Source organism: Labilibaculum sp. (assembly GCF_041595635.1).
GTDB lineage: Bacteria > Bacteroidota > Bacteroidia > Bacteroidales > Marinifilaceae > Labilibaculum.
The window spans coordinates 1-48,206 of sequence record NZ_JBFHJW010000028.1 but is presented as its reverse complement, the minus strand read 5'-3'; the positions used below and the strand labels follow the sequence as shown (position 1 = coordinate 48,206).

The 48,206-nt window shown below is 35.4% G+C and carries 42 protein-coding genes; 25 read left to right on the top strand and 17 right to left on the bottom strand.

All coding sequences use genetic code 11. The features are described from left to right. The 4 genes from ABYT26_RS09810 to ABYT26_RS09795 form a co-directional block, all read right to left on the bottom strand. Positions 1 to 1,934, bottom strand: a 1,934-nt coding sequence (locus tag ABYT26_RS09810) for a GumC family protein (RefSeq protein WP_372753348.1), incomplete at its 3' end; no start/stop codon positions are given. Positions 1,935 to 2,013: 79 nt separating this feature from the next. Beyond that, positions 2,014 to 2,715, bottom strand: a complete 702-nt coding sequence (locus tag ABYT26_RS09805; RefSeq protein WP_372753346.1) for a polysaccharide biosynthesis/export family protein — start codon at positions 2,713 to 2,715, stop codon at positions 2,014 to 2,016. Between the two features lie 203 nt (positions 2,716 to 2,918). After that, positions 2,919 to 3,284, bottom strand: coding sequence for a GxxExxY protein (locus ABYT26_RS09800; RefSeq protein WP_372753344.1), 366 nt, complete (start codon positions 3,282 to 3,284; stop codon positions 2,919 to 2,921). A 99-nt stretch (positions 3,285 to 3,383) separates the two neighbouring features. Then, the gene (locus ABYT26_RS09795; RefSeq protein ID WP_372753342.1) at positions 3,384 to 4,007 is read right to left on the bottom strand and encodes a DUF6266 family protein; all 624 of its coding nucleotides are present in this window, start codon (positions 4,005 to 4,007) and stop codon (positions 3,384 to 3,386) included. Between the two features lie 1,228 nt (positions 4,008 to 5,235). Between ABYT26_RS09795 and nhaA the strand changes: the two genes are divergently transcribed. Then, positions 5,236 to 6,549 (top strand): Na+/H+ antiporter NhaA, encoded by a 1,314-nt coding sequence (nhaA, locus tag ABYT26_RS09790; RefSeq protein ID WP_372753340.1) that lies wholly within the window; start codon positions 5,236 to 5,238, stop codon positions 6,547 to 6,549. Between the two features lie 116 nt (positions 6,550 to 6,665). Then, on the top strand, positions 6,666 to 7,088 hold the full coding sequence (locus tag ABYT26_RS09785) for a hypothetical protein (RefSeq protein WP_372753338.1): 423 nt from the start codon (positions 6,666 to 6,668) through the stop codon (positions 7,086 to 7,088). 96 nt (positions 7,089 to 7,184) lie between these two features. On the opposite strand, the gene ABYT26_RS09780 is transcribed toward ABYT26_RS09785, so the two are convergent. The 4 genes from ABYT26_RS09780 to ABYT26_RS09765 all read right to left on the bottom strand — a co-directional run bounded on the left by ABYT26_RS09780 (position 7,185) and on the right by ABYT26_RS09765 (position 11,302). After that, positions 7,185 to 7,769 carry an indolepyruvate oxidoreductase subunit beta gene (locus ABYT26_RS09780; protein ID WP_372753336.1) on the bottom strand — a complete coding sequence of 195 codons (585 nt, stop codon included), beginning with the start codon at positions 7,767 to 7,769 and terminating at the stop codon, positions 7,185 to 7,187. A gap of 89 nt (positions 7,770 to 7,858) precedes the next feature. Next, positions 7,859 to 9,484, bottom strand: a complete 1,626-nt coding sequence (locus ABYT26_RS09775; protein WP_372753334.1) for a thiamine pyrophosphate-dependent enzyme — start codon at positions 9,482 to 9,484, stop codon at positions 7,859 to 7,861. A 433-nt stretch (positions 9,485 to 9,917) separates the two neighbouring features. Further along, positions 9,918 to 10,709, bottom strand: a complete 792-nt coding sequence (locus ABYT26_RS09770; protein ID WP_372753332.1) for an ABC transporter permease — start codon at positions 10,707 to 10,709, stop codon at positions 9,918 to 9,920. Further along, positions 10,706 to 11,302: an ATP-binding cassette domain-containing protein gene (locus ABYT26_RS09765; RefSeq protein WP_372753330.1), complete on the bottom strand. Its 597-nt coding sequence runs from the start codon at positions 11,300 to 11,302 to the stop codon at positions 10,706 to 10,708. Before ABYT26_RS09765 ends, ABYT26_RS09770 begins: the two co-directional genes overlap by 4 nt. A gap of 329 nt (positions 11,303 to 11,631) precedes the next feature. On the opposite strand from ABYT26_RS09765, the gene ABYT26_RS09760 reads away from it, so the two are divergent. Then, positions 11,632 to 14,109: a CoA-disulfide reductase gene (locus tag ABYT26_RS09760; RefSeq protein WP_372753328.1), complete on the top strand. Its 2,478-nt coding sequence runs from the start codon at positions 11,632 to 11,634 to the stop codon at positions 14,107 to 14,109. A gap of 187 nt (positions 14,110 to 14,296) precedes the next feature. Here the strand turns inward: ABYT26_RS09760 and ABYT26_RS09755 are convergent, their stop codons facing one another. The 4 genes from ABYT26_RS09755 to ABYT26_RS09740 form a co-directional block, all read right to left on the bottom strand. Then, positions 14,297 to 14,641, bottom strand: coding sequence for a hypothetical protein (locus ABYT26_RS09755; protein ID WP_372753326.1), 345 nt, complete (start codon positions 14,639 to 14,641; stop codon positions 14,297 to 14,299). Between the two features lie 50 nt (positions 14,642 to 14,691). Beyond that, positions 14,692 to 15,669, bottom strand: a complete 978-nt coding sequence (locus ABYT26_RS09750; protein WP_372753324.1) for a deoxyhypusine synthase family protein — start codon at positions 15,667 to 15,669, stop codon at positions 14,692 to 14,694. A 166-nt stretch (positions 15,670 to 15,835) separates the two neighbouring features. After that, positions 15,836 to 17,242, bottom strand: coding sequence for an arginine decarboxylase (locus tag ABYT26_RS09745; RefSeq protein ID WP_372753322.1), 1,407 nt, complete (start codon positions 17,240 to 17,242; stop codon positions 15,836 to 15,838). A 182-nt stretch (positions 17,243 to 17,424) separates the two neighbouring features. Further along, positions 17,425 to 17,691, bottom strand: coding sequence for a hypothetical protein (locus ABYT26_RS09740; protein ID WP_372753320.1), 267 nt, complete (start codon positions 17,689 to 17,691; stop codon positions 17,425 to 17,427). A 560-nt stretch (positions 17,692 to 18,251) separates the two neighbouring features. Between ABYT26_RS09740 and ABYT26_RS09735 the strand changes: the two genes are divergently transcribed. From ABYT26_RS09735 to ABYT26_RS09725, 3 genes are all read left to right on the top strand, one after another. After that, a complete protein-coding gene (locus tag ABYT26_RS09735; protein ID WP_372753318.1) occupies positions 18,252 to 18,785 on the top strand; it encodes a response regulator transcription factor in 534 nt (177 codons plus the stop codon). A gap of 353 nt (positions 18,786 to 19,138) precedes the next feature. Further along, complete coding sequence (locus tag ABYT26_RS09730; RefSeq protein WP_372753316.1) at positions 19,139 to 19,513, top strand: VOC family protein; 375 nt, start codon at positions 19,139 to 19,141, stop codon at positions 19,511 to 19,513. Between the two features lie 4 nt (positions 19,514 to 19,517). After that, positions 19,518 to 20,276, top strand: coding sequence for a patatin-like phospholipase family protein (locus ABYT26_RS09725; protein WP_372753314.1), 759 nt, complete (start codon positions 19,518 to 19,520; stop codon positions 20,274 to 20,276). Between the two features lie 140 nt (positions 20,277 to 20,416). On the opposite strand, the gene ABYT26_RS09720 is transcribed toward ABYT26_RS09725, so the two are convergent. Further along, positions 20,417 to 21,730, bottom strand: a complete 1,314-nt coding sequence (locus tag ABYT26_RS09720; RefSeq protein WP_372753312.1) for a cysteate synthase — start codon at positions 21,728 to 21,730, stop codon at positions 20,417 to 20,419. A 338-nt stretch (positions 21,731 to 22,068) separates the two neighbouring features. Between ABYT26_RS09720 and ABYT26_RS09715 the strand changes: the two genes are divergently transcribed. From ABYT26_RS09715 to ABYT26_RS09700, 4 genes are all read left to right on the top strand, one after another. Next, positions 22,069 to 23,046, top strand: a complete 978-nt coding sequence (locus ABYT26_RS09715; protein ID WP_372753310.1) for a Gfo/Idh/MocA family protein — start codon at positions 22,069 to 22,071, stop codon at positions 23,044 to 23,046. Positions 23,047 to 23,049: 3 nt separating this feature from the next. After that, the gene (locus tag ABYT26_RS09710) at positions 23,050 to 23,517 is read left to right on the top strand and encodes a hypothetical protein (RefSeq protein WP_372753308.1); all 468 of its coding nucleotides are present in this window, start codon (positions 23,050 to 23,052) and stop codon (positions 23,515 to 23,517) included. Between the two features lie 287 nt (positions 23,518 to 23,804). Further along, entirely contained in the window at positions 23,805 to 25,427 is a 1,623-nt protein-coding gene (locus ABYT26_RS09705; RefSeq protein WP_372753307.1) for an AMP-binding protein, read from the top strand. Positions 25,428 to 25,846: 419 nt separating this feature from the next. Continuing rightward, on the top strand, positions 25,847 to 26,416 hold the full coding sequence (locus ABYT26_RS09700; protein ID WP_372753305.1) for an acetate uptake transporter: 570 nt from the start codon (positions 25,847 to 25,849) through the stop codon (positions 26,414 to 26,416). A 196-nt stretch (positions 26,417 to 26,612) separates the two neighbouring features. Here ABYT26_RS09700 and ABYT26_RS09695 read toward each other — a convergent pair whose 3' ends face one another. Continuing rightward, positions 26,613 to 26,927 carry a putative quinol monooxygenase gene (locus ABYT26_RS09695; protein ID WP_372753303.1) on the bottom strand — a complete coding sequence of 105 codons (315 nt, stop codon included), beginning with the start codon at positions 26,925 to 26,927 and terminating at the stop codon, positions 26,613 to 26,615. 364 nt (positions 26,928 to 27,291) lie between these two features. Here ABYT26_RS09695 and ABYT26_RS09690 point away from each other — a divergent pair, with 364 nt between their 5' ends. From ABYT26_RS09690 to ABYT26_RS09675, 4 genes are read left to right on the top strand one after another with little or no spacing between them, the layout of a single operon-like run. Further along, positions 27,292 to 27,630: a TM2 domain-containing protein gene (locus tag ABYT26_RS09690; RefSeq protein WP_372753301.1), complete on the top strand. Its 339-nt coding sequence runs from the start codon at positions 27,292 to 27,294 to the stop codon at positions 27,628 to 27,630. After that, entirely contained in the window at positions 27,631 to 28,050 is a 420-nt protein-coding gene (locus tag ABYT26_RS09685; protein ID WP_372753299.1) for a DUF2752 domain-containing protein, read from the top strand. Continuing rightward, complete coding sequence (locus ABYT26_RS09680) at positions 28,047 to 28,478, top strand: hypothetical protein (protein WP_372753297.1); 432 nt, start codon at positions 28,047 to 28,049, stop codon at positions 28,476 to 28,478. Before ABYT26_RS09685 ends, ABYT26_RS09680 begins: the two co-directional genes overlap by 4 nt. A 1-nt stretch (position 28,479) precedes the next feature. After that, positions 28,480 to 29,277, top strand: coding sequence for a M48 family metallopeptidase (locus ABYT26_RS09675; protein WP_372753295.1), 798 nt, complete (start codon positions 28,480 to 28,482; stop codon positions 29,275 to 29,277). 237 nt (positions 29,278 to 29,514) lie between these two features. Here the strand turns inward: ABYT26_RS09675 and ABYT26_RS09670 are convergent, their stop codons facing one another. The 3 genes from ABYT26_RS09670 to ABYT26_RS09660 form a co-directional block, all read right to left on the bottom strand. Then, positions 29,515 to 30,195 (bottom strand): hypothetical protein, encoded by a 681-nt coding sequence (locus ABYT26_RS09670; RefSeq protein WP_372753293.1) that lies wholly within the window; start codon positions 30,193 to 30,195, stop codon positions 29,515 to 29,517. 613 nt (positions 30,196 to 30,808) lie between these two features. After that, a complete protein-coding gene (locus ABYT26_RS09665; protein WP_372753291.1) occupies positions 30,809 to 31,930 on the bottom strand; it encodes a DEAD/DEAH box helicase in 1,122 nt (373 codons plus the stop codon). A gap of 199 nt (positions 31,931 to 32,129) precedes the next feature. Then, complete coding sequence (locus tag ABYT26_RS09660; protein ID WP_372753289.1) at positions 32,130 to 32,609, bottom strand: hypothetical protein; 480 nt, start codon at positions 32,607 to 32,609, stop codon at positions 32,130 to 32,132. A gap of 282 nt (positions 32,610 to 32,891) precedes the next feature. Between ABYT26_RS09660 and ABYT26_RS09655 the strand changes: the two genes are divergently transcribed. From ABYT26_RS09655 to ABYT26_RS09605, 11 genes are all read left to right on the top strand, one after another. Then, on the top strand, positions 32,892 to 33,266 hold the full coding sequence (locus ABYT26_RS09655; RefSeq protein ID WP_372753287.1) for a hypothetical protein: 375 nt from the start codon (positions 32,892 to 32,894) through the stop codon (positions 33,264 to 33,266). 143 nt (positions 33,267 to 33,409) lie between these two features. After that, positions 33,410 to 37,171: an efflux RND transporter permease subunit gene (locus tag ABYT26_RS09650; RefSeq protein WP_372753285.1), complete on the top strand. Its 3,762-nt coding sequence runs from the start codon at positions 33,410 to 33,412 to the stop codon at positions 37,169 to 37,171. Beyond that, positions 37,168 to 38,397 (top strand): TolC family protein, encoded by a 1,230-nt coding sequence (locus tag ABYT26_RS09645; RefSeq protein WP_372753283.1) that lies wholly within the window; start codon positions 37,168 to 37,170, stop codon positions 38,395 to 38,397. Before ABYT26_RS09650 ends, ABYT26_RS09645 begins: the two co-directional genes overlap by 4 nt. 72 nt (positions 38,398 to 38,469) lie before the next feature. Continuing rightward, positions 38,470 to 40,251, top strand: coding sequence for an efflux RND transporter periplasmic adaptor subunit (locus ABYT26_RS09640; protein ID WP_372753281.1), 1,782 nt, complete (start codon positions 38,470 to 38,472; stop codon positions 40,249 to 40,251). A 52-nt stretch (positions 40,252 to 40,303) separates the two neighbouring features. Next, complete coding sequence (locus ABYT26_RS09635) at positions 40,304 to 40,642, top strand: heavy-metal-associated domain-containing protein (protein WP_372753279.1); 339 nt, start codon at positions 40,304 to 40,306, stop codon at positions 40,640 to 40,642. A gap of 290 nt (positions 40,643 to 40,932) precedes the next feature. Continuing rightward, positions 40,933 to 41,724, top strand: a complete 792-nt coding sequence (locus tag ABYT26_RS09630) for a DUF4382 domain-containing protein (protein WP_372753277.1) — start codon at positions 40,933 to 40,935, stop codon at positions 41,722 to 41,724. A gap of 139 nt (positions 41,725 to 41,863) precedes the next feature. Beyond that, positions 41,864 to 42,706, top strand: coding sequence for an FRG domain-containing protein (locus ABYT26_RS09625; RefSeq protein WP_372753275.1), 843 nt, complete (start codon positions 41,864 to 41,866; stop codon positions 42,704 to 42,706). Positions 42,707 to 42,782: 76 nt separating this feature from the next. Then, complete coding sequence (locus tag ABYT26_RS09620; protein ID WP_372753273.1) at positions 42,783 to 43,166, top strand: hypothetical protein; 384 nt, start codon at positions 42,783 to 42,785, stop codon at positions 43,164 to 43,166. 321 nt (positions 43,167 to 43,487) lie between these two features. Further along, on the top strand, positions 43,488 to 44,222 hold the full coding sequence (locus tag ABYT26_RS09615; RefSeq protein WP_372753271.1) for a peroxiredoxin: 735 nt from the start codon (positions 43,488 to 43,490) through the stop codon (positions 44,220 to 44,222). Positions 44,223 to 44,391: 169 nt separating this feature from the next. Beyond that, positions 44,392 to 46,566 carry an ATP-binding protein gene (locus ABYT26_RS09610; RefSeq protein WP_372753269.1) on the top strand — a complete coding sequence of 725 codons (2,175 nt, stop codon included), beginning with the start codon at positions 44,392 to 44,394 and terminating at the stop codon, positions 46,564 to 46,566. A 216-nt stretch (positions 46,567 to 46,782) separates the two neighbouring features. After that, a partial coding sequence (locus tag ABYT26_RS09605) for a redoxin domain-containing protein (RefSeq protein WP_372753267.1) occupies positions 46,783 to 48,206 on the top strand: 1,424 nt, incomplete at its 3' end.

Sequence of the window (48,206 nt, the reverse complement as noted above, 5' to 3'; positions counted from 1 at the left end):
TTTCCCTCACCCGACATAGAAGATGTAAGTAAAATGATTTTTTTAGCACTTCCCTTAGTTAAATAATCAATTCTGGTTCTCACTGCCCGAAAAGATTCTGAAATAGGATCCTGAGGAAATTTCTGGGTAATTACGTCTCCCCTCCTTTTGGTCTGATTAAGGCTACCAATTACAGGAAACGAACAAAGTGTTTCAAGCTCATCTTTTGATTGTATTGTATTGGTAAAAACTGCCTTCAAAAAGATAACTAAGCCAGGCAATAGTAGTCCAAAAAAGCCACCTAAAATAAATATTACTAGGGTCTTTGGCTGTAATATCTCTACAAAGCTAGCTGGCTCAACAATTTCATTATCGGGTAAGTTCGATGCCTTTTGAATTTGTGCCTCTACTCTTTTTCCAAGCAATAAAGTATATAGATCATTAGTTAAATCATAACTTCTTTGAATATTCATCATCTGTTGCTCTTTGCCTGGCAACAAATTTTGTTCTTTCCTCAAGTCAACTTTTTGTACCCATAGGTCATTCAACTGATGATCGATATATTCTTGCTGAGAATTAATATTTTCATACAAACTTGCTAATAAAGTTGCTTCCTTACGTTGCAGTTGCTCTAGGTATGGATTGTTTAAGTTTTCCTTCCCCTTGTACTGATAAAGTGCAGCTCGCACTTCTCCAAGTTGAGCAATATATTCAGCTAGAGCACTCTGCTCGATACCCACTGAAGCTGGGGATATCAATTTAGTGTAATCCTCTCTTTTATTCAAATACCCTTTGAGCCTCTCATAGTAAGAAGCCTGCATCTTCAGTTTAGATGTTTCAGAATCAAGCTCCTGAAGCTTCACATAGGCTGCCTCAACTTGTACCGTGGGAGTAACTACTTTATTTGATGTTCTGAACCTACGCAGTTTTGTTCCCATTCGACCAAGGGTATCTCCAAGTCCAAAGAGTTGCTGATCAATAAAATCAATTGTTTTATTGGCAATTTTATTTTTTTGATCCAAGCCACTCTGAATCCAAATTTCCATCGATTTATCCAAAAAAACTTTCGTTTTATTAAAGCAAGTACCCGTTAGAGTCATATTCGCAATAGATGCTCCACTCGATGCTAAGGAAACATTTATATTCTGAAAATCTTCTATTAGATCCTTATTGTCACGAACCACAAAATAAACATCATTTTCCTTTAGTATTTCATGTAATTCTCCTTCTTCAGCTTCTATCAAAAATGAAAAATTCTCTCCTTCAACTATCTCTCCTAATACCACCTCCTTATTGACATCAAATGAGGTCAAATAACCTAAATCCTTTTTATCAGCAAAACTATGCACAATAACATCTTCCGACTGAGAAGAAATATTCAGTTGATCATTACTATCTAAATACAAATGAAAAGCAACATCAAGAACCTGCCTATGATCGGGATTTATATTTACACGCAAAGAATTTTCTTTGTAAAATTCTCGCTCCTGATACTTCCGATTTGAAGACACACCCGCTTTGATAACTTCTGCAAGATTCTTGAAATAATTTTCGTGCCCACTAAATTTCTCCTTGATAAAATAGCAAACATTGAAATCAAGTTGATCTAAAGTATTCAGTATCTGTGATTTTGTTTTTAATAAAATTGCTTGATTCTGAAAGTTTTCCAAATTAGATGAAGAAAAACCACTCAGCATGGCCATATCTTCTGGCAAGTTCCGTTGATCTTCGCTTTTTATTAGGACCGAAGACTCAAACTTATAAACTGGTGTCGTGTATTTATTTACAAAAAAGGCAATTAACAATCCCAATAGAAAAAATAAAAATAACCAATACCAATTTGAGAAAAATAGGAAGAACCATTTTTTAAAATCTGGTTTTTCCGTTTGATTTAAACTTCCATTTGCGAAAATGTCGTTTCCAGGAAAATTGTTATTTTTATTGGTTTGATTCATAGCGTCAACAATTGTCAGTAAAATTAAAAAATCAACATTTCTTATTTAAAAGCTTATCTAAAATATAGATGTGTGTTTTTTAATTAAGTGTATTTACTAATAAAATTAAAGTTATAATACTTGAGAAAAGTCCGAGGGAGAAAGTTCCTCCAAATCCCCACATCTTTCCTTTTACTGGCTCAACATACACCATATCATTTGGCATAATAAAATATTTATCACTATCAATCAGATTTCGATCTCTCAAATTAACGGTTATTGTTTTTGTCCCACGAGCTGTAGGTCTTATAATTTGAACATTCCTTCTTTTTCCATAAACTGTTAGATCTCCAGCTAGAGCTATTGCCTCAAAAATATTAATTTGATCCTTACTCATTGTATATTGACCAGGGGCAGTAACCTCGCCTAAAATTGTGAATTGAGCATTTGTTAATTGTACTTGAAGTGAAAATGTATCGATATGATTCTTGAGTATATCCCGCATATTCTCTTTCACCTGCCTCAAGGTGAGATTTTCAACATTCACTTTTCCAACATATGGAAAATCAATATTGCCCTGATCACTAACCTGATAACTCACAAAACGAATACTACTACCTTCCCCCATATTATTCAAACTAGATTGTCCCACATTCAAATTGTACAATGCTGCCACCTTCTCATCAGGTGTAATCACTTTTATATACACATAATCACCAGGTTGTAGGGTATAAGCTTCTGTAACCTCTTCTGCCTTAAAATAGGGATTTACATATTTTCTTTTTTTACTAATATCTTGCATGTAAATTGTTTTTTTCTGCGGAATACAGGAAACAAAAAAAACTAACACAAGCAGTGTTGGAATGGTAATCAATTTCATGGTTTTATAATTAGAGATTTATTTGTCACCTCGGTAATCGGCACAACCCGTTCGGGCCAATTTACTAGTTGTTTGTTTCTTATAATTATAGTAAACATAACCAATAGTAGTTTAATTCCTTGAGGTTAGCAACCTAAAACAGGCTCACCAACTTTTATAAATTGCAAATTTTCAGGACCAAAATTTAAAAGCAAAGCTTGCTGAATATTTTTGTCATTTAAAACATTCAAAAAATACTCCTCACCTTCTTCAGTTAGGTAATCCCAACTATTAATGACTACCATAAGTTTATCAAAACAAATTAAATAATCTTTTTCTTCTTTTCTTAATAGTACCTTTTCCTTTGAATAGGATACATTTCTAAGTTCCAACTCAAGTTCCAAAACATCACTGTAAACACTAGCCTTGAGACCAGAACCTAATTGTTTGTATATGTATTTACTGATTTCAATCAATTCATTAAATTCGGGATTATTTACTTTACTTTCCATAATAACAATTTAACTACTTATCAAAACTTTACTTAAACAAATATCGCAGATGTATGATTATCTTAAAAAATTTTTAAAGAACAGGTAAATTTCAGTTGCTTATTCCTCTAAATATTCCCTGCAATTAATCACCTCACTACGAGATGCCAGTTGCAATTTAGAATTCCAGAAAAAACAAAAAAAGTTCGAATAATCGCATTCATCTAAATATAAAAGAAAGGATTCTGATTTACGAATTGCTTCACAAGACAACTCTTTAACCCTTAAATCAGGGGCCATAATGAATAACTTAAATTGGTTGGAACCACAAGTTTTCCGATCTCTGGAATTATTATTCCATGTGAAACGAAGACAATTTCCCTTCTCCTTTTCAACTTTTAGATTCTTAATTTCTCCCAGGTTCCCAGAGGAGAATTTCAATCTATTCACATCTACATTTCCATTTCCATCAAAGGCATGTGTATTAAGTTTGCAAAACAAGTTTTGTCCACTCATGGCATTCCTTCTAGCCTCAGGATTCCAATAGGGTCTGATTAATTCGTCTAAATTTAAACTCACAAAATTACTAGCAGCTTTAAATTTCCCTCTCTGATTCACCTGACCAGGCGTGCGAGGATTCTTCACCTTACTTGGCTTACTTCGTAAATAAGTTTTGCCGTAACGATGAGAAATAATTACTGGTCCAACCAGTCCTGTTAATAATTTGTCTTTTATATTTGCCATATTTTCTTGCCGAAAACAACTGAGAACCTACTATGAAATCAGATTTCAACTTTATTTAATTAATAGAAAGTAATTTTGAAAGGGTAAGATTTATAAATAGAGGAATAGGATATTCAGTATTAAACTGGACATCTAAAGAATCTCAATAAAAAAGCGTTTATCCTAATTGAATAAAACCTTAGTAGAAATTTCGTTACTATTTTAGGTAATCACAATCTCTCAGGAAGGAAAATATTATAGTAGCAAATTAACATTCTACTGCCACTTGCTGTCAAAACCTGTCTATCTACCTTTTATCTCTCTAACTTCATCCCATCAACATTGGCTTCATCCAGACTTGTTCCAGATAACATCCAGATTTGTTTCGGACTTGTAACAATTCCAGGATAAAAAAAAAGCAATTTTTAATTCACTAATTATTCCTGCTTTCTAGATTTCTAGTACTTGATTCGTTTGATCTCATTAAATGAGTTAGTAGTATGAACACAACAAGCAATTTTACAAATCCCAAAATAAGATGATGCGCACCTTACATTTTTTATCAAATCTTGATTTTGTAGAATACACTACAATAAAAAAATCCTTTTCCTTGTTTTCAGTAAAATTAGATTTTGTATATTTGTGGGATAAAGATTCATCACAACACATAGCTTCGCCCACTCAGTCCCATTCTAATAAGTTTGGAAGCTGTAACAAATAATGATTTTTCTATTTTCGATTAAGCATAAAGCTATTGCGACTTAAGCTAATAATCAATACAAGAAAATGGGTATATGCAAGCATAGTTGCACTTCACCCACGCACATATACAACTACTAATAAGATGTTTACAATCTATAACACTGCAACTACAACAAGTAAATAAAAAAGTAAAAGAACTCTTTTTTTTGATAAACAATCTATTTTTAGTGATCAATAATACAAGAAGTTCAATATCCATTTATTTTTCATTAAACTAGGAAAATAAATTGTCCTATAACCATTCAAAACACTTTTCGAATAGATTTTTGGATTCTCTTAATTACAATTTTTTGCCATATTGCAGAGACAATTCAAAAACCAAAACTTTCCTGCTCCACCATCTACTTCTCAAAAAATGAAAATTCTAAATTCGCAGATCATTTCAATAGAAAATCAGACAAGACCTCAGAAAAACCAATATGATGACCAATTAATTCAGCTCTTTTATTTAAATTAGATCTAATTTAAATAAAACCAATTACTTTCTATGATCGATAAATTACTCATCACCCCATTTCAAAAATTCGTTAAAATTGAAAGCTTTAGTGGAATTCTTTTGTTTACGGCAACTCTAATCGCCATTATTTGGGCTAATTCACCACTTTCACACTTATATGAATCACTTTGGCAATATAAAATTGGCATCAATTCAGCCACTTTCACACTAAGCAAACCATTACTATTATGGATTAATGATGGTTTAATGGCCGTTTTCTTTTTTCTAATCGGTCTGGAAATTAAAAGAGAACTATTAATTGGGGAATTAAATACTCTTCGAAAAGCCTCCTTTCCTTTCTTTGCGGCTTTAGGGGGTATAATTGTGCCTGTAGCTCTATTTTTTCTCCTGAATGACAATCGGAGTACTTCCAATGCCTGGGGCGTACCTATGGCTACCGACATTGCCTTTTCACTTGCAATTCTAAATCTTTTGGGAAAACGAATTCCCATTGGACTTAAAATCTTTTTAACTGCTTTCGCCATTGTTGATGACTTGGTTGCAGTTTCGGTAATAGCCATTTTCTATAGTGGCGACATCCAATGGATTCTACTCGCTTACGCTGCCATTCCTTTTGCATTTTTGGTTTTTCTTTCCGTCAAAAGAATCTATTTTCCTTATTTTGTTTTTATGATAGGGGTACTGATATGGTTTCTATTTTTAAAAGCAGGTATTCACCCCACTGTAGCGGGTGTATTAATGGCACTTACCATTCCTATCAGACAAAAAATTGATGTAAAAACCTATTCTGATAAATTGTTAGGAATTGCCAATGATATAGATAAATCGTGTAACAATACGCCTATTTTAAGCAATCACCAAATAGAACAAATAGACAATTTAGAGGATTGGACCCAGAAAGTACAATCACCCTTGCAGCATTTAGAACACAAACTGCACAATTGGGTTGCTTATTTTATCATGCCAGTTTTTGCCCTTGCCAATGCAGGAATTAGCTTTTCAGGAGAAATGAATTTAGAAACGCCTCTGGTCATTAACATTACACTTTGTTTGATCATAGGAAAAAGTATTGGGATAAGTCTGATGTCGTTTATTGGGATAAAACTTAAGCTTTCAGAGCTTCCTCAGGGAGTAAATAAATTGCAGATTCTAGGCATCTCTTTCCTGGCCGGACTTGGTTTTACCATGGCTATTTTCATCGCCAATTTAGCCTTTGTTAGTAAGCCTGAATTTATCGACTCGGCAAAAATTGGAATTTTAATTGGCTCTTTTGTTGCTGGATTAATTGGTTATCTGATTTTACGTTTTACTAAATCGTCGGACTCTACCCAAACAGAGGAATAGATATAAAAACACAGCTCATCTAAAAAAATAGGCCGGAGATAATCAAGCTACAAAAAAGATATACTTGTACGCTTTTTCTTCTCTAGGAATCTATTTGTTAATAAAACTCAATTTGTATGGAAGCTATCTTACTGAAAACCAACATAAGCCTCAAGGACATCAATCACCTGATTCACCTGGGTGCATACGATATGGACATCAATTCAAACAAAAAAGAAGAAATTGAAACTCAGGCCAATCGATTAAGCGAATCCTTTCTGTCTGTTCTTACTTATCATATGAACAAAGGAAAAACTCCCGATGCAGCCTACACCTTTCAAATAGCCGCAAACTTCACGAATTTCACAGAAAATTATCGCCAGCTGTTTATAGAAAACTATAAAAAAGAAGTACTTATTGGCTTTGGAATTAGTGCAGTATGGATGGGTATAATAAACGGACTGGATGCCGAAAGTGGAATTATGCCCAATCATCCTTTGAAACGTGAAATTGCCAATTGCCTTCGCACCATCAGCGAAATATTAGATAACAAAGGATAAGTATTGCATTTAAAATGCACACACAACTTTCAAGAACAAAAAAATTCCCCTAGGAAGAATACTCCTACGGGAATTTTAATTTTACTATGTGCATTGCTATTTGTGCTCTTCGGCAAACTTACGACCTGCATGCAGAGCCTTAATGTTCATTTGGACAACCTCCTCGCCTTTTCTTCCAAAAATCTTACGAATTCCTTCTTCCATATAGTCAAAAGGCACATCAATAAAAGGAGAGGCAGCTCCCAACATTACAAAGTTAAAAGCTCTGGCTGAACCGACTTCCTCTTTAGCAATTCGGTCCGCATCAATCAAAATATAATGCGGCAAAGCTTTTATGGTATCTACCAATTCCTGCTCTTGTGGATAATTGGGAATATTTATAAAAGGTGTAGAGTTAGTAACTAAATAACCACTTTTTTTCAAGTAAGGAAGATACCTTAAAGCCTCCAATGGCTCCACCGATAAAATAAGGTCTGCGCCACCTTTTGGAATTAAATCGGAATAAATAGGACGATCAGAAATTCGCATAAAAGACTGCACATCACCACCTCGCTGACTCATTCCATGCGTTTCTGCCTGTTTCATATACAAATCGTTATCTAAGGCAGCAGAAGCCAAAGCTGCAGCAATGGATAAAATCCCTTGTCCGCCAACGCCTGCTATAAGCATATCTGTTTTCATCTGTCATTATTTAATTTCACTTATTCAACGGAATCCGCAATTTATTTAACCTGCGTTACATCCTTTTCCTGTTTATTTTACAGCAACACTTAGGCTTTCGCAGCAAGTTTTGCTTTATTCGCTTTACGTATCTTTTGATCACGAACATTCTTCTGTACACAAATACGTCGAGGAATAATCACTGAAACACCATCGTACTCAAGCTCTTTTCTGATTATTTCTTTAATTTCATCGTGTTTTTTAGGCACAGGAAGTAAAACATGCAAATGCTCCTTTTCAACTCCTAAGCCTTCACAAATAGCTTCTAACCTTCCTTTAGCTGATGATTTTTGTCCTCCAGTCATAGAAATGGATTCGTTATCAGATATAATTACCGTAATCGGTGTTTTCTCATTAATTGCATCGAGCAAACCTGTCATGCCTGAATGGGTAAAAGTCGAATCACCAATTACCGCTACCGAAGGAATTAATCCTCCATCTGAAGCTCCTTTGGCCATGGTAATCGAAGCGCCCATATCCACACAAGAACTAATTGCGTTATATGGTGGCAATGCCCCTAAAGTATAGCAACCGATATCAGAAAAAACACGACCCGTTCCAAAGTCAGCAATTACCTCGTTCAATGCTTTGTATACATCCACGTGACTGCAACCAACACAGAGGGCTGGCGGACGAGGGACAACAATATCAGGAATTTCATAATTTTCCTTTATCTCGAAACCAAGTGCTTTGCCCACCATATCGGGAGTAAGCTCACCATCCCGCGAAAGCATCCCATCCAATCTGCCACTTACGCTTTCTTTTCCCAAGTAACCTTTCAACATTTCCTCAACCACCGGATATCCCTCTTCCAGTAGCAAGATCTGATCGCACTCTCTGGTGATTTTCTCAACCATAGAGCGAGGAATTGGATACTGACTAATTTTAAGCACTGAATAGGGACAATCTCCTTGAGGATAATTCTCCATGAGATAATTATAGCCCAAACCACAAGCAATAATTCCCATGGATTTGTTGACTCCCTCGGTATAAGAATTGAATTTGGATTCATCAGAAGCTGCTTGCAATTTTTCCTGCTTACCCAATAGCTTTTGGTATCGCTTACGCGCTATGGCTGGGAGCAAAACAAACTGAAGTTTATCATCAGGAAGTCTTAATCGATTTTGAGCAATTATTTCGTTCGCTCTCTGAACTCCAGCGCGAGAATGAGCCAAACGTGTGGTAATTCGCATCATCACAGGAGTTTCGCAAGCTTCTGACAATTCGAAAGCAAAACGAGCCATCTCATAGGCTTCCTGCTGATTTGATGGTTCTAAAATGGGTATCATGGCAAACTTAGCATATACTCGGGAGTCTTGTTCATTCTGAGAAGAATGCATGGATGGATCATCTGCAACAACAACTAACATACCACCATTTGCACCAGTAATTGCTGCATTCATAAAACAATCAGCAGCAACATTTAAGCCAACATGCTTCATACAAACCATTGCTCTTTTTCCTACATACGACATACCTAATGCCGATTCCATAGCGGTTTTCTCATTGGCAGCCCAATCGCTGTGTATATGAAGGGCTTTTGCCTGACTCGAATTTTGCACATATTCCGTAATCTCAGTAGATGGCGTTCCCGGATAAGCATAAACACCAGACATTCCACCATCGATAGCTCCTTGTGCTATAGCCTCTACGCCTAATAGTAATGACTTTTGCATCTTATTTTTATTAATTGATTTTGCTTACTCTATAAGTTACAATACTTCTTACAGTTGATCCTACTTGTTGAATAAATAATTAGAATAATACTAACCAAATTCAATGGATGTAAAATGGAAGATTGATCCTTAGGATCGATTTAGGAAAGTAATTTTATAGCCCACCAAATAATTTTAGGTACCCAACCAGATAGGCATTTACAAAATAATAGATAGCTGCTAATTCCATGATATAACTTATAATAGGCAAGAAAACAGGCCTTTGTCACTAATATTTTACACTAAAATACCACAATTTGGTTCAAAATCAATAAAAACAGAAAGGAAGCGGAAAGTTTAGAATTAATTCAAATAACGTAAATCCTTGCATAATTTTAGAAAGCGAACTTAATCTTGATTATCAATGAATTTACACTTATCTAGATCTGAAATATCACTTCTTGAACAAGTTGACTTTCATACGACCATAAGAATCAAATACAAAACGATTTGCCATAAGGATACTAAGCATTAAATTAATGGAGCAACCAACAAATACGGCTATCATAATTAAAATCTGATACTTAATTGCAATAGCAGGAGAACTTCCGCCTAAAATCTGTCCAGTCATCATTCCTGGCAATGTTATCAGTCCAATAACAGACATGCTTGCAATCATAGGGTTTAATGCACTTTTAATCGCTGAACGAATAAATGGAGCCAAAGAATTCTTCTTACTGCTAGAATTGATAAGTAAAAAATAATATAAATCTTGCTCCTTTTTTAAACGAGAAAAGTAATGACTAACCCCTACAATATTGTGTTTTAGGGAATTTCCTAGTATCATTCCCGAAATGGGAATAAAGTAGCGAGCATCAAAAACATAATCGAGTTGAATTACAAAGCCGAGGAAAAAAGCATCTACAATAAGAAGACTAATCAAACCAGAAGTGATAAAAGGAAAGGCGAAATAGTGATAAGATAATCCAGCCCTTTTTATGGTTGTGAAACTTCCCACAACTATCATTACTGCCACCCAAATAACATTAAGCCATACATTGTTCCATTTAAAAATATATTCAAGGTAAAGTGCAACCAAAGCAAGCTGTATCACCATTCGAAGGACGGAAATAACCGTTTCTTTCACAATTTTCACCTTAAAATAGATGAAACCCATAAGTGGAATTAACATCAGAAAAAGCCCTAATAGCAAGCGATCAAAGCCAATATCAGCAACTTCTTTCATAATTCAATTTTTTGATTGCAATACTTAATCCATTTCTGATTATGAGAAGTAGATACTATTGTTTTATTGTGTAAAGAATTCAGGGTAGAAAATAATAGGTCTATGGAATGATCATCCAATGCAGAAACAGGCTCATCTAAAAGAAGAATGGGTTTATCGAGACTTAGGCAAGCAGCCATAACAACTCTCTGCTTTTGTCCTCCACTAATCTCCATGAAACTCTTATCTCCTGCACTATCTGCAACAGCTAACAAATCCAGAAAATGCTGAAAATTTGTCATTTGTTCGGTATTTAACTGAAGGAGTTCAACTAATTCATTGGCCGAATCGACAGGCAAATTACTATTTTGAGGCAACCAGGTCATTTTATGCCGAATTAGATCAATTGTAGCACTATTTAGCTCTACCCCATCAATAGCGATTCGTCCAGATTGTGGACTCAAAAACCCCATAAGTACTTTCAACAAGGAAGATTTCCCTTTTCCCGAAGGTCCACTAAAACAGATCGATTCCCCTTTATTGATGGTGAAACTTAAATTTTTACAAATTAATTGATTGGGAAAACTCAAACTTATTCGCTCACATTTTATCATATTCTTTATCTTTAGCCTAAAGAAAATAATATTATTGCAATTAAGTTTAATACTCATCAAAATATATTTCGAACACGAAAGTCAGTCTCAAAACAGCTAATAGTAATAAGAATATTCTCATTACTATTTAATAGACAGTATACATACAAACCTATTAACTTCTGTCCATAAGGATTTTACATCAACGCAATCGTTACTTGATGTTTAATAACATGTTTTGTATTTACTTGATCATGACTCAAAACTTAATCGAAAGATTACTTTTGCATCAATAAATATGTGGATATATACATATGGAGATTACAACAAATTAACTTTAGAATATAACAATGGCAAAGTATTTAATAGTTGGAGGTGTTGCAGGTGGAGCAACAACAGCGGCACGTTTGCGCAGAATGGATGAATCGGCAGAGATAATCATGTTTGAAAGAGGAGAGCATATTTCTTATGCAAATTGTGGTTTACCCTACTATGTTGGCGATGTAATTACTGAAAGAGAAAACCTTTTACTTCAAACTCCGGAGAGTTTTAAAAAACGATTAAATGTGGATGTTCGAATTTTTAATGAAGTTGTTCGAATTGACCGTGAAAACAAATTGGTAGAAGTTAAAGACCTCAAAAACGATACGAGCTATACTGAAACCTACGATAAACTAGTGGTATCGCCAGGAGCAGAACCAATTAAACCACCCATTCCAGGAATCAAAGACCCTGCTATTTTCACCCTTCGCAATGTAAAAGACACCGACAAAATTAAAACGTACATCAACAGCAACAAACCAAAGAAAGCAGTTGTTGTTGGAGCAGGTTTTATTGGTTTGGAAATGGCTGAAAACCTTCATCATTTAGGAATGATGGTAACCATTGTTGAGATGGCAGAACAGGTAATGACGCCTCTTGATTATGAAATGGCTGCAGTTGTTCATCAGCATCTTAAAACTAAAAATGTTGAATTTTACTTAAAAGATGGAGTTAGTGAATTTAAAAAAACAAAAGATAATCTTATTGTTCATCTTCAATCGGGCAGAACAGTAGAAGCCGATATGGTTCTTCTTTCCATTGGCGTAAAACCCGAAACAAAACTAATCAAACAAGCAGGTATCGATTTAGCTCCTAATGGTGGTATTAAGGTAAATGAATACCTTCAAACCAGCGATCCTAATATTTATGCACTTGGTGATGCCATTGCTTTCCCTCATCCAATTACAGGAAACTATACCAATGCCTACCTTGCTGGACCTGCAAATAAACAAGGAAGAATTCTTGCAAACAATTTGGTTCTTGGCCATAAACAGCGTTACAAAGGAGCTATTGCAACAGCCATTGCCAAAGTATTCGATTTGACAATTGGCTCGACAGGCCTTGCTGAAAAAGTGTTGAAAAAGGAAGGAATCAATTACATTTCCAATATTATTCATAGTGGATCTCATGCTGGATATTATCCCGGAGCCATGCCTACCACTTTAAAAATTACATTCGACCCTAAAAGTGGAAAACTATATGGAGCTCAAATAATTGGATATCTTGGCGTTGATAAACGAATAGATTTAATTGCAACGGTACTTCAAAAAGGAGGTACGATTTACGATTTGCAGGAAATTGAACATGCTTATGCTCCTCCTTACTCATCGGCAAAAGATCCTGTTAATCAGGCTGGATTTGCTGCTGGTAATATTATTGAAGGCCTAGTAAACATTATTCATTGGGATGAATTGTATCAACTACATGCCGAAAATAATTACATTCTAGATGTTCGTACTCCAGATGAGTTCGAATTAGGACAAATCGAAGGAGCCGTAAATATTGAAATAGATCAAATCAGAAATCGTCTGGAAGAAATTCCAAAAGATAAAAAAATCATTATTTATTGTGGAGTTGGTTTGCGAGGTTATTTTGCAGCCAGAATATTAATGCAAAAAGGTTTTACCAACGTAGTAAATTTAAGCGGAGGTTATAAAACCTACGAACATGCCACTTGCAAACAAAGTAACGAGGATATTTTTGAATCGAATTACGTTGCTAAAGACAGTCAAATTTACAGTGGAAAACCCAAAAGTGAAAAAGCTCCTCTGCCCGTGGTAAAAACTATTAAGGTAGATGCATGTGGCTTGCAGTGTCCGGGACCAATTATCAAGTTAAAAAAGGAAATTGATAAACTTGAAAATGGCGACCGTCTTATTCAAAAGGTAACCGATCAAGGTTTTGTAAAAGATGTAGAAGCCTGGTGTAACATGACTGGTAATAAATTAATATCTGTTGATTCTGACAAAGGCGTTATATCAGCCGTTGTAGAAAAGCAAAAAAAGAAAGAACCTGCAATTGGTAGTGGCTCAGTGGCCAAAAATAAAACTATGGTTGTTTTCTCGGATGAACTAGATCGTGCTTTAGCATCGCTTGTAATTGCTAATGGTGCGGCTGCAACGGGAAGTAAGGTTACCCTTTTCTTTACTTTCTGGGGTTTGAACGTAATTAAAAAAGCCCACAAGCCAAAAGTTCAAAAAGATTTAATGGGCAAAATGTTTGGAAAAATGATGTCCGACGGAGCCGATGATCTTAAGTTATCAAAAATGAACATGATGGGTTTGGGCTCGAAAATGATGAAGAAAAGAATGATGTCGAAAAAAGTAGACTCGTTAGAAGATATGCTAAAAACAGCTATGGAAAATGGTGTTGAAATGATCGCTTGTCAAATGTCTATGGATATAATGGGGGTTGATAAAGATGAACTTATTGAAGGCGTATCGATAGGTGGTGTAGCTGCTTACCTTGAAGAAGCTGAGAAATCAAACATCAACTTATTTATTTAATTCTACTTCAAATAGTAAAAAGGCTGTCCTAAAACGACAGCCTTTTTTTTGCATTGCCCAAATCTAATGTAAAACAAATAGCCATTACTGCTGGTTCTTGTCTGATTTTAAAACAAAAAAGTGGTAAGATCACAAAACCATGAACTTACCACTTTATAAATACATCAGGTGATGTTGGAATCACTTACTAATCATCCATATCATCATCAGAATCTTCATCAGATACCAAGTAATCTAAATCTGAATATTTATCCTCATATCTTTCCCTTTTGCTGTCCAGAAGATTCCCATCATCATCAAAGTCACTGTCCTCCTCAATCAGCTCTTGAGCCTTTCGAATGGACATGCGAACCATGTAAATCTTTTCATCCGTTTCGAATGGCAATGCACTCACCAATTCGTTGTTGTGATTTCTGAATTCAATTAAATTATCCATGTAACCTTCGGAGTAGTACAATTTTATTTGTTCCTGTATCTCCTTGCTTAACTTTTCATAGCTCTGGATTACCCTTGGTTTACTGCTGCTTTTCATACAATAATTTATTTATAAAAAGATAGACATATAGTTGACTTACCGGCTAATTACCAACCTAATAGATAGGCAAAAACCAAGGGTGCCACTATGGTAGCATCCGATTCGATTATGAATTTTGGAGTATCAATTCCAAGCTTTCCCCAAGTAATTTTTTCATTGGGAACAGCTCCCGAATAAGAACCATAACTAGTTGTTGAGTCGGAAATCTGACAGAAATAACTCCAAAATGGCGTGTTTGTTCTTTCCATATCTTGATACAACATAGGCACTACACAAATAGGAAAATCTCCTGCAATACCACCTCCAATTTGAAAAAATCCGATTCCCTGATCACCAGCATTATTAGTATAATAATCGGCTAACCATGTCATATATTCAATACCTGTTTTCATGGTGGATGCTTTCAGTTCTCCTTTTAAGCAATAAGATGCAAAGATATTTCCCATGGTAGAATCTTCCCAACCAGGAACTACAATCGGAAGGTTTTTCTTCGCAGCTGCTAGCATCCAGCTATTCTTAGGATCAATTTCATAGTATTGTTCTAACACTCCCGAAAGTAACAATTTATACATAAATTCATGAGGAAAATAACGTTCTCCTTTATCTTCGGCCTCTTTCCAGATATCAAATACATGTTTTTGCAATCTTCTAAATGCTTCCTCTTCAGGAATACAAGTATCTGTTACTCGATTCAAACCTTTCTCTAACAAATTCCACTCATCTTGAGGTGTTAGGTCTCGATAGTGAGGCACTCTTTTGTAATGTGAATGAGCCACCAAATTCATGATATCCTCCTCTAAATTGGCTCCAGTACAAGTAATAATCTGAACTTTATCCTGACGAATCATTTCGGCCAATGAACGGCCTAATTCTGCAGTACTCATCGCTCCTGCAAGCGTGATCATCATTTTTTTACCATCCTCTAAATGCTTTTCATATGCAACCGCAGCATCAATTAAGGTAGCTGAATTAAAATGTCTGTAATGTTCCAGAATGAATTTAGAAATGGGTCCTCTATTTTGCATGATTTTTAAAATTATAGCAATCTATTTTATTAAAAAATTTGGCAATTAATAATTGAAATTTTCTCCACTGTGGTGCCAATTCCATAATATCGAATTCAAGTAATTTATATCAATTTGTTGAAGCTTTTGCAAGCTACAATCTGCAAATTTCATTTTTTACACTCACTTACTTTTTGTACCCCAAAAGCTTAAACATCTCATCGGCAGACTGTTCGTTTCTATATACGTAGTCGAAAAAGTTTCCTTTTTCATCTCTGTCAATAATAACATGTTTTGGCGATGGAATCAGACAGTGCTTAATTCCTCCATATCCGCTAATGGCATCCTGATAAGCACCTGTATGAAAAAAACCAATGTACAAAGGCTCTGGCTCATCGTTGGAATAACTAGGAAGCAAAACCTCTTGATTTAAATCTTCGGAATTGTAGTAATCGGAATGATCACAACTAATTCCACCGATGTTTACACGCTTGTACTCATTTTTCCATTTATTAATTGGCAGTAGAATGAACTTTTCGTGAATAGACCAAGCATCAGGAATTGTGTTCATTAAACTATTGTCTATCAAATACCAGGATTCGGTATCGTTTTGCTGTTTTTGTTCCAATACTTTAAAAACAATTGCTCCACTTTCTCCCACCGTATATTTTCCAAATTCTGTGTAGATATTTGGCTCTGGAATTTCATCCTTAGTACAAGCATCCTTAATATTACTGATGATTTCATTAATCATGTACTCATATTGGTATTCAAATCCAAGATGATTACGGATTGGAAACCCGCCGCCCAAATTAAATGAATCAAGGCTTTCACTGTCTTTTTTTAATTCGGAATATACCTTTAGTGCTTTTTGAAACTCTCCCCAATAATATAAACTATCCTTAATTCCTGAATCCACAAAAAAGTGAAGCATTTTCAGCTCAAACTTAGGATTGTTCTTAATTCTATCGTTATAAAAACTAATAATTTCATTACTACGAATTCCCATTCGTGATGTATAGTAAGCTGATTGTGATTCTTCATTAATAGCCATACGAAGACCAACTTTCAACACCCTATCCTGTGCAATTATCTCCAATCGGTCCAACTCCTGAACACTATCGAAAATGATGATGCTATTTTTGAAACCTACGTCCTGCATTTCCAGGATTTTTCTCAAATACTCATCTGTTTTGTAACCATTATGAACGATTATTCTATCGAAATCAATTTTCTTATCTCTATGAAGATTTAAAATTAGATCAATATCAAAAGCTGAAGAAGTCTCGAGATTAACATTGTGTTTTAATGCTTCCCCAATTACATGAGCAAAGTGATTGCACTTGGTACAATAGCAATAGTTATAACTACCTGCGTAGTTATTTTTCTTGATGGCCTTGTTAAAAAGATTTCTGGCTTTTTTAATTTGGTCTCCAATTCGGGGAAGGTAAAAGAATCTAAAAGGAGTACCATGCTTTTCAATTAGGTATTTCATTGAAATACCTTGAAAGGTAAGATAATCATCACGTAAATCAAAGCCTTCCTGAGGGAAATAATAGCTTTGTTCAATCAAATCAAAATAGGTGTTTTTCATCTATGTAATCATAAAATATTTTTGTTGTTCTTAACTGCCTTGAATTGCAAATAAAAACATTTTTTCAAAGAAAAATACACTTGATTAAAAAAAAATGACTTCTGAATGTTCTTTTCTAAATTCACGAATCAAAAAAGTCAGCAAACACAGGCTATTCAAGGATTATAGAACATCTAAAAAAATTAATCAGAATCATTTTCATCCTCAATCTCATTTGGGAGCTCGTTTTTCTTTCCTTCAAGCACCACATATACCAATCCCATGATACTAAGAAATCCAATCACCTTACTGTATTGTTTTACAAGTGATTTTGACTCTGCCGACCAATCCGTACTTATACTAGGATATTGATTTACCACCAACACAAACAGTATACACAGCAGCAAAACAATCACAAAAGTTAAAATCAAAGGTTTCTTTTTATCACGAATCACTTCTTTTATCTCCATTACTACAAATTTTTATACTCTTCCCAATTCTAGAATGCACCGGAAGAAAATGCAACAATTAATCGTGTGGCAATATAATAAAATATCAATTTACTAAAACAGTTTAATACCTATTGGATTCATACCCCTATCCTTATTTATTATCATTAATTGGCAAGTAAATTTTAACAGAAAAAAACATTCAACTACATAGAAAAATCATCAACTCATCAAGAATAGGCTTTTAAAATTGATATTTGATTTAATTTGCTCTATTTTAATTCTTTCAATTCAATTATTGAAATTTAATTTCCCTGAAACACAATCAACTTGTCGTTCTATCCTACATTAATATTGAATAAATCATGGTAAGTGAAGACATTACAGATCTCATAGAAAACAATTCAAATTCAATACTTAAGGATCGTATCATTAATATTTCCATTAAGAATAAGATACCTATTTATAATGATGATTCTGAATCAATGCTATGTTCTATCTGTAAATCTACTGGAGTTGGTCTATTCATAATTGATTTGGATTTAGAAACTATAATATGGGGAAATTCAAATTTCTTTATTATGAATAGTATCAAAGAAAAGCATCTTTGCAAGCCAATGCTAAAAGACCTATTATTTCGAAATCTGCATAACGAAGACATGAGTTACCTCAAAAATCTGAATATCGAACAACTCATGAATGATGATCAGACTTCTGTATCGCACACTTTACGATATAAACAAAAAGATAAAAGCTGGAAGTATTTTTATTTCTCGCTCCTAAATCCAAAACAAAAACTCACAAATAAAACCCAATTAAAAATTGGAATTCAATACGATCTTACAGATATCTTATCTCAGTGTACTAAAGAATCTACAACAGTAAGTCCTTGTTTCTCTGATGATCTAAACTTTCAAAAACTCTCCAATCTTTCAAAGCGAGAGAAAGAAATTTTGAAGTTTATTGTAACCGGCAATACAGACAAAGAAATTGCCATTCAGCTAGGTATTAGTTTTTATACAGTTGAAACACACAGAAAAAACATCATTAATAAGCTAGGTGTAAAAAATACAGCATCTCTTTCTTTCCTAGCTGGCAAGTATGGTATCATATAATAATCATTTGCTAATTAATTTGGCTTATACCAACTATATCGATTTTAGATTCCTTAGTTTATTTGTGATATTTCCGTAAAGCTTTAGAACAATTTCCATACCAATAATTTCTTCATTACTAGAATCTTAACATGTAAATTGTAAAACCTGTTAATAATTAATTCGTTCAAAATAGCTTTCAAATTAGGGGGTAGAAGATCAATAAGAGCTTGTTTATTAGAAATAAGCTCTTTTTTGTGAAAAAGGCAGCAATAAAAATAGCTTAATTAGAGTCAAATGAGTAATTTATGGAATAATTAATTTGAGACTTAAAAAACAAAAGTACACACTACTTTTTGGCTTAATCTACTTATATGAAAAAACTTTTTTTAGGTTTACGAACTACAATTTACAAAACAAGCGATCTAGCAAAAGCTAAAGAATGGTACTCTAAAGCTTTTGAAACTTCACCCTATTTTGATGAAGAATTTTATGTTGGATTTTCGATTGGTGGTTATGAGCTTGGACTCCTACCTGAAAAAGATCAACTCAACTCAAAAGCAGATCATGTAATTGCTTATTGGGGTGTAGATGACATCAACAAAACTTATACACATTTACTAAAATCTGGTGCTGTAATGCACGAGGAACCGACAAACGTTGGAGGTGAACTTTGGGTAGCGAGCGTAAAAGATCCTTGGGGAAATGTCATTGGTATTATATTTAATCCTGAATTTAAACTTGGTTAGAATAATGAAAATAGGAATTGCATTGGGAGGAGGTGGCATTCGGGGATTTGCTCACCTGGGTGTACTAAAAGCATTGGAAGAAAAAGGAATTCGACCAGATATTATTTCAGGAGTAAGTGCAGGAGCCATAATTGGTGCATTTATAGCCTCAGGCTATACCTGTGACAAAACTTTAAAGATTCTAAAAAACAAAACCCTTATGGCCTACTCTAAATTACACTATCCAAGATATGGATTGTTTAGTTTAGATGGTTTAAAACAAGACATCAAGAAACACATTAAAACCAAGAAAATTGAAAATTTAAAGACTCCAATGTTCATAGCAGTATCAAACCTAAACGATGGCAGAGTTGAATACATTAAAGAAGGTGATTTAACCACCTATGTATTAGCCTCGGCAAGCATTCCAGTCTTATTTGCTCCTGTTATGATCGATGGAAAAATGTATTCAGATGGTGGTCTTTTTGACAATCTTCCTATTTCTCCCTTACTGCAAAAGTGCGATGCCATTATTGCAATAAATGTGAGTCCGGTTCATAAAATTGAAAAGTTTGAAAATTTAGTACAGGTGGCCTCACGGACTTTCCAACTAGGAGTTCACTCGAACATCATTCGACACAAAGAAAAATGTTCTTTATTTATTGAGCCAACTGGATTAAGAGAACATGAAATACTAAATGGTAACCATGCTGAAGATATTTTTAATCTAGGATACAATTATACCAAGGCACTGAAAATAAACCTCACAAACCCAACCCAATAAAATTGTTGTACACTTTCAATTCAATCGAAGGTTATTTTCAGGCAAAAGCAGCCAATATTGTTCATTTTACTCAACCACTTATAATAGATGGGTAAGATTAAAATACAAGCAAAAAAGCAGGCCATGTGGCCTGCTTTTTTTTATATTATTTCAGAAGATTCAATTTTAAAAAGCTTTTCCAATACTGTTTTAACCAAAGCCAAATCAGGATTGATATCGAACACATGAGAAGGTTTTAGATAACAAACTTCCTTTTCTCTTTTAAAGCGTTCTTCTCCTCCACCAGTAATGTTCAACATGATACAGGCCTTTTTATTGATATTGCCTTCCTGTACATATTTAATTAGGCTGGCCACTGCAACCGCAGAAGCAGGATGAATATCATTTCCCTCTGTCTCCTCAAATATTTTAGCTGCTTCCATTGCCTCTTCGTTTGTGGCTTTTAAAACATCTCCACCAGCGTCTTTTAAGGCATCGTACATTCCTCCAACAATAGAATAAGGAGGCTTACGATTCGATAAAACTTTAGCAACAATTTCTTCCACCTGCCTTCTTGCCAAATCATCGTCTAAAGGCAATATATCACGTGAATCTTCCTTCCAGGCATTATACATTGGCAAGAAAGGCGTATTCTGAGAAACCATCAATTTCATTTTGTTGGAACCATAACGACCATCCTCTATAAAACGAAGATTAGCTTCCCATGCAGAAATTGCTCCGGTTCCACTACCTACAGCCTGGAAATAGTAATCGGGAATTTTACCAATTTCGGTAACAGCAGAAAGAACTGTTGTTCCCATACCATCTCTTCGAGCCACATTTTTAGCTCCTCCTTCGGTAATGAATCCATCCAATTCGCATACCAGATTCGACAAATGAATGGCATCAAAATAATCACTTCCGGATTTTGTCACCACAAGTCTTACATTCTCTTTAATTGGCTCATCGAACCAAAGAGCATCAATATTATCCTCGGGAACACAAAGCAACAATGGAATGTTATTATCGGAACACACACGAGCAAAAGCACGAGCTGTATTTCCTGCCGATGCAACTACAAGAACATTTCCTGTATCACTCAATCGCCCACTCACCGAAAAAGCCTCTGTTTCTTTAAAAGAACAAGTTCTGAAATTTGCTCCTTTTTCAGGCCAATATCCACTAAAAGTGATATACAGATTTTCCAAACCAAGATATTTCGAAAGGCCTTCACTCTTATAGGTAGCTGGAGCCGATGAACCTTCCAACACTCGATGAATTGGCAACCAATCGGCAAACTTATAAATACCATAAGAATTGTCCTTTAGCTCAAGTTGCTTCTTCTCATAATTTGTTCTTATCAAACAAGCTTTCTCCTCTGCCGGAGCATCCAGAGTCCAGCCTTCATCGTCAAATTTTTTCCCAGTCTCTAAAGACTCAAGAATATATTTAGTCGCCCGAAAATTCATAGCCATACTTATGTGTTTTGATTTTGAAAGCGTAAAAATAAACATTTTGGACGTCATGATAAACATTTTTCAGTAATTTAGAACATTTCCTCAAAAATCAAGCTTACAACACTAAGCACAACTACCTATATACCAAAACACAACACAAGTTAATTACTCGAATAAAAAGGCATCCTATTTTTTGATTTCAATTACTAATTTTCTCATTTTTAAGAACAATTTATGTTTTGACTTTACCTTTTGCTACAATTGCTTATATTTAACAATCGAAATTTTTATCTACCAATTAAAGGAACATTTTTAGCTTGTTCTTTTTATTGACCAATAAATAAACACTTGTTTTTATGACTATCAATTGGGGAATATTAGGTGCCGGAAGAATTGCAAGAAAATTTGCAACAGATTTTAAAATTGTTCCAAATGGGAAACTATTGGCCGTGGCTTCCCGATCTCAAAATCGATCCACCGAATTTGCTGAAGAATTCAACATTCCAGAAGCCTACTCTTCCTATGAAGAAATGGTCAAAAATCCTGAAATTAATGTCGTTTACGTTGCAACAACACACAATTTTCATTTCGAACATGTGCAACTTTGCCTACACAATGGAAAGTCGGTTTTGTGTGAAAAACCAGTCAGCGTTAACTCGGCAGAACTAGCTATTCTTCAAAAACTTGCCGAAGAAAAAAATCTGTTTTTTATGGAGGCTCTCTGGACCTACTACTTGCCTACCATTCAGCAAGCCAGTAAGTGGATAAAAGAAGGAAGAATAGGCGAAGTGAAACAATTGCAGGTAAGTTTTGGCTTTCATGGAGATATGAACAAAAATAGGCGACTTGCTAATCCGGATCTTGCCGGAGGTGCCCTTCTTGATATTGGTATTTATGGTATTGCCATGTCTGAATTAGTTTTCAATGAAGAAATTGATAGTATTCACGCTTTAGCTCATTTTTCAGAGACAGGAATAGACGATGACAATAACCTACAAATTCGCTACAAAAATGGTGGAATGGCTCAGATTTCAAGCTCCCTGACTTGTAAACTTAAAAACGAAGCCGTAATCTATGGGACAAAAGGTAGAATAGAAATTCCTAATTTTTGGATGGCCAAAAAAGCATGTCTACTCACAAAAGAGGAGGAAATTGAATTCCTAGATAAAACACCTCAATTAGGATACAATTACGAAGCTTTTGCGGTGAACGAATTACTTTTGAAAAATGCCACCGAAAGTCCTGTTATCCCTATCGAAAAAAGTAAAAAAATACTCTCCATAATGGATGAGGTAAGAAAACAAATTGGATTAAAATACCCATTTGAAAAGTAACCTATGACTGACAAAGACATCATATTAGGCAAAGGAATTTTAGGCATTCACTTTGGAATGCTTCCATCGGAAGTAGAAGAAAAACTTGGAAAAGCAGATCATGTTAAAGAATACTCTCTTTCTACCGAAGAAGCAAGTACGACACTTTTTTACGACCAAAAAGGAGTCAGCTTTACTTTTGAATCCATTGATCAGTACAAACTGAGTTATATTTCTGTTTATAACGACTGCTACAAGATCTTTAAGTTTATACAAGTTGGTTTAGCAAAAAAAATGCTTTTGGATGAACTGGAGCATTTTCAGCTCGGAGAACCTGAATTTAAAAATGCCTTCTCAGAAGAATTCCCTACTCATGAATTGCTATTTTTCCCCAACGAAAATCTACATTTATGGCTAGATAACCAACAAATAAGCGAAATTCAATTCGGCCCTTTCTTTGAGGATTTCAAGACTATTGTTTGGGAAGATTAAATACCTTCCCCTCTTGTGGGCGTTTTCGCATCTACTATAATAAATAGCTAAAACTTATTTATTCTACAATCTCATAACACTTATTGCTCGCTAAAATATTTTTTATAAATTGCGTACTATTAAAGCAAGGAGTTCACACTCCATCACAACTTTATTACTTCCTAATCAAGAAGTTTAGCCGGTTCCGGCAAACGAAAGAAAGATGGTTTTTTTGATTGTTAATGATGTATAATTTAATCACATCATGGATTGGTTGTGCTCAACAAATCCATATTAAACACAAACGAATGAACAAATTATCTTACGAGCACGGAAGCTCAGACCTACCTCTTTTAGGCGAAACCATTACGGAACGACTGCGCAAAACGGTTGAACTATTTGGCGATAAAGATGCCCTAATTGTCCCTTATCAAAACTATAGAGCCACTTACAGTGAATTTTGGCAACAGATAGAAGATGTAGCCAAAGGATTATTGGCCTTTGGAGTAAAAAAGGGAGATCGCGTAGGAATATGGTCGCCCAACCGTCACGAATGGGTGATTGTACAATTTGCAACGGCTCGAATTGGTGCCATACTTGTTAATGTTAATCCTGCCTACAAGGCTTCAGAACTAAAATTTGCTCTTCGACAATCCGAAATTAGTCTTTTAATTATGTCGGAAGGATTTCGTAAAACCAATTACTTCGAAATTATTCAAGAGGTTCGCAAATCGTGTATTCATTTAAAGCAAATTGTCATCCTCGACAGAGATTGGCAGGCCTTAATTGAAGCCGGGAAAAGAGTCACAACCGAACAGGTGGAAGAAATAGAAACTCTTTTGCAATTTGATGATCCTATTAATATTCAATACACTTCTGGAACAACTGGATTTCCGAAAGGTGCCACTTTAACACATCACAATATTCTAAATAATGGCTACTTTATTGGGGAACGTTTGCATTATAACGAAACCGATAGGGTTTGCATTCCTGTTCCTTTTTACCACTGCTTTGGAATGGTTTTAGGGAATATGGCATGCATCACTCATGGTTCTACCATGGTGATTCCTGGTGAAGCATTTGAGGCTGAAACGGTTTTAAAAACTGTTCAGGACGAAAAATGCACATCGCTATACGGAGTTCCTCTGATGTTTATTGCTGAACTAGAACATCCTAATTTCGACAAGTACGACCTCAGTAGCTTGCGTACAGGGATTATGGCAGGTGCCTCCTGCCCAGAGAAAGCCATGCTAGAGGTTCAGCAAAAAATGAATATGAAGGAAGTCGCTATTTGCTACGGAATGACCGAAACCTCTCCTGTTTCCACTCAAACTTTTGTGAACGATCAACTGACCAAACGTGTAGCAACTGTAGGAAGAGTTCACCCTCATCAGGAAATAAAAATTATTGATCCGGTAACGAAAAAAATTGTGGAACGTGGGCAAACAGGTGAATTTTGTACACGAGGTTATTCTGTAATGCTGAAATACTGGAACAACGAAGAGGCCACCAAAGCAGTGATTGATGATGCTGGATGGATGCATTCTGGCGATATTGCAAGCATGGACGAAGACGGTTACATCAGCATTACCGGAAGAATTAAAGACATGATTATTCGTGGTGGAGAAAACATTTCTCCTTTCGAAATTGAAGAATTTTTTCATAGTCACGACAGTATTAGCGAAGTATATGTAATAGGTGTTCCCGACTATAAATATGGCGAAGTAGTGATGGCCTGGATCAAATTTAAGGAAGGAAAATCGGCTACTGAAGAAGAACTAAGAGACTATTGCAAGGGGCAAATTGCAACCTACAAAATTCCTAAATATTTTAAATTCACCACAGAGTTTCCAACTACCGTAACGGGTAAAATCCGTAAAGTAGAAATGAGAGAAATCTCTACTCAAGAATTAGAAATGGTAGGTCGATAAAAGAAAAAGGCTGTTTAGAAAAGAATCTACTATTTTTAAACAGCCTTTCTTTTTCAACTGCGCAGATCCATTGTCAAAAAACAAAATCAGACTGTTTTTACTGCCAAAAAATCGTTAGAATATTCCATCAGAAAGAAAACAAGAAAAGAAAAAAACATCGGAAAGTATTTATTTTCTGTAAGTGCCTGCCTAATAATCGATTTGTTTCCTCATTTACCACCATTTTTTACAAATTATCGAGTATAAAAACACCAAATTCGCCGTCAACACAAACCTTTAGATTCTCATTTTCGGGGACTTATAGATTTTAGAGCAAAAACAAGCAACAAAAACATGTTTTTAAACTACCAACAGGCAGTAGTGGACTCTTAATCAATTTGCTAGTTTTGCGCACTGAAAAAATCTGTAAATAAAAGTAGATGAGCGAAGTAAAATTAGGAAATCCGGCAGTAGTCGGACTGGGAGGTTTTGGATTAACAACCCTTTTATTGCAATTTCATAACATTGGTTTGTGTGGTTTAGGTCCTGTTGTGGCCATGGGATTTGTTTTTGGTGGCTTAGCACAACTTATGGCTGGCATGTTAGAACACAAAAATGGTAATAACTTCGGATTTGCAGCTTTTTCGGCATACGGTTCATTTTGGATCGGCTTAGGTATAATTTGGTTACTAAACCATTTCGGATTGTACCAGTCATCCACCACTGATGTTGGGTATTATTTAGTTGCCTGGACTCTATTCACTATAATTTTATGGATAGCTTCCTTTTTTATTCATGCAGCTATGGCCACCACTTTTACAACATTAGTAATTGGTTTTATCCTTTTAGATCTAGGACATTTTGGCTTTCCATTTTTAAATGTTGTAGCTGGATATGAGCTTATTGTTTGTGCTTTATGTGCTTGGTACATGATGGCTGCAATCATTATTAACGACGTTGCTGGTCGTACAATTTTGAAAATGGGTCAGCCATGGATTAAAGCAAAATAAACTTCTCTTAAACTAAGCTCGTTACGAGCCAAGTTTAATGGATATACAAAGAGGTGAACCGAAATTTTCTCAAATCAGATCGGTTTGCCTCTTTTTTTTATTTCCCATCCTATTACAAAAAAAGGTTCTTAAACACTACGAAAAAATGTAGTTCAACTTCGAACCAACATCACTTTCCTCGTGCTTATTTTTCCTTTTAAGCCAATATCTCCTTGTGTAAACTCACCTCAAACTCTTTCACATGATGTGGATTTCCTGCATTAAAAAACTCCTGAATGTACGTTGAATTGTTGTGTGCATCGAAAGTTTCCTGATTGTACCATTTCTCTATAAAAGTAATTCGATTTGGCTCTTCAATACACTGATTCAATTCATAACGAATGCAACCACCCTCTTGAACTGTTACTGATATTAATGAATGTAAATTCTGAATCAATTGATCAACTTCTCCATCCTTGGCAATAAATTTGGCAATACATACCAATTGGGTATCATTTTTTCTGATTTCCATATTCTAGTTTTTATATTCTGATTCGTTCAAAAATCAAACTTAAGGAAATTTTACCAAAGAAAAATCATTCGACAAACAGTAGAAAATAGACAAATTAATTCTGCTTGATTACAGCACTTGTTTTTTCGGAATGGTTTGCAATTTCTCTGGGCTTCCAATTCTACTCCACAAAAAGAAGAAAACAACCAAAAACTTCAATAAAGCCCCTATTTATTTATCTTTTCTACCAATTAAGAAAAATGATTTTTATAGCTTAGCAACCTTAAAAAAATTAATACCCACCCGTGGAATCAAATACCACTATAAAAATAGGGCGCATCCGAAAAGCCAAACGAGTAGGACCAATAAAACCTAAATTTACACTATGGAAGCACAAAAAGTTGACATGTTTATCATGACCTACGGAAAATTTTTCGAAAGTCACCAAATAATCGGAATCAGAGAAAGCTTAAAAAATGCTGATGACTCTAAATGGGAAATCATTCAAACCATTTCCTTCAAAGATCCAACAACAAGTTTAATCGTTTCCATTTTAGGTGGACAATTTGGTATTGATCGCTTCTTTTTAGGCGATACAGGATTGGGAATTGGTAAATTACTTACATGTGGTGGCTTAGTAATTTGGACTATTATTGATTGGTTCCTAATTATGGGAGCTGCAAGAGGAAAAAACATGGATAAACTTATGCAAGCACTTGCTTAAATGATAGTAAGCAGGAATCAGCTATACGCACTACTTATGGGTGCATGCTTAGTGGGATATCTCTGGTTGTTTTTTAACGCAACAAACGCAACCAGCTTTTCTTCGAATGAACTAAGCGTTTGCCTGTTTCAACAAGTAACCAGTATTCCTTGTCCCTCCTGCGGATCCACAAGGTCTGTTTTATCTTTGCTTCATGGCAAGATAGAACAGGCTTTTCTTTTAAATCCCGTTGGCATTATTCTTTTTTTAATCCTAACAATTAGTCCAATTTGGATTGCTTTCGATTGCCTTTTAAAAAAGGATAGTCTTTTCAATTGCTACAAAAAATCAGAGCTCATTCTGCAAAAGAAATTCGTTGCCCTGCCCCTTATTGTTCTCGTTCTTTTGAATTGGATTTGGAACATTTACAAAGACCTATGATATCAACTAGTAAATTTGCTTACGAACCCAAAGATCATGAAGCTGAAAAAGCTTCGAACAGCTATGTAATGTCAATGGTTGCTCTAGTAGCTGGCTTACCTCTCCCCATCTTCAATTTAATTGCGACCTTCATTTTTTTTATTGCCAATAGAAAAGAAACCTATTTTGTTCGCTGGCACTGTACACAAGCCTTGATATCACAATTCTCCTTGCTATTTGCAAATAGTTTTGGCTTTTGGTGGACTATAGCCATAATATTCGATTCGGAACCCCTTACCAACAAATACTTCGCCTATCTGATTACTGCTTTTCTATTCAATTTAGCCGAATTTATAACAACAATTTATACGGCAGTAAATACGCGAAAAGGAATTCATATATCCTGGTGGTTCTATGGTAATCTCACCAATCTAATCTGTAAAAAATAATATGAATAAGCTATTTTTTCAAGGACTCCTAAGCATCTGTATTTTTTTCGGATTATGGTGTTCTCTGCAACAAGTAAATTGGCTATTGTTGCTTAATATTGAGCAAACGCAAATTTCACCAGAAGAAACAGTAGGCGATTTGTATTGGGAGTACTTAAGTTCAGAAGAGAAAGAAATTACCAACAACTTTGTACTTCAATCGATAGATAGTATTCTCACAACAATCTGCGAAAGCAACCATATTAACTCTAAAAACATTCAATTGCATATTATAGACAATGCAGAAATAAATGCATTTGCCTTACCAAACAAACACCTACTTATTACAAGTGGCTTACTTTTGGCATCGGAAAATGAGATTGAATTGGCTGGTGTCATCAGTCATGAACTTGCCCATATCGAACTCAATCATGTCATAAAAAAATTGGCAAAAAAACTTGGATTATCAGTAATTACAGCCATAAGCTCGGGCAATAACAAGGGCCAAATTATTCGGGAAGGCATAAAATTGCTCTCCTCGTCGGCTTATGATAGAAACCTAGAAAAAGAAGCCGACCTGAAAGCGGTAAAATATTTAGAAAATACTCGTTTAAAGTCGGACGCTTTTGCCAGTTTTCTATATCGACTTTCTTTATTGGAACAAATCGATTCGAAACATTTGGTATGGATGAGTACTCACCCCAATTCAAAAGATCGTGTTAAATACATCTTAAAAAATAGCAATCCCTACCTCAAAAAAGAAAGCTCTATTCTTCATAAAGACACATGGGCAAAGCTTAAATTGCGACTAAAAATCTAATTTTAATCTTTCATTTTGCCGGCCGAGCCTAAGATATGCATGATGGCAATTCCCGGCATTTTATATCCAATTCTGGCCTTTTTTCACCCAATGCTGAGCATCAAGTAATCGATAGAAGCAGGCCTGTATTCATTTACGGTCATGCTGAACAGGTTCAAGTTAACAATAAGTTTTTGAAATCCAATCAATCGGGGGTACTATCCTTATTTTTATTCCATTGGGGTTTATAATGTGTAATTATTCTTCAATGATTTTATCCAACAACTTTTCGCAAGCATTCTGAGCCTTAATAATGTCTTTATATATATTTTTGTCTTGATTCGATTCATCAGAAGCATTATAAGCATCTACTGCTTTGATGTAATACTTTTTGGCCTGTATTCCTTTGCTAAGCAGAATTAAAACATCAGCAATGCTCAGAAAATCTGCGTAATCTGGATTTTCCTTTTGCTCTATCAATTCAACAACTTTCAAAAGCCCATCTTCCGCTTTGGCTCGATGTTTTTCAGCAAATTTTAATGGCAAATGATAATCAGTGTAAAGCAAAAAATGAGTATTGGCTTTACTTTTAAGATAAGTGGTGTTGTCTGGATCTAAAATTAAAGCTTCATTAAAGTTTTTCAGGGCTTCTTGTTCTTTTCCTTTTGCATGCTGAAGAACCAATCCCTTGTAATAATATCCTTCCGCAATTTTAGGAGCTAATTTAATAACAACATCTGCATAAAAAGATAACTTATCAATATCCTTAGTTCGCACTAGACACTGACATGCCAAAAGAGCAAGTTCTAGGTTTTCAGGATCTTTTTCTAACTCAGCAATAATTCTATTTAATGACGCCTTCACCTTACCCGAATAATACATCGCTTTAAGTGATTCACAAGTATTTATTTTCACCACTTTCTTTTTCTCTTTACCCATAAAACTTTTAAAATTATATTTTAATCTACTATTTTTCTGATTGAATTTGATCATCGACCAAGAAGGCAAAGTTACAAATCAAAAAACGTAAGATGGCTTTTAAGACAAACTTTTTGCCAATTTAATTGGAAAATTTACACGAAACTTACCAGTAAAAACGAATGTTTACGAATTGCTGGTCGCCAAATAAGCTGTCTCGTATCATTTTATTCTATGTTTTACTTTTAACAAAAAATGGGCATTACAATTGCTCACCAGCGAAACTCTATAGCGGTATTCAATTGTGAACTATTCCAAATTAAAATCGCAGATAGCGCTAGTAAAATCAAGCCGTTTTGCATTCTATTCTAATTGTGTTTGTCTATCAAACTTTAACAATTATCGTATCTCTGATACTTTGTCCATTTTCCTTGCATCCCCGATTTGAAGTGCGAGGCAAATCCATATTATAAGCGTTTTTTAAACTCTATGAACCTTATTATGCTCTTTGGTAAATAATAAATCAAAAAAATAATCTCACAAAAAAAGAGATCCTGCAAGCAAGATCTCTTTAGTGCTATGTTTTAGCCACTGACAGGTTAAAAAAATGCTGTCAGATCTGCTAACTGTAAAATTATTTTCTAGGTCTAATTTGGCTGAATGCAATGTTCAAAGCTTTTTGGAAATAACGAATGCTTTTCAGCTCTTTGCTGTTTACCAAAGCCAATGAAAGCCCATCCTTACCAGCACGAGCTGTTCGTCCGCTTCGGTGGGTGTAATATTCTTCCTTATCGGGCAACTGATAATGAACCACATAGGATAAACCATCAATATCGATACCACGAGCTGCAATATCGGTAGCAACTAAAATTCGCAAGCTCTCATTTTTAAAAGCACGCATTACCTTATCTCGTTCGATCTGTTTTAAATCGCCATGAATGGCATCTGCGGGAATATTTTTAGCAATCAATTGTTTGGCCAATATTTGCGCTGCAGTTTTGGTTTTACAGAAAACCACCCCTCTATTCTTGCCTTCCGATTTAAGAAACTGAATCAAAATATTCAATTTTTCGTTATCCTCGCAGATCAGGAACTGATGCTGTATGTTTTTATTCACAACATTTCTACCACTCACCTCAATTTTATGGGCATTTGGGGAAAAGTGTCTTTTAATAATCTGCATAATTCCCTGTGGCATGGTAGCCGAAAACAACCAACGATTTTCAACATTGGTAAGGTAAGTCAAGATCTCATCCAGCTGCGTTTTAAAACCCATGCTCATCATTTCATCGGCCTCATCTAAAATCACAGTCTTTACCGAGCTTAAATCAACGGCTTTTCTCTTTACCAAATCAATCAGTCGACCCGGAGTTGCCACAATAATGTGGGTAGGTCGGCGCAAAGCACTAATCTGACGCTCAATTTTCTCTCCCCCATAAACCGATTCAGTAAAAATCTTGTCGCTGTATTTGGTGAATTTGAACAGTTGTTTAGCAATTTGCTGACCCAGTTCTCGTGTAGGACACAAAATCAATCCTTGTACTTTTTCCTGTTTAGGATTAATACGATGCAACAAAGGTAAGCCAAAAGCGGCGGTTTTTCCTGTTCCTGTTTGTGCCTGTCCTATTAAATCGGTATTTCCGTTTAAAAGAACAGAAATTACCTCTGCTTGTATTTGAGTTGGCCTAACAATGCCAAGGTCGTTCAATCCCTTAACCAAATTCTTGTTTACGCCTAATTCTTTAAAATTTTCCACAACAATAAATTTAAATGGATCGCAAAGATAGCTTAATCAATTCAAAATTAAGTAGGATCAATTGTGAATTTATTTTTAAAATCATCGTAAAAGCGAACTCAGCAAACTCAGAATTGATCTACTTCTATACTTTTATAAAATCATATCATCCAAATAAATATCTAAAAAAAGAGCCACACATTTTGTGCAGCTCTCGTTTTTATTTTTTAAACATCGATCGTTCATCCTCATCGGTAATACTCATTTCGTGCAGAAGCGTAAGTCTAAAGGGATAATTTTTCCCCATCACGTACAAAACAATTAGCCATGGCAGAAACCAAAACAATTGTTGCGTTATATAATAGCTAAATAAAGCAGTAATTCCTGCCAATGAGATTAGTAATATTTTTAAAGAATAGGCTTTCGAGTATATTTTTATCTTTTCGGACAGTTCATTGGTTTTAGGCAAATTCTTCATACTAATTCGATACAGAATAGTTGCTAAAATAATTTCAATCGCTACTAATGTGATTCCAATTCCATCCATCCACTTCGAAAAAGAAAGATTCGTAGAATAGTGCAGCATATTTTCATCACGAAGAGTCAACATTCCTAGTGTAAATTCTGCTATTACAAATGCAAAAAAGATAAATAATAGGCTAAATCTTGTCCAAAGCACAAGCGTTTTTATGTTCTTCATAAAGATAATAAAATTGATAAATAGTGTTCTTTTTTTTAAAGTAGTAGTAAACAATTTTAATCATTATTCGCTTTCATCCTAATTCTGAAGAAATAAAATAGGTCTTATTTAAAGAATTTTAACATACAAACGATTTCATATTTTAATTTTATTTTCTAACTACTTAAATCACTTCTCTGCAAAAGGAAAGCTCTGTTAATCCTTTGTTAAGGCTCTCAAATTGTTTTGCCTTTTGGATAGTATTCCTTAAGTTCGCCTTAGAATTATGCAATCAATTTCCATATGCAAATTAAAAAATTTGGACATATTATTATGGTACTTCTGCTGCTGATCTCAACGGCAGGAGTGAGTATTAATAAGCATTATTCTGGTGGAGAACTCTTCTCTACTGCTATTTTTGTTGATGCCGAGAGCTGTTGTGAAACGCCTTGCGGATGTTGCAAGGAAACTTCTGAATTTGTACAGGTAAAAGCCGATTATATTGCTTCGGTTTTCGATTTGCAGGATGCCACTCAATTGGATCTCTTGTTTTCGATTCTTCCTGTTTTAATTAATTTCGAAGTACCAACTAGCTTTGCAAACAATCTTATCGCGTGGGATACTTCCCCACATCCATTGCCTGATTTGTGCATTCTCAATCAGGTTTTCATTTTATGAATTAAGAATTATTAATTAGGAATTAAGAATGAATCGTAATGGTGCGTTGAGTTGTACTATGATTCTCCTGTACCCTGAACTTTTCGGGCTGTAATTCCCTTTAAATTAATGACTCATAATTATTAATTCATAATTGACTTTTCATGTTAAATCGAACGATTAAATTCTTTTTAGAGAATAAATTGGTCACAACAATATTGCTTGTTGTGCTCATAGCTGGAGGAATTATTACTTCTCCATTCCAATGGGATGTTGGTATTTTACCAAAAAATCCCGTCGCTGTTGATGCCATTCCTGATATTGGAGAAAATCAGCAAATCGTATTTACCAAATGGTCTGGCCGATCTCCTCAGGATATTGAGGATCAGATTACCTATCCGTTAACAACATCCCTTTTGGGGATTCCTGGAGTAAAAACCATCCGTAGTTCTTCCATGTTTGGATTTTCAAGTATCTACGTCATTTTTAATGAGGATATTGAATTCTATTGGAGCAGATCACGTATCCTGGAAAAATTAAGCTCCTTACCGCAAAACTTATTGCCCGATGATGTGCAACCAACTCTTGGACCCGATGCTACGGCTTTGGGCCAGATATTTTGGTACACACTGGAAGGAAGATCACCGGAAGGTGAAGTTACCGGAGGCTGGGATTTGCAGGAACTTCGGAGCATTCAAGACTTTCAGGTAAAATATGCATTGGCGGCTGCCAGTGGTGTATCCGAAGTGGCATCAATTGGTGGTTACGTGAAAGAATATCAGGTAGATGTTAATCCTGCCGCTATGCAGGCACACGGAGTTAATCTGATGCAGATCATGAATGCGGTTAAAAAGTCCAATCTCGATATTGGTGCCCGAACCCTTGAAATCAATCAGGCAGAATACTTCGTGCGTGGAATTGGCTACGTTAAGAATCTTTCGGATCTGGAAGAGGCGGTAGTGAGTGTGAACGACAACACTCCTGTGCGTATTCGCGATGTTGCCAATGTGCATTATGGCCCTTCCGATCGCCGAGGTGCTCTCGATAAAATGGGAGCCGATGTAGTTGGTGGTGTTGTGGTGGCCCGATATGGTGCCAATCCCTTAGAGGTGATCAATAATGTGAAAGCCAAAATTGCCGAGCTTTCGGTGGGTCTTCCCCAAAAGGAATTGGCAGATGGAAGCATTTCCCAGCTAACTGTTGTTCCCTTTTACGACAGAACACAACTGATCTACGAAACATTAGGAACTCTGGAAAGTGCCCTAACGCTCGAAATCATCATCACCATTATCGTGATTATCATTATGGTGATGAACCTTCGGGCGAGTATTCTGATTTCTACTTTAATACCAATAGCAGTGCTCATGACCTTTATTGCCATGCGCTACTTTCATGTAGATGCTAATATTGTAGCCCTTTCGGGAATCGCCATAGCCATTGGAACCATTGTGGATGTGGGCATTGTGCTCTCCGAAAATATCATTCGGCATTTGGATGAGAATAAATCGGGCAGGAACATTCGCGAAGTGATTTATGAAGCAACAATTGAGGTTGCTCCTGCAGTAATTACAGCTGTATTGACAACTATTGTGAGTTTTATTCCTGTTTTTGCCATGGAAGCTGCCGAAGGAAAACTATTTCGCCCCTTGGCTTTCACCAAAACCTTTGTGCTTTTATCGGCACTCTTTGTGGCAATTGTAATTTTGCCAGCCATGGCTCATTGGTTGTTTTCCATCCGCATTAAAAAAAGAAAATTCAAATTGGCTTTAAATAGTGTACTCATTCTTATCGGAATCTATACCATTTTTGCCTACTCAGCTTGGATTGGAATTACTCTGATAGTATTAGGTGTCATCAACTTATTGGCACAAATCTATTCTAAGCACGAAAAGCACTTGTCTTGGGCAAATCTATTCGTAATCGCATTGGCCGTTTCCTTTCTGCTTGCCAGAGAATGGTTGCCTTTGGGTGCGTCGAATTCCTTGTTTGCAAACTTCATGTTTGTAATTCTTAGTATCGCTCTATTACTATCCGTTTTTTTACTTTTCATGCGATTTTATACACGCCTATTGAATTGGGCCTTGCAGCATAAGTTCATCTTCCTGTCCGTTCCTACACTCATCATTATGTGGGGTCTTACTATCTGGCTCGGATTTGGAAATACGTTTGGCTTTGTTGCCCGGGGAATGGATAAAATTGGAATTAATATTTCGGGCACATCTGCTTGGAAAACGATGTATCACAATTATCCCGGCATCGGAAAAGAATTTATGCCTTCGCTGGATGAAGGATCGTTCCTATTGATGCCAACCTCCATGCCACATGCTGGCATTGAAGAAAATAAACGTGTACTTCGAACTTTGGATATGGCTGTTGCCAACATTCCTGAAATTGAAATGGTAGTCGGTAAACTCGGTCGTGTAGAATCTTCGCTTGATCCCGCTCCTATTTCCATGTACGAGAATGTGATCAACTACAAAAGCGAATACAAAACCAACCAGTATGGCAAGCGAATTCGTTTTGCCGTTGATGATGATGACAATTTTATTCGTGATAAAAAAGGAGAGCTGATTCCTGATAATTCTGGTGAATATTACCGGCAATGGCGCGATCATATTAAATCGCCTGATGACATTTGGACTGAAATTGTAAACGCAAGCAAAATTCCGGGCGTTACCTCGGCGCCCAAATTGCAACCTATCGAAACCCGCTTAATCATGTTGCAAACAGGTATGCGAGCTCCTATTGGAATTAAAATATCGGGGAATAACCTAAAACAAATCGAGGGCTTTGGTCTTCAGCTCGAGAAGCTTATTAAAGAGGTTCCCGGTGTAAACAAGCCTTCTGTATTTGCAGAACGAATGGTTGGGAAACCCTACCTGGAAATTCGTATCGACCGTAAAGCAATTGGCCGTTACGGCATTCAGATTGAAGATGTACAAAAGTATCTTTCTGTTGCCGTTGGAGGAATGCCGCTAAGCAGTTCGGTGGAAGGAAGAGAGCGTTACCCGATTCGTGTTCGTTACCCACGGGAATTGAGATCGGATCCTGATCTTTTGAAAAAAATACTAATTCCTACCAGCATGGGACATTCCATTCCACTGGAAGAGCTGGCTGAAATAGCCTATGTGCAAGGACCACAAGTAATCAAAAGTGAAAATACCTTTCAGGTTGGCTATGTAATATTCGACAAATTAGACGGCTTTTCGGAAGTTGATATTGTAGAAACAGCACAGAAATACATTGCCGGAAAAATTGAAAATAATGAGCTGAAAGTTCCCGCAGGAGTGAGCTTTACGTTCACAGGAAACTACGAAAATCAAATCCGTGCAGAAAAAAAACTGGGTATTGTAATTCCTGTGGTGCTCATCATCATCTTTCTGATTTTGTATTTTCAGTTCAAAGGAATTGCTCCTACTCTAATGGTATTTAGTGGTATTGCCGTCTCCTTTGCAGGTGGCTTCATCATGATTTGGATGTATGGACAAGGGTGGTTCCTTAACTTTTCTGTCTTCGATATCAATCTGCAGGAATTGTTTCAGGTTCATCCGGTTTACTTGAGTGTGGCGGTTTGGGTTGGCTTTATTGCCCTTTTCGGGATTGCAACAGATGACGGTGTAATTATGACCAGTTATCTGGAACAGGTTTTCGAGAAAAATCAGCCAAAAACAAGAGCTGAAATCAGAAAAGCAGTGATTGAAGCAGGTTCGAAACGAATTCGTCCTTGCTTAATGACTACCGCTACAACACTTTTAGCCTTACTACCCATCTTAACCTCTACCGGAAGAGGATCTGATGTGATGATTCCAATGGCGATTCCTGCTTTTGGAGGAATGACCATCGAGCTAATTACTCTTTTTGTAGTACCTGTACTTTATTCCATGAACAAAGAATATCAACTTAAAAAAGAAGGAGGATTGTCATGAGATATACACTATTAATATCGCTATTGTTGGTCCTGAACTCAGTTACTGCTCAAAGCAAAAAGGATGTAGTGCAAGATTATATCGATTTTTCAGTTGCGAACAATCCAGAACTGAAGGCTATGGATTTAAAATATCAGCAAGCTTTGGAGATGGTTCCGCAAGCAAAGGCATTGTCCGATCCGAGTTTCTCGGCAGGAGTCTTTGTGCAACCAATAGAAACACGTATAGGAGCGCAAAAAGCAAAACTTTCGCTTTCGCAGATGTTCCCCTGGTTTGGAACTCTTGGAGCCAAAGAACAACAGGCAAGTTTGCAGGCTCATGCTCAATACCTGAATTATTTGGATGCTAAAAGTAAATTGGAAATGAATGTAAGACTCTCCTATTTGGATTTGATTCTTATGGATCGCAAGATCTTCTTCACACAAAAACGTGTTGAGGTATTGGATCTGTTGGAAAAACAAAGTCTGACCCAATTTGAAAACAATGAATCGAGCATGGTGAATGTTTTATACGTGCAAATGCTGAAAGAAGAATTGATTTCTATGCTTGGGATGTTTCAGGATAAAAAGCAGACACTCCAAACAGCATTCAATAAATTGTTGAATCGTAATTTATCAACTGTCGTTGATTTACCAACTGATGATTCTTTTTGGGTACAAACAATTCCTACTGATACAGATTTTTCTTTCGACAAGCACTCAAGAATTGATTCCTGGGAAGCTATGAAGGAGGCCAGTTCTTTTGGAGAAAAAGTGGCAAAACTAAATGGAATGCCAAAGTTCGGTATCGGTCTCGATTATGCAATTATCGCTGAAAGAACGGATGTAAATATCGCTGATAATGGGAATGACGCCATCATGCCAATGATCTCGCTAAGTATTCCACTGTTTCGAAAGAAGTACAAATCTGCAATTAAAGTCAATCAGTTAAAACAGGTACAATTCGAACAATTAAAAATGGAAGAACTAAACAGACTTGAGCTGGAAAAGCAAAAAGCAAGCGAAGAGTATGCTACCGGAACAAGAAACGCAAAAGTATATGAGAATTTACTAACGAAAGCCAGGCAATCATTTGAAATTCTCACCAGCAATTACGAAACATCTTCTGGCAAATACGAGGAAGTTCTGAACATGCAACAAAAAATCTGGATCTACGAACAAAAACAAATTGAAGCACAAGTAATGATTCAGAAAAGCATTGCCAAATTCCAATATCTAGGAATGTAGGGACACACGATCGTTTGTCCTGTAAATAAATCATATAGAATCATTGTTATCAGCGTCTAAAATAGATATAAAATGAAAAATACAATCGAATATATAACAAACAACTGGAAACAAAAACTCACTATTTTAGTCGTGGGATTATTTCTGGGTTGGCTGATTTTTGGTGGAAAATCAGAATCGGCAAGTGAACACGAAGGTCATCAACATGCTTCCGAAAATGTAGCTGTTGCAGCAACAACATGGACCTGCTCCATGCATCCGCAGATACAGCAACCAAACGAAGGCGATTGTCCCATTTGTGGAATGGATTTAATTCCCTTGGACAATTCAAGCAGTAATTCATCGCCCGCATTAATTGAGATGAACGAAACCGCCATGAAATTGGCAAATGTGCAAACCACGAAAATTGAAATTGGAAAGGCTGTAAAAGAAATCCGACTAAATGGAAAAGTACAAGTTGATGAACGCAAAATCAGCTCGCAAGCCATTCATTTCGATGGCCGGATTGAAAAATTGATGGTCAATTTTGAAGGTGAGAAAGTGAGTAAAGGTCAAACACTCGCAAGAGTTTACGCTCCGAAATTGCTTAGCGCACAACAGGAATTGTTACAAGCACTAAAAACAAAAAATTCCTATCCTGAGTTAGTGAAAGCTGCAGAGCAAAAATTGAAGTTTTGGAAACTTAGCAAGGCTCAAATCAATCGCATTAAAGAAAGCGGTGAAGTGCTTGAATATTTCGAAATCAAAGCAGATGCTTCCGGTTATGTCATTAAAAGAAATGTAGCTGAAGGAAACTATGCAAAAGCTGGAAGTATCCTCTTCGATATTGCAGATTTGAGTCACGTATGGGTCGTTTTTGATGCCTACGAAAAAGATTTATCCTTCATTCAGAAAGGAGATGAAATCGAATTCACCATTTCAGCATTTCCTGGCAAAGTTTTCAAGTCAAAAGTCAGCAATATCGATCCTGTTATTGATGCAAAAAAACGCAGCCTTTCTATTCGAACAGAATTAAATAATCAGGATCTATTAGTAAAACCTGAAATGTTAGCCTCAGGGATTATCTATGCTGAAATAAGCCAGATGAATAATATGCTTGTAGTTCCTAAATCGGCCATTATGTGGACCGGAAAACGTTCTATTGCCTACGTTAAAGTTGAAGGTGGATTTGAAATGCGTGAAATTGAACTGGGTGAATCTTTAGGTGATTTTTACATTGTTACCGATGGTTTAGAGGAAAACGAAGAAGTGGTTAGCAAAGGAACCTTTACCGTAGATGCCGCAGCTCAGCTCAACAACAAATACAGCATGATGAATCGTCCGGAAAGCAAGGAAGGTATTCAAAATTTACAACAATACGTTTCGATGGACTTTAGTATGAAACTGAAAAAGCTACTCTCCTCTTATTATAATTTGAAAGACATTCTGGTTGAAACCAAAGCGAAAGAAAGCAAACTAGCCGCTAAAACGGTGATGAGCAATTTGATGCAGATGAAGCCAAATGATGTTGAGCTAAAAAGCAAAGCTCTTCCGTTTTGGAAGGAGAAATACACTGGTTTGCACGATCATCTGGCCGAGATCATGAATAACGATGATATTGAAATTCAACGAAAAGCATTTAAACCATTCAGTGAGGCACTTATTGAAACCCTAAAATCTCTGGGAACAGGAAAAGAAAAAGTTTTTATCCAATTCTGTCCCATGGCCGACAACGATTCAGGTGCCTTTTGGATCAGCTCGGAAGAGAAAATAATGAATCCTTACTTTGGCGATATGATGCTGCATTGTGGTGAAGTAACAGAAACGATAATTCATGAAAAACCAAAATCAGTACCTCAACAACACCAACATTAAGAATATTAGCTGGACTAAATAATAAAGTAATCACAAATTTAAAATACATAAAATGAAAAAAAGAATTCTATTCGTAGCGGTAATCTTTTCCCTGATTAGCCTATCGTTCACAGCCAAGGCGGAAGTAAAGAAAGCAAGTTTTAAGGTATCCGGAAATTGCGGTATGTGCGAAAAAACAATCGAATCAGCAGCTAAAGCTGTTGAAGGTGTTCTTAGTGCCGATTGGGATAAAAAGACCAAAAAAATGGTACTTAGTTTCGACACCGAAAAAACTACACTGCATGCGGTACACAAAGCCATAGCAAGTGTTGGATACGATACTGATAAAGTAAAAGCAAATGATGATGTATATAGCCGTCTTCATTCCTGCTGCAAATACGAACGAGAATAAAAAAACAGGGTGTTTCTATGTTAATTTATTAATTGGGCATAATTCCCTATAAAGAAAATAATTGAAGAAACACCCTACACTATTTCTGTTGCTAATTGTGACAAAGTGTGGAAATTATCCCCAAATATCTAAACTCAATAAAGATGATTTCTCCAAGTTATTTCCATATTAATTTGATTATCACAGTTTTACTATCAGACACAATAAACTAGCACGTTTTTTGGTTCTAAAAAGATTCTAACATTAAAATCAAACTTTTATTATAACTTTAAATTTCTTAACCTAAAAACATGAAAAATCTAAAACCAGCACTTCTATTAGCTACAACAATAATTTTCATTCTATTTTCTAGATGTTCCGATGATAATGTAAATCTTACCAGTCAGGTAAAAATTAGACTTACCGATGCACCTGCCCAATACGATCAAGTAAACATTGACATTCAATCCATTCAAATTAATTCTTCGGACAATGATAGTATTGAAGATGGCTGGGTAGAAATGACATTATTAAACCCCGGAATTTACGACCTTTTGGAATTTAACAATGGCATGGATACTCTTTTGGTTGATCAGGAAATGCCAAGTGGAACCGTTTCTCAAATGCGTTTGATTCTTGGCGAAAATAATTCTGTAGTAATTGACAGTATTTCCTATGATTTAGATACTCCCTCAGCACAAACTTCAGGTTTGAAATTTCAAATTCATGATGATTTTTTAGCAGGAATAGAATACAACTTATGGATTGATTTTGATGCAGCAAACTCTATTGTTGAAACAGGGAACGGAAAATACAAACTAAAGCCTGTCATCCGAACCTTTAAGGAAGCAAACACAGGTTCTATTTCAGGAATCATATCTCCTGCTGAAGCAACCCCCAGCATTCATGCCATTATGGGTACAGATACCATTTCAACCATAGCAGAAGACTCTGGTAATTTTCTTCTAAAAGGCTTAGAAGAAGGAAGCTACACATTAAGCATAATTCCTATAGATGGCTACTTGAGTACCGAAATAGAATCCGTCGAAGTTTACATAGAAAAAGTAAGCGATGTTGGCACTATTGAACTTTCTGAAGAATAAAGATTTCCCTAATTGATGCAATCAAGTTGCTCCACCAAGGAGCAACTTTTTTTATGAAAATAAAGTTACATATTCCTTTTTTATTCGTTTTTATTCGCAATTTTAGGGTACAATGTAAATGCACTCAAAGCCAAAACCTATGGAATTACAAAGAGAAATTATCCCCGCAACCTGGTCCGAACTTCAAGATCTTCTTTTTACCGACTCCTATAGCTCAAAAATTGATCGCATCCGGTCTCCCTATATCTATCGAGGTCTTACTAAAATCGATTACCAGTTAAAAACTTCATTAATCAGACTAAACGGTCCCTTTGAAAATTTGGAATTTCATCTGCTAAGAAATTTTAAAAAATATTCCTTCCGCCCCGACATTAACAATAAATCCGACTGGGAGTGGTTAGCTTTAGCGCAACATCATGGTCTGCCAACCCGACTATTAGATTGGACCTACTCACCTTATGTAGCCTTACATTTTGCAACGGCCGAAATAGATCAACATGATAAAGATGGAGTGATTTGGGCACTTAACTACGAAAACCTTAGGAAATATTTACCCAAAAAACTTCAGAACGAATTACACGAAGTAGGCTCCAATAGTTTCACTACTGGCATGTTGCACCATCTTTACAAAGATATTTCAGAGCTATCAAAAGAGGAGAGTGATTTTGTAGTGGCCTTCGAACCTCCTTCCCTCGATTATCGAATTGTAAATCAATATGCCATTTTCACCTTCATGTCGCATTCAAAAGCCATTTTAGACGATTGGTTGCTCGACAAACCCGATTTGTATTTCCGAATTCGGATTCCTGCCTCTATGAAATGGGAAATACGCGACAAATTAGATCAAGTAAACATTAATGAAAGAGTACTATTTCCAGGAATGGATGGTCTTAGTAAATGGCTAACTCGCCACTATTCACCCAACAAATCAGCACACATTAACAACAAAAAAGACAGCCAAAATTTATTACTGAATCATTAAAAAATTACTTGTATTTTAGGCTATCCCTTGACTTACTTAGACGATATCGCTATATTTATTTGAAACTTTCAGTCCAATGAAATTCAAATACAAAATACTACCTGAATTAAAATTAATCAATGAGTACTACTTTGGTTATTTCAAATGGAATGATCTTATATATCATACTTTAAGTACACGAAAAGATCCTTTATTTGACGAAACCTACAATGTTATTGCCGATTTCACACAAGCTAAAGTCATTCTAAACATCAAAGATTTAGACGATTATATAAACGAATATGAAAAATACAGTCCTATTCTAAACAAATGCGCCATTATTGTAAGTGAATCATACGACACTCCAATGGCCATGCTTTTTGAGATTCAGGTGCGCATTCAAAATGCAAAAGTTTTTCTCTCGCATGAAGACGCCTATACATGGCTTGAAATCAATCCTATTCTCATTTCCAAAGAGTAAGTGCCTTTCTACTAAACTTATTAAAACTGATTTAAAATTACCTATCTGCCAATTTCTTATATTGACTTCCACTCCACAATAGCTTAACTTTAATCTACGCCTTGGAATAAGTGGGTATTTATTCCGAAATCCCTGATATTTCCTTCCTGGAAATTGACCAAATTGAATTAATAATCTAAACACTTAAGTCGAACAAATTTTCATTTAAAAAGTTTTACAACTCTCAAAAATGAATCTTAATCGTGTTTTCTACAAGTAGAAGAAAGTTTATTCAATACACAAGTACAATTTCAAAAAAATTCACTATCCAAACCGAGAATCATGGAAGAAAAAAAAGAAAGCTATCAAAACTCAATGCCAAGAATTGGTGATAATGCTCCTGAATTTAGAGCTGTAACCACACAAGGAGACATACACTTCCCTAATGATTACAGAGGCAAATGGGTTATTTTATTTAGTCATCCTGCCGATTTTACTCCTGTTTGTACTTCCGAATTTATGACTTTCGCTAGTATGGAAAATAAATTTAACGAGGCTAATTGTGAATTGGTAGGCCTATCCATTGATGGTTTGTATAGCCACATTGCCTGGTTACGAACCATTAAAGAAAAAATAGAATACAAAGGAATGAAAAATGTAGAAGTTAAATTTCCTTTGATTGAGGACATCACCATGGAAGTAGCAAACAAATATGGAATGATACAGCCAGGCGAAGATAATACAAAAGCCGTTCGTGCTGTATTCTTCATCGATCCTCATGGTATAATAAGAACTATAATTTATTACCCATTAAGTTTGGGACGAAATTTCGATGAGATTTACCGTGTCGTAATCGCTCTCCAAACGGCTGATCAGTTTTCTGTTGCTACTCCTGCCGATTGGCGTCCAGGCGAAGAAGTAATTGTTCCTCCTGCAGGATCGTGCGGTGTTGCCAAAGATAGAATGGAAAATGATGATGAAAATGTACACTGTTATGACTGGTTTTTCTGTACCAAAAAACTTAAAAAAGAAGAAATTGAAAATACAATACTGAAAAAAGAAATGCATACTCATTAGTAAAAGTAAAGGCTGCAGCGAGCAATACTTCTTGCAGCCTTTATTTTTCATAACAACATCCACTTATCTACATATTATTAATTAAACAAATTTGGATAATTTTATGCAAATTGAATATTAAACTATACTTTTAAAATTTAAAGATTTGATTCAAATTAAAAATGTAAGTATGGAAAATAATTTACATCTCGAAATAATAAAATCCATGCCATATCCGTATTACGTAATCGAATCGGATACTTTAAAAGTCATAGAATCTAATGATCCTAAATATACCACCGATCAAGCTTATTGCGACCTAATTTCTTCCACAACTAATAATTGTGCTCTAGGGAAAAAAGCAAAAAGTGTTGTTGAAAAGGTTCTACAAGGGAAAAAAAATCTGAAAATAAAACTCAATAATGTGAGTCTAAATGGAGAAATTAAAAGCATTTGGATATATGCAATTCCCGTATTTAACTCACTTCAAAAAATCACTCACGTAATTGAATACCATATTGATATTACAGAACAAGATCAATTACACGATCAGATTGAGCAAAAGACTACAAATCTGCAAGAAGCAATAAACAAACTTTCCTATTTAAATAGTGAATTAAACGAAACCAACGATAAATACAAATCATTATTCGAAAATTCACCAGAATCGTTATGGGAGGAAGACTTTACTCCTTTAATGCATCGCATACAAGAACTTAGTAAACATGGAGTAAGTGACATAAGAGATTATTTGCAAAAACATCCTGAAAAAGTACTAGAGTTTAGTCAGGAGGTACGTATTGTAAATGTCAACAAAGCCACACTGCAACTATACAATGCCAATTCGAAAGAAGACTTACTCGGAAATTTACCCAAAACCTTCCTACCAGAATCTTTGGAAGTATTTAAGGAAGAACTATTTTCAATCATTGAAGGTAAAAACTATTTCGAAAAAGAAGCTCGTGTTAAAACTCTGAATGGAGAAATTATTGACGTAATTATTAAACTTTTCCATCACAAAAATCACAAAAATCATAAATATACTGCCTATGTTTCAACAACTGATATTACCAAACTGAAAGAGGCAGATATTGCTTTGAAACAAAAAAACAATGACTTTTTAAAATTGAATTCAGAACTTAATGAAACAAACAAAGAATACGCAACATTAAACCAAGAGTATAAACTAATAAACAGTCAATTAGTAAAAACAAATGAAGATCTCGAAAAGGCCAGACAAAATGCTGTAGAAAGTGATCAATTAAAATCTGCTTTTTTGGCCAATATGAGTCATGAAATACGAACACCTATGAACTCAATCGTTGGCTTTTCCGATCTATTAGGGGTTCCCAATCTTTCTACAGAAAAAAGACAAAGATTTCTAAAACTAGTGCAATCGAGTAGTGAGCATCTACTTCGAATTATTGATGATATTATTGACATTTCAAAAATTGAATCAAATCAATTAAAAATAGAAAAAAAACCATACTTACTTAATGATTTACTTTATGAAATAAGAGACTCACAAAATATGCTGAAAATTGCTAGAGCCAAAAAGGATATCATCCTTCAATTAAATATTCCAGCCAATACTGAAAATCTGAATATTATATGCGACCCTACACGATTCAGACAAATTATTTATAACCTAGTATCCAATGCCTATAAATATACCCACGAAGGATTTGTAGAAATTGGCTATTGCTTATCCGAGACCGATTCTATGGTTCATCTTTACGTGAAAGACACCGGTGTTGGTATTCAAAAAGAAATGTTTCATATCATTTTTGAACGGTTCAGGCAAATTGAAAATAAAAATTTACAGGAAGGTACAGGAATTGGTTTAAGTATTACCAAAGGTTTGGTGCAACTTATGGGTGGCAAAATTTCATTAGAATCGACAATTAACAAAGGGAGTACCTTTCATTTCACAATCCCAAAAGCTAAGGAAACCCACGTTATTACAAGTAAGAGTAATGAGTTGAACAACAATAAAATTGACCTTTCAAAATCCCTTATTTATATTGCCGAAGATGATCTGGCTTCCTTCCTTTTTCTTGAGGAAGTGCTACTACCAACCGGTGTTCGCTTGCAACATGCCATAAATGGTATGGAACTATTACAACTTATCAACAATCAAAGTCCTGATTTAATTCTTCTTGACATTAACATGCCGATAATGAATGGTTTTGAGGCCATCCGAAAAATTAAACAATCAAACCCCTCTATTCCTATTATAGCACAGACTGCTTATGCTATGGTTGAAGAGAAAAACAAATGTTTAGCTGTGGGTTGTAACGATTATATCTCAAAACCAATTAATTCAAAGCTACTACTAAAAATACTTACCAAATATTTATCTTAATTAAACAACCAAAGTATACCATTCAAAAGACCTACACGGTAATTAATAAATTCTGGAACAGTATTTGTCTTGTTACATAAAACATTTATTGGAACTACAATAATAAGCTTCAATCGGCATCACTATTTCCTGTCATTATTCCATCCTACGTATTTTTATTTGCAAAAAGTTTTGTAATTTTCGAAGCCAATTATGCTTACCAATATAAAAACAACAATGAAAAAAAATATTCTCACTCTTCTTCTCGGATTTTGCTTTCTATCTTCTATTACCAGTAAGGCTCAAAAATACGATATAGCTATCGACTTGATTGGATCAACAGACAGCACAGCCTACTTAGCTCATTATTTCGATGGTAGGATATTTGCCGATGACACTACACAATTAATCAATGGCAAAGGTGTATTTTCCAAAGAGAAACAATTGGACCAAGGGATTTATGTAATCTACCTTCCTTCGCAAAAATACTTCGACCTTTTAATTGGTAAAGATCAGGAGTTTTCCATATCCGCAGACCAAACCGACTTTATTAAAAGCATTCGTATTCATGGTGCTAATGAAAGTGAAGCCTTCCATGATTTTCAAACATTCATGAAATCTCAGAACGAAAAATCAAAACAAATTCAAGAAGCCTATAAAGCAAACAAAGATAACCCTACCGAAAAAGACAAGTACAAAGAAGCGTATAAAAAAGCAGATGAAGATGTTCGTTCATACATTGAAAAAATGAATCAAGACTACCCTAATAATAGTTTTGTATCAAAATTTGCACAGCTAACCTTATCACCAAAAATTCCCGATTTTTCAGAAAAAATTCCTGAATCAACTCCAGATAGAGAACAAGAAATCAAAAGAAAATCATATCAATACAATAAGAATCACTATTTTGATTATGTTGACTTCGCTGACAATCGCTTTCTGAGAACTCCTATCCTAAAAAATAAACTGGATTTTTTTTATGAAAAAATACTGGTACAAAATCCGGATACCATAGTAAAGGAAGCAAGCAAGATTATTGATCAGACTCGATCTGATGAAGACTTTTTTCAATACATGGTTCAGTACTCGCTCAACTATGCTGTGAAAAGTAAAATTATGGGAATGGATGAAGCGTTTGTAAAGCTTGCTAAAAAATATTACTTAAGTGGAGAAGCCAATTGGGCCGATTCTACTTTACTAGCCAATATTCGCGAACGAGTTATCAAACTGCAATACAATTTAATTGGGATGAAATCTCAAGACTTAAAACTGGAGACTGCTGAAGGAGAAATTGTAAGCTTACACGAAGTAAATGCCTCTTTTACCGTTTTGTATTTTTGGGAGCCAGATTGTGGACATTGCAAAACAACTACTCCCCGCTTAAAAACTGAAATTCTAGATCAGTATAAAAAGCAAGGAGTTAAAGTTTTCGCTGTATGTACTCAGAATAACAAAGAAGAATGGGAAGATTTTATTGCTGAAAATGAACTGTTCGATTTTATCAATTGTTACGATCCCCATTATCAAAGTAACTTTAGAATTTACTATGATGTTTATAGTACTCCTACGGTTTATCTTTTAGATAAAGACAAAAAAATCATAGCCAAACGTCTGGATATCGAGAACCTTAAAGCGTTTTTGGATCACGAATTTAAAAACGA

Coding starts and splice junctions, on each gene's coding strand:
- ABYT26_RS09805 (WP_372753346.1), bottom strand. CDS start 2,715: ATGCAAGATATTAGTAAAAAAAGAAAATATGTAAATCCCTATTTTAAG.
- ABYT26_RS09800 (WP_372753344.1), bottom strand. CDS start 3,284: ATGGAAAGTAAAGTAAATAATCCCGAATTTAATGAATTGATTGAAATC.
- ABYT26_RS09795 (WP_372753342.1), bottom strand. CDS start 4,007: ATGGCAAATATAAAAGACAAATTATTAACAGGACTGGTTGGACCAGTA.
- nhaA (WP_372753340.1), top strand. CDS start 5,236: ATGATCGATAAATTACTCATCACCCCATTTCAAAAATTCGTTAAAATT.
- ABYT26_RS09785 (WP_372753338.1), top strand. CDS start 6,666: ATGGAAGCTATCTTACTGAAAACCAACATAAGCCTCAAGGACATCAAT.
- ABYT26_RS09780 (WP_372753336.1), bottom strand. CDS start 7,769: ATGAAAACAGATATGCTTATAGCAGGCGTTGGCGGACAAGGGATTTTA.
- ABYT26_RS09775 (WP_372753334.1), bottom strand. CDS start 9,484: ATGCAAAAGTCATTACTATTAGGCGTAGAGGCTATAGCACAAGGAGCT.
- ABYT26_RS09770 (WP_372753332.1), bottom strand. CDS start 10,709: ATGAAAGAAGTTGCTGATATTGGCTTTGATCGCTTGCTATTAGGGCTT.
- ABYT26_RS09765 (WP_372753330.1), bottom strand. CDS start 11,302: ATGATAAAATGTGAGCGAATAAGTTTGAGTTTTCCCAATCAATTAATT.
- ABYT26_RS09760 (WP_372753328.1), top strand. CDS start 11,632: ATGGCAAAGTATTTAATAGTTGGAGGTGTTGCAGGTGGAGCAACAACA.
- ABYT26_RS09755 (WP_372753326.1), bottom strand. CDS start 14,641: ATGAAAAGCAGCAGTAAACCAAGGGTAATCCAGAGCTATGAAAAGTTA.
- ABYT26_RS09750 (WP_372753324.1), bottom strand. CDS start 15,669: ATGCAAAATAGAGGACCCATTTCTAAATTCATTCTGGAACATTACAGA.
- ABYT26_RS09745 (WP_372753322.1), bottom strand. CDS start 17,242: ATGAAAAACACCTATTTTGATTTGATTGAACAAAGCTATTATTTCCCT.
- ABYT26_RS09740 (WP_372753320.1), bottom strand. CDS start 17,691: ATGGAGATAAAAGAAGTGATTCGTGATAAAAAGAAACCTTTGATTTTA.
- ABYT26_RS09735 (WP_372753318.1), top strand. CDS start 18,252: ATGAATAGTATCAAAGAAAAGCATCTTTGCAAGCCAATGCTAAAAGAC.
- ABYT26_RS09730 (WP_372753316.1), top strand. CDS start 19,139: ATGAAAAAACTTTTTTTAGGTTTACGAACTACAATTTACAAAACAAGC.
- ABYT26_RS09725 (WP_372753314.1), top strand. CDS start 19,518: ATGAAAATAGGAATTGCATTGGGAGGAGGTGGCATTCGGGGATTTGCT.
- ABYT26_RS09720 (WP_372753312.1), bottom strand. CDS start 21,730: ATGGCTATGAATTTTCGGGCGACTAAATATATTCTTGAGTCTTTAGAG.
- ABYT26_RS09715 (WP_372753310.1), top strand. CDS start 22,069: ATGACTATCAATTGGGGAATATTAGGTGCCGGAAGAATTGCAAGAAAA.
- ABYT26_RS09710 (WP_372753308.1), top strand. CDS start 23,050: ATGACTGACAAAGACATCATATTAGGCAAAGGAATTTTAGGCATTCAC.
- ABYT26_RS09705 (WP_372753307.1), top strand. CDS start 23,805: ATGAACAAATTATCTTACGAGCACGGAAGCTCAGACCTACCTCTTTTA.
- ABYT26_RS09700 (WP_372753305.1), top strand. CDS start 25,847: ATGAGCGAAGTAAAATTAGGAAATCCGGCAGTAGTCGGACTGGGAGGT.
- ABYT26_RS09695 (WP_372753303.1), bottom strand. CDS start 26,927: ATGGAAATCAGAAAAAATGATACCCAATTGGTATGTATTGCCAAATTT.
- ABYT26_RS09690 (WP_372753301.1), top strand. CDS start 27,292: ATGGAAGCACAAAAAGTTGACATGTTTATCATGACCTACGGAAAATTT.
- ABYT26_RS09685 (WP_372753299.1), top strand. CDS start 27,631: ATGATAGTAAGCAGGAATCAGCTATACGCACTACTTATGGGTGCATGC.
- ABYT26_RS09680 (WP_372753297.1), top strand. CDS start 28,047: ATGATATCAACTAGTAAATTTGCTTACGAACCCAAAGATCATGAAGCT.
- ABYT26_RS09675 (WP_372753295.1), top strand. CDS start 28,480: ATGAATAAGCTATTTTTTCAAGGACTCCTAAGCATCTGTATTTTTTTC.
- ABYT26_RS09670 (WP_372753293.1), bottom strand. CDS start 30,195: ATGGGTAAAGAGAAAAAGAAAGTGGTGAAAATAAATACTTGTGAATCA.
- ABYT26_RS09660 (WP_372753289.1), bottom strand. CDS start 32,609: ATGAAGAACATAAAAACGCTTGTGCTTTGGACAAGATTTAGCCTATTA.
- ABYT26_RS09655 (WP_372753287.1), top strand. CDS start 32,892: ATGCAAATTAAAAAATTTGGACATATTATTATGGTACTTCTGCTGCTG.
- ABYT26_RS09650 (WP_372753285.1), top strand. CDS start 33,410: ATGTTAAATCGAACGATTAAATTCTTTTTAGAGAATAAATTGGTCACA.
- ABYT26_RS09645 (WP_372753283.1), top strand. CDS start 37,168: ATGAGATATACACTATTAATATCGCTATTGTTGGTCCTGAACTCAGTT.
- ABYT26_RS09640 (WP_372753281.1), top strand. CDS start 38,470: ATGAAAAATACAATCGAATATATAACAAACAACTGGAAACAAAAACTC.
- ABYT26_RS09635 (WP_372753279.1), top strand. CDS start 40,304: ATGAAAAAAAGAATTCTATTCGTAGCGGTAATCTTTTCCCTGATTAGC.
- ABYT26_RS09630 (WP_372753277.1), top strand. CDS start 40,933: ATGAAAAATCTAAAACCAGCACTTCTATTAGCTACAACAATAATTTTC.
- ABYT26_RS09625 (WP_372753275.1), top strand. CDS start 41,864: ATGGAATTACAAAGAGAAATTATCCCCGCAACCTGGTCCGAACTTCAA.
- ABYT26_RS09620 (WP_372753273.1), top strand. CDS start 42,783: ATGAAATTCAAATACAAAATACTACCTGAATTAAAATTAATCAATGAG.
- ABYT26_RS09615 (WP_372753271.1), top strand. CDS start 43,488: ATGGAAGAAAAAAAAGAAAGCTATCAAAACTCAATGCCAAGAATTGGT.
- ABYT26_RS09610 (WP_372753269.1), top strand. CDS start 44,392: ATGGAAAATAATTTACATCTCGAAATAATAAAATCCATGCCATATCCG.